Raw genomic sequence first — 57,102 nt, forward strand, 5'->3', positions numbered from 1 at the left:
CGCTGGAGGTCTTTATGGATCTCATCAAGCGAACACAGGATGCACCGCCAGGTGTTCATTAACCCGGCTGTTGCACTTGGAGTTGGAGACCGCCCAGTATGCACTACTGATAATTTGGTAGTGTCCTTCTATACTGCTCAAAAAAGATCCCCAGACGCCAAGACACTTGATGAAATAAAGAGGGTCGTTGAGGGAATGGTTAGAGATTGGTATAAGGAAGATGTTGAAGTGTTGAAAATAGCCGAAAAAAGAGCTCATCAATAATTTTAGTCACGTCACAAATTTTGACCGTGAATTTGGGTGATAACCGTAGCACCCTAAGAGGAGAGCGTTGTGGATGCGTATAAATTTTTAATGACACTAGTTGCGCTCTTCAGTATTTTATTCAATATCTACCAGTTTCTATTAAAGAGGCCAAAATTTAAGTTCCGAATGGCCTATGGACTTGAGCCTAACGATGATGGTGTCGGTACCTTTCTTTGTGCACGATTATTCGTATCTAATATTGGAGGTGAGGCTGCAGTTTATAATGGTCTTGAAGGTGTCGATGATAAAGGAGACGTCTTTTATCCATCATGCAGTATATCCGTTGGATCAAGAATTGAACCAAATTCGTCAGTAGTTGGCTATATTACCAATGGTCACCTGCTAACACATCGGATATCATCATTATTTGTAGTCGATGGTGTTTTCAGGAAACACAGGATTCCAGCGGACGTTCTCATAAAATTACTTAGAGAGCTTGAAGAAGAGAAGGTCCGTCTTCAAAAGTTAGGATGCAGAGTGCATCCCCCGAACGTATTTGAAAGGCACAACAATGCGACGTCGGAACCTGGAAATCTATCTCATAGGGCTACGTCAACTCTGTAATCGTTAAGCCTAGAGGAACAAGCAATGAGAAAACTAATAACCTCAGGTTCCCCCCTCGAAGCCCCCATCGGCTTCTCCCGCGCATGCCGAGTCGGAAACATGATCTCCGTCTCCGGTACCGCCCCCATCAAAGACGGTAAAACCACCTGCGTGGGAGACGTGTACGGTCAAACCCGCTATTGCCTGGAGCTGTCGCTCCAGGCCATTCGTGAAGCGGGCGGCAGCCCGGCGGATATCATCCGTACTCGCATCATGCTCACGGATATTTCCTGCTGGGAGGAGGCGGCCAGAGCCCATGGGGAGCTGTTTTCCGAGATAAGGCCGGCCTGCACGTTTGTTGAAGTCAGCCGCTTTATTGATCCGGAATGGCTGGTTGAGACAGAGGTGGACTGTGTGCTGGAGGCTGTGTAGCTAAGCTTCCATGCTGTTTCTTACTACCTGAGCGCTCAATCAGTAGTGATACCGAAGCTGGGCGATAAGCAAGGCGTCGTCCGTGACCTTGTAAACCATTCGGTGTTCTTCGTTGATTCGCCGAGACCAATAACCGGCCAGGCTGTGTTTGAGGGGCTCTGGTTTTCCGACACCTTCAAACGGCTCTCGCGTCGTTTCCTTAATCAGTTTGTTTAACCGGCTAAGGGTCTTTTTGTCGGTTTTCTGCCAGTACAGATAGTCTTCCCAGGCGTTCTCGGAGAAGATCAGTTTCATTCAAGAAGTTCCTTTTCTTGACCATGGCCTTGCTCGAGCTCCGCCACGGATTCCATTAAACGGCGGGCATTCTTGGGGGCGCGGAGGAGGTAGGCGGTTTCTTGCAACGCCTCGTAGTCCTCAAGCGAGATCATGACCACGGACTGGGACTTGCTTCGGGTGATGATCACGGGAGAATGGTCTTCACAGACCTGCTCCATGGTTTTTGCCAGGTTGGTTCTGGCGGCTGTATAACTAATGGCATCCATGATTTTGGACCTGTACAGGATGTTGTTCATGGTCAGAATACCGTACAAACAAAGAATTGACAATCAGCTGTCGAGCTGTCGTCTTTGCGCCTTTTCATCGCTCCGAATCGCGCTTGTTTTCGCTTCCATGCTGTTCCTTGCCGCCTGCACCCAGAACGATTCTTTGTCGGACAGTCCCACGGCCGAGAAAGGCAAAACAGACTCCCCAGCCACGCAAAACGATGCGGCGAACGGGAGAAACGAGTCGCCGCCGGGCGATGACGAGCCAAGCGCCGTTTATCTATCGGAATGGACAGCCGGCATTATCGACCGGCCGCGCACAGATCAGCCCGTTGCGAGGCTCGTTGATGTCCGTACCGGTCTGCACGAAGGCTTCGACCGGGTGGTTTTTGAGTTTGATGAGAGGGTGCCGGGCTATCACGTGGAGTACATCGACCAACCCGTCCGAAAGTGCGGTTCCGGGAAGGTAACCCCCTTGGCCGGGGATGGCTGGCTGGAGGTTCGGATGTACCCGGCAAACGCGCACACCGAGGAGGGGAAGCTCACGGTCGCCAATCGGGAGTGGATGCCAGGGTTGCCGGTGCTCTCCGAGCTGGAGCTGACGTGTGACTTTGAGGCGGTGGTGACATGGGTCATGGGCGTTGAGTCGCCGAATCGCTATCAGGTTCGCGAACTGAGTAACCCCCCGCGCCTCGTTATCGATTTACGCCATGATCGGAATCGCAGCAACTGAGCTAAGCTGTAAACTGGATTGATGGTGTAAGCCGTTGTGCGTAAAAGGAGCAATCACTATGGGTCTCGATAAAACGCCCCCTACCAAAGACCAGATCCGCTCCCTGTTGCGCTACGCCATCCTTGCGCCCTCAAGCCACAACACCCAGCCCTGGCGGTTTGAAATCACCGAGGGCGCCGTCTCCCTGTTTGCCGACCGAACCCGGGCCTTGCCCGCCAACGATCCCAATGACCGGGAGCTGACCATCAGTTGTGGCTGTGCGCTGATGAATTTGCGTGTGGCGGCGGCGCGTGAAGGCTTTGATGTTTCCGTGGATCTGAGCCCGGCCCAGGATGATGGCGACCGGCTGGCGGTGGTCTCTTTTCGGCCGGGTGAGACGTCTGTGCCGGGTGGAGAGGAATGGCTGTCCAAAACAGGGCTGTTTCTGTCGATGGAAACCCGCCGGACGTACCGGAAGCGTTTCGAGCCCCGGGAAGTGCCGACAGTCACCCTCGATGCTCTATTGGCGGCGGCTTCCGAGAGCGGGTGTGAGTTGAAACTGCTGGAGTCCGAAACGCAGCGTCACCAGGTGGCGGAACTGGTTGCCGAGGGCGATGCCATTCAGTGGGCCGACCCCAACTGGCGCCGGGAGCTGGCTAACTGGATGCATTCCCGCAGTCAGGGCGACGGGCTCACGGTGCCCGGGCTGTTGGCACCCGTGGTCCGGGCCGTTGTCCGCATGTTTAATATGGGCAAAAGTGTGGGAGCCAAGGATCATCAACTGGCGGATGAATCACCGGTGCTGGCGGTTGTGGGTACGGAGGGTGATAGCAGGTCAGACTGGTTGGCGGCGGGGCAGGCGTTGCAGAAGGTATTGCTGGTGGCGCATACCCACGGTTTGCAAGCGTCTTACCTGAACCAACCCATCCAGGTGGCATCGTTGCGCCCAAAACTCCAGAAACTGCTGGATCAGGAGACGTTTCCCCAGATTCTGCTCCGACTTGGGTTTCCGGAAGATGACAGTCACGCCGCGCCCCGTCGGCCACTGAGTGACGTGTACATTGTGAAAAAGTCCAATGCCTGAGAGGACAGAATAACGAAGCAGAGCACTGTATAAATATTCAGTATTTGTGATAGGCTGCGCTTTCATTAACGGTGTTACCAACCATCATGACCCCGGAGGCGATGGCATATCATGGGCGTAAAAGCACTCTACTATTCCGAGAGGGACGGACTGGACATGGCACTGAAAAACCCGGACAAAATGTTGTTTGCGTCCAAAGCAGAAGCCGATGCCCGGGACAAGGTTCTGGAACTTTCCGAAGAGATTACCACCTTCCTGCAGCGCAAGGTCGGGGGGCTGTCTGAAGAGTTGGCAGAGCAATGCGCACTAGCCATTGCGGAAGAAAAAGAGTTGTTCACAAAGGCACTGAAAAAGCCGGAACTGCTGAACGAAACTGCCGAGGCCGAGTAATTCCCGGCCCCGGGTGGGGCCCTAAGATGTTCAGTAGGCGCCCTCGCTGTAAATCAGCTCGTAGCTGTGGCTGTAGATTTCCAGAATGTTACCGAACGGGTCTTCCATGTAGATCATCCGGTACGGCTTTTCGCCCGGGTAGTAATAGCGCGGTTTGGCCATGCGTCGTTTACCTCCGGCGGCTTCAATCCGTTCCGCCAGTGCTTCCACATTCGGGTCCTGCACGCAGAAGTGGAACACGCCGGTTTTCCAGTACTCGAAGTTGTCTTCCGGATTGGTCTGGTTCTTGAACTGGAACAGTTCCACGCCAATCCGGTCGCCGGTGGACAAGTGGGCAATGCGGAAGCTGCCCCAGCCTGCGCCAAAGACGTCGGTGCACATCTCGCCGATGGCGCTGTCGTCTTCTCTGATCTCGGTGGGCGTCATGATCAGGTACCAGCCCAGCACATCGGTGTAAAACTGAACGGCTTTTTCGAGATCGGGCACGGAAATGCCAATGTGTGAAAAGTTTCTCGGGTAGACGTTACTCATTGCTGTTCTCCTCGTTAAAGACAGAAACAGCGTACAAAGCCGCTATAATTACGTGAAATTATCTTTTGTCATTCAAATGATTGCGGGGCGTGATGATTAACGTTGTCTGGTTACGCACGTTTTGCACGCTGGTGGAGGTGGGCCATTTCACGCACACGGCGGAGCGTTTGCATATGACCCAGCCGGGCGTGAGCCAGCATGTGCACAAGCTGGAGGCGCAGCTGGGTGTGGATTTGCTGGTTCGTGAGGGCAAGCGGTTTTCACTGTCGGAGGCGGGCGAGCGCCTGTACGACCATGGGCAGGCGATTCTGGGCTCGTTGTCGAACCTGGAACAGGTGGTGAGCGATGACCCGCCGTACACCGGCACTGTGCGGGTCATGTCGCCGGGCAGTGTCGGGCTGAAACTGTATCCACAGTTGCTGGCGTTGCAGAGCGAGCATCCCGGGCTGGTGATGGATTATCGCTTTGCGCCCAATGCGGATGTGGAGGCGGCTGTTGCCAGGCAGGCGGCGGACATTGGGTTGATGACGTCGAAGCCGGTCAGCGCCGAGGTTGTCAGCCAGCCCATTGCGTGGGAATCGCTGTTGCTGGTAACGCCTGCGTCTGTCACCGATCCCAACTGGGAAGCACTCATGGCTTTGGGCTTTATTGATCACCCGGACGGCAGTCATCACGCTGATCTGCTGCTGGGCGCCAATTACCCGGAGTTTCAGCACAGCCAGCTGTTTCCGAAAAAGGGGTTTTCAAACCAGATCGGGTTGATTCTGGAGCCGGTCAGCCTAGGGCTGGGGTTTACCGTGTTGCCCGCCCATGCCGTGGAAGCTTTCCCAAAGCCAGAAGCCATTTGCGCGTATCCGCTTGACCATCCGGTGAGTGAAACCCTGTACCTATGCACCCGGCGCGACAAGCCCTTGCCCAAAAGAGTGGAAATGGTGATCGCCCGGATGCCGCGATGGCTTTAAACTGTCGGCACGCGCCTGACACTGATCAACCATAGGATCTGTATGAAAAAATCCATCGCCCTGGCCACACTGATTCTTCTGCTGTTCACCGGCATCGTGTTCCAGTACTACATCACCGCTCTTCCGGATCTTGAACAGCCTATTACCCTCCGCGAGGCTAACATCACCACCGAGGCAGGCTCGGTGTCGGTCACGTTTGTGGATAACGCGGGCGATCCGTTCACGTTTGGCTTCCGCGCCAGTGATGACTTTGAACCGGAGGTGTATCCGGCGTTCTACATGCGCAATCCTGAGCTGGTGCCCTACATGTACTGGCTGAATATTGGCGGGCCGGATGAACGTGCGTTGTTACGTGTGGTTGAGGGCTGGCTGCAGCGTAATGTGCCACCGGAGCTGATGGAGCGCCTGGAGCAGGGTCTGGCGGAAGACTTGTCTGCTGATGAACAGAAAATGGCGGCGGTGTACGAGGTCTACTCGCTGCTGCGAGAGCGTCATCAGGGCTGAGACAACCATGGCCATCTCACTTGCCCTCAAAGCAATCGCTATCTGGATCGCGATCCTGATGCTGGCCATGGCCAACGGCTTTCTGCGTGAGTTTGTCCTCATGCCCAGGTTTGGTACCCCCGCCGCATTGGTATTGAGCGGTTTGCTCTTGTCGGCGCTGATTCTGGGGGTGGCCTACCTGTCCCTTCCCTGGGTGAAACCGGAGGCACCCATTCAATACTGGCTGGTGGGCTTTGGCTGGCTGGCGCTGACCCTGGTGTTCGAGTTCTCCTTCGGGCTGGGGCAGGGCAAGTCCTGGTCGGTGATGCTGGAAGCCTATTCCTTCAAGGGCGGTAACCTCTGGCCCGTGGTGCTTGCGGTTACGGCGTTGGCGCCTTACCTTGCCGCCAAATTGCGAGGCTGGCTGTAAAGAAGGAGCGAGCGATTCATGGAAATCCTGCCGTATGAAATCATAAAAGCCGAGTTCAAACCCTGGACAGAAACCTACCTGGCCGTCGCCCAGGCGCTGATCCGGTTTATTGAAACGGACGAGATCGAGGTGATGCACTTTGGTTCCACCTCGGCGAAGGTCGGTGGCAAGGGCATCATTGATCTGTCGGTACTCTACCCTGAAAGCCAGTTGCAGGCGGCGGTCAAGCACCTGAAAACGCTGGGTTTCCAGGAGCAGGCATCCGCCAAACCCTTCCCGCCGGAACGCCCCCGCAAGGACGGCGCGGTACTGTTCGAAGGCCGGAAGTACCTCATTCACGCCCATGTGATTCAAAAACACTCCGAGGAACACCAACGCCAGCGCGCCTACCGGGATTACCTGCTGGCCAATCCGCAGGTGCGGATGGACTACGAGCGCCAGAAGAAAGCCATTCTGTCTGAAGGTGTGACCGACCAGGAGGCGTATGTGAAGCGCAAGGCGCCATTTGTGAAGGCGGTGCTTAACGACCTTTCAGGATGACTCGGCCAGAAAAGCAGCTTGTTGCCATTGGCTGGGGCCATGATGAGACTGTCCACCTTGAAACCACAGAGGTAGCTGCCACACTCCATCATGCCAGAGTCAGTATTTTTACCGGCTCCAATTTTTAAGGCCAACTTGGCGGAGGTGGCATGAAGGCTCCATCCAGCACTACATTTGCGCTTCTGGGTGCCTTGCTGATTGCCATCAGCTACGGCCTGGCCCGTTTTGCCTTCGGTCTGTTTGTTCCTCCCATCCGTGATGACCTCCAATTGACCCCGTACATGGTGGGTGTCATTGGCGCGCTACCATTGATCAGTTTTGTCTTTGCCACGTTGGTGGCGCCGCTTTCCGCGATTCGCCTGGGTGCGCGTAATACTGCTATGGCCTCCGGTGTATTCGGTGCCGTGGGCCTGGGGTTGATCAGCCAGGCGTCCGGCGTGGTTTCCCTGAGTGTTGGGGTTATTGCCTGCGGTATCTGTACCGGGCTGATGATGCCTGCGTTGACGGCGGCTATGCAGGCATTGGTGGATCGTTCTGTGCACGGCCGCGTCAGCTCGGTAATGAACGCGGGCACCAGTGTTGGCGTGGCGGTTGCCGTGCCGGCAGTCCTGTTTATGGCCGGGCAATGGCGGTGGGCTTATATGGCCTTCGCGGTGCTGGCGGTAATCGGGCTGGTGGCCACCTGGTATTTCATTCCTTCGGTATCCCGGGTGCGGCCAGCGAACGCGGCGCAACCGCCGATCAGTGCCCTGCAGTGGTGGCGGCTTTTCCGGTTGTCGCTGTTTGCCTTCGCCATGGGTTTTGTCTCAGCGGCCTACTGGATCTTTGCGCCGGATCTTGCTTCCACTCTGGGTGCCTTGCCAGCAGGATCCACCGCCTGGTTATGGCTGGGGGTGGGCATTGCCGGTTTGGGTGGCGCCGTAGTGGCGGACCTGGCAGATCGAAACAACCCGCCCATCACCCAGGCACTGATGCTGATGATGCTGGCTTCCAGCCTGGCGTTGCTGGCGGCAAGCCCCGGGCAGATTGTGATAGCCGTGTTTTCTGCGCTGGTATTTGGCCTGGCGTACATGAGTCTGACCGGTCTGTACCTGATGACGGGCATTCGCCTGCTCCCTGGCCGGCTGTCCATGGGGCCGGTGCTGCCCTTCGTGGCGGTGTCTCTCGGCCAGGCAGCTGGGTCCCCGGTTGTCGGTTTGCTGGTGGATGAGCTTGGCTATGCCAATGGTTTCTCCATTTTTGCCGTGCTGGGCATCGTGGTGGCCATGCTATCGCCCCTGTATCCGCGCTATCTGGAGTGGGAGCCTGATGAGGAAGCCGAAGAGGATACCGGCCTCCAGGCAGCCTACGATTACCAGCTCCAGGATGAGGAAGGTGAACCCATTACCGAGTCATCCGAAGAGTGGTCGTATGAGGAAGATGGCTGGGATGTTGGAGAATCGGGCAAGCAATAGACAAAATCCGACAGACCCACAGGCCCTTGCCTTGCGTAGAATGAGTGCCACTGTTGGCGCAAAGGTGATTGCGCCTTCTGTTCACTTATCTCAGCCATTGTGCAAGGAGTATTCATGAAAACGGTTGGTTATGCGGCGTATTCGTCCGATGCGCACATGAAGCCTTTCCACTTCGAGCGTCGTGCCCTGCGCGCGAACGACGTGGCTATCGAAATTCTGTACAGCGGCGTTTGCCACTCCGATCTGCACACGGTCAACGGTGATTGGGGGCCACAGCCCTATCCATTGGTTCCCGGTCACGAAATTGTGGGCCGTGTGACCGATGTGGGCCCGGAAGTGACCCATTACCAAGTGGGCGACAAGGTTGGTGTTGGCTGCATGGTGGACAGCTGCCAGGAGTGCGATCAGTGTCACGACCACGAGGAACAGTACTGTCGTCACGGCATGACCCCCACCTACGGTGCGCCGGACCGAATCGACGGTGAAATTACCCAGGGTGGTTATTCCAAGCACATTGTGGTGCGCGAAGAATTTGTCCTGCGCATTCCCGAAGGTCTGGATATGTCCCGTGCCGCGCCCATCCTGTGTGCCGGTATCACCACCTTCTCACCGCTGCGTACCTGGGACATCGGCAAAGGCAGCCGGGTGGGCGTGATTGGCCTGGGCGGCCTGGGCCATATGGCGGTCAAACTGGCGGTGGCCATGGGTGCGGAAGTGACCGTACTGAGCCGTTCCAAGAAAAAAGAGGAAGAAGCCCGCTCTATCGGAGCTACCGGCGTTCTGGCCTCAACCGATGAAGAGGCGATGACAAACGCGGCCTCTTCCATGGACCTGATCATCGATACCGTGCCGGTTGAGCACGATGTGACGCCCTATACCTCGCTGCTGGACATCAACGGTACCCTGGTGATTGTGGGTCAGGTGGGTCCGATGAAGGAGTTCATGACTGTGCCGATGATCATGGGTCGCCGCCGTATTGCCGGTTCCCTGATCGGTGGCATCAAGCAGACCCAGGAGGTGCTGGATTTTTGTGCCGAGCACGATATCCATCCGATCTGCGAAATCATCCGCCCGGATGAGATCAACAGCGCCTATGACGTGATGAGCAAGGGCGACATTGCCCACCGTTATGTGATGGACATGACGCAGATGTCCGACGACGCGTAAGAGCTGTCATCAATGGATGCCCGCTTCTGAGGGCATCCATTCTCCCCCCTTTTTCTGCGCCCTCACTGAAACAGAAAGTTCGCAATCAACTCTTTGCCACCTTCCGTTGCAAACGATTCCGGATGGAACTGGATGCCGTGAATCGGGTGGTCCTTGTGCTTCACGCCCATGATTTCGAAATCGCCGCCCTGGTGGATGCGCGTGTGGTCGTCGAAGCTGTCCACCGGCGGGTCGCCCACCACGGCAGTCACTTTCAGGCATTCCGGCAGGCTCTCGGCCTCCGCCATCAGGGAGTGGTAGCGCATGATTTCCAGCTGGTCCGGGGTGTTGGCAAACACGCCTTCGCCGGTGTGGCTGATGGGACTGATCTTGCCGTGCATGGGCAGGGTAGCCTTCACCACCTTGCCGCCGAACACATGCACAATGCCCTGCATGCCCAGGCACACGCCCAGTAGGGGAGTGATCGGGCCCAGCTCCCGGATGACCTCGGCGCACACGCCAAAATAGGCCGGATCTTCGGGCGAACCCGGGCCCGGGGAAATGATGATGCGGTCCGGCGCGGCGGCACGGATATCCGATAGGGTTACTTCGTCGTTGCGCTTAACCACGATTTCGAACTGCTCCAGCCGGCCCCGGTGGCGCTCGGTGCTGAGGATTTCACCGATGTACTGGTAGAGGTTGTAGGTGAAGGAGTCGTAGTTGTCGATGATGTAAACCTTCATGCCTCGCCCTCCGCACTGAACTTGTCCAGGACCTTCTTGGTGCCGGCGAACTTGCGCCGGATTTCCTCGTATTCGTCTTCCGGGTTGGAGTCGTAAACGTTGCCGCCGCAGGTTTGCACGTAGGCATCCTCGCCTTTGGCGAATACCGTACGGATGGGAATGGCGAAGGTGCAGTCACCGTTGAACGAGAAGTGGCCGACCGCGCCGCCGTAGGGGCCGCGGCCGTCGCACTCGAGGTCGTCGATGATTTTCATGGCCTCGATCTTGGGCGCACCGGTCAGGGTGCCCGCCGGGAAGTTGCTGGCCAGGGCCGAGAACATGTCGTGATCTTCGGAAATAATGCCGACGATTTCACTGGAAATGTGCTGAACGTGGCTGAACCGCTTGATATCCATCAGGCTGCGCACTTTTACGGTGCCGAAGCGCGCCACCCGGCCGATGTCGTTGCGGTGCAGATCGACAATCATGTTGTGCTCGGCGATCTCTTTCGGGTCGTTCAGCAGGGTGCGGGCGTACTGGGTGTCTTCCACGTCGTTGGCACCCCGCTTGGTGGTGCCGGCCAGTGGGAAGGTTTCCATTTCACCCTGGCGCAGACGGAACAGCAGCTCCGGGCTGGCGCCGATCAGTTTCTGGTCGCCGAACTTCACGTAGTACATCTGCGGGGAGGGGTTCACCTCGCGCAGCTGCTCGTAAAGGTTGATGCTGTCGCCTTCGAGGCGGAAGCGCTTCTTGAAGCCCACCTCGCACTGGAACACCTTGCCGTCGATGATGTCCTGCTTTACTTTCATCACCGCGTCGGCGTGCTCCGCCTTGCTCATGGTCTCGCCATCGGCGGTCACCTTCAGCGGGCCGTTTTCGCTGGCTGGTTCGGCAAGAATATCCTCGATCAGCTGCATACGGCTGTGATCGTAGTGGAAATAGATGACTTCACCGGTCATCTTGTCGAGAATCAGGCCATCCTTGAACACCCCGAACCGGAACACGTCGAACATCTCGCTGTGCTGGAGTTTCAGGCTCGGCTCGAAGTAGTTCATGCAGTCATAGCCGATGTAACCGGTCAGCCCGCCGGCGTACTTCCGGGAGATGATGTCCTGGGGCACGATTTCGCGGAGCAGGTAGTAGGGGTTGTTGCTGGCGTAGCTGTTCACCTCGCCGCTGCGTTCCTGAATGTGCAGCTCGCCCTCGGTGGCCCAGAGGATCTGCTCTGGGTCGAAGCCGATGATGGAGTGGCGGGCCATGTGGCTTTCTTCGCCCAGGGACTCCAGCATGAAGCAGTTGTCGAAGCGTTTCTCGATTTTCTTGAACAGGCCGAAGAAATCGATGTCGGCCGCCAGGGTCACGTAATGTGGCTTGCGCGGCAGGGTGATGCGGGCCGGTTTTTCACTCATTGCGGGCTCTGCTTCTGTTGTTTGTTTCGCAGGGCGCGGGCGCCCCGGGTGACGGTGGCGATACCCACGCCCAGTTCCCGGGCGATTTCCCGTTGGGGCACGCCAGCCTCCAGCCTTCGCAGGATCTGGAGGCGATTGCAGATTTCGGTCAGCTCTGAGGTGGTCAGCAGGTCGCGCAGGGCCGTTTCCAGGGCGCCTTCGGCCTGCATTTCTTCCAGGTGCTCGAGCAATTCGTTCAGGTATTGTGTATTCATGTACTAGTACACTATCACAATTCTGGAAGTCTGCCATCACCTTTGTATGCGGAAAACCCCGATTGACGATTGGCCAAATGTACTACCTATCGCCTGTTGACCGCTCCAGAAAGGGACGTTTATGCTTCTAGTACTTATACCTGTTAGATCTACCATAAGGGATGCACCACTTTGGCACGATCACTAGCCCGGGTAACGGCCTTTTCGGGTTTGTTTGCTTAGGCGGGTCATTGGTCGTCAGTCCTGGCTCTTCGGCCCGGGTGCTCACAAGTCTCCCTATGCCTTGGTCAAAATTTAAAAGTTCACAAATACAAAGTTGAAAAGGGTGAATGACATGGGTTTGATTAAAAGCATCAAAGAAAAAGCGAAGTCGCAGTTGCGGACCATTGTTCTGCCGGAAACTGATGACGAGCGGGTGCTGAAGGCGGCCGAGAAGGTGCTGGCAGAAAAGACCGCCAATGTGGTCCTGATTGGTAGCGCAGACACCATCAAGGCCGACGCCTCTTCCTGCAACGCCAACATTGACGGTGCAACCATTGTCGACCCCAACAACTTTGAGCACCTGGACCGCTACGTTGAAGAGCTGGTTGAGCTGCGCAAGAAAAAGGGCATGACTGTCGAAGAGGCCCGGGAAATCATGACCACCGAGCCGCGTTTCTTCGGCTGCATGATGGTTCGTCTGGGCGATGCCGATGGCCTGGTGGCCGGTTCCAGCGCTCCGACTGCCGACGTGCTGAAAGCCGCGATCCAGGTGGTGAAAACCGCGCCGGGCATCAACACCGTTTCCTCCAGCTTCGTGATGGAAACCGTGGACGGCAAGTTCGGTGATAACGGCCTGATCCTGTTTGCCGACTGCGCGGTTCTGCCGGATCCCAACTCCGAACAGCTGGCGGATATCGCCTGTGCCACCGCCGCCACCGCCAAGAACGTGGTGGGTATCGATCCGAAAGTGGCCATGCTCTCTTTCTCCACCAAGGGCAGCGCCAAGCATCCGCTGGTCGACAAGGTTCAGGAGGCCGTTAGCCTGCTGGAACAGCGTAACGTCGATTTCCCGTTTGATGGCGAGATGCAGGCAGATGCCGCGATTGTGGAAGCCATCGGTGCCAAGAAAGCGCCGGGTTCTGACGTGGCTGGTCACGCCAACGTACTCGTTTTCCCGGATCTGCAAGCCGGCAACATTGGTTACAAGCTGGTTCAGCGCTTCTCTGGCGCCGCTGCCCATGGCCCGATCATCCAGGGTCTGGCCAAGCCGGTGAACGATCTGTCCCGGGGCTGCTCGGTTGATGACATCGCCAACCTGGTTGCCATCACTGCAACCCAGGTCAAGTAATTACGTTAACGACATACTATAAAAATTCAGAGGAAGCAGAATATGTTGGTCTTTATCCTGAATGCGGGCAGTTCCTCGCTGAAGTATCAGCTGATGAACCCGGTGACCGCGGAAACCCTGGCCGCCGGTATCTGTGAGCGGATCGGTATTGACGGTGTTCTGAAGCATGAGTTTGGCGACGACCGTGAATTGAAGATGGACGTCGATATGCCGACTCACAAAGAGGCGATCGAATCTGTACTCAGAACGCTGACCAGCGGCGAAGGCAAGGTCATCAACTCCACAGATGAAATCGATGCTATTGGCCATCGCGCGGTTCATGGTGGGGAGAAGTTCTCCGCTTCGGTCTTGGTAACTGATGAAGTTATCAATGAAATGAAAGACCTGATCCCGCTGGCCCCGCTGCACAACCCGGCCAACATCATGGGTATGGAAATCTGCCGTGAGCTGATGCCGGGCAAGCCGAACGTGGCTGTGTTCGACACCGCGTTCCACCAGACCATGCCGGATTACGCGTACATGTACGCGCTGCCGTATGACCAGTACTCCAAGCACAAGATCCGTAAGTATGGCTTCCACGGCACCTCGCACTTCTTCGTGTCCAACGAAGCTCGGAAGATGCTGGACAAGAAGCACAATACCCGGATCGTGGTTTGTCACCTGGGCAACGGTTCCTCGGTGTCCGCCGTTCAGAATGGTGAGTGTATCGACACCTCCATGGGTCTGACTCCGGTTCAGGGTCTGATGATGGGTACTCGTGCAGGCGATATCGGTGCCGGCGCACTGCAGTACATGATGCGCCAGGAAAACCTGACCATCGACGAAGCGCTGAACATTCTGAACAAGAAATCCGGTATCCAGGGTATTTCCGGCAAACCTTCGGACTTGCGTGAAGTGCTGGATGGCATGCAGAACGGTGACGACCGCTGCCGCCTGGCGGTGGACATGGTGGCTTACAACATCAAGAAATACGTGGGCTCCTACGTAGCGGCACTGGATGGCATCGACGCACTGTGCTTCACCGGCGGTATCGGTGAGAACGCCGCATTGATCCGTGAAAAAGTCTGTGCCGGTTTGGACGCCATGGGCCTGGTGATCGACCCGGTCAAGAACAACAAGCGTTCCAAGGAAGCTCGTGACATTGCCACCAACGGCTCTTCTTCACGCATCTTCGTTATCCCGACCAACGAAGAATTCGTGATCGCAAACGATACCTTCAAGATCGTTTCCGAAATGAAGTAAGCGGTTAAGCGGCTTCGGGGTGGGCTTTGGCCTGCCCTGGGGCTGTCTTCTTCCTCCTCGAAGTACTCTTTTCCCTCCCGTTATGCGCTTTGCCCGGTTCTCTGTTACGTTTGAAGTAACGAATCCGGAAAAGGAGCGTGATTATGTTTGTCGCTGACAAGAGCAACGGACACCTAATTGAGGTGCTGGATACCGCGTCTCTCTTTGACCCCCACGTGGACCGGATTGAAGGCCGCCTGCATTACGGCGAAGAGACCCAGGATGCGGAATTCTACGCCAAGAGCGATCTGGCTTTTCCATCAGGCGAGCCGCTTCCCGCGTGCTGGACAGACCCGCATTACCGGCGTCGGTAGACATGCCGTTAACAGAATTTATTGTTCAAGGAGCTCCCGGGCTGTGAAGTACCTGCCCCTCCTCAAGGAGGCAACCCAGCGCCAGCATCGGCAGCTGGAGGCCTTGCCCGTCATGCGCCAGTTATTGGCGCCGGACTTTTCGATTGATGAATACCGCTCACTCCTGCAATGCCAGTACGGCCTTTATGCACACCTTGAGGGCATGATGGCCCCATTCCTCGGCACCCTTCCCCGGGAAACATTTCATTGGCATTGGTTTACCGCCTCGTCCCGGCTCGCCAGTGACTTACGGGCGATGGGTGATCAGCCTGTTGTGCCGGCATCTTTGTCATTTCCTTTTCAGATGAGTGCTCGGTCACAGGCGCTCGGCTGCTGTTATGTGCTGCTTGGCGCCGGCTTCGGCGCCCGCATGATCGCCCCGAAGCTGGCGCAGAGTCTGGGCCCGGATACCCCTATGAGTTTTTACCAGGATGGCCAGCCGCACCTGAAGCCTCTCTGGCGTCAGTTGGAAAATCTGCTGGATGCTGCTTCTGAAGATGGGGCAATTCAAGAATCCATAAACGCTGCCCGTGACACGTTTGCCCTGTTTTTCCGGGCGTTCCAGGGCTTGTCTCACTCTGAGCACCGAGAGGTTTTACCCCAGTGAGCTCCTCCTCCGCCACTTATGGCCTTAATAACTGTGACAAGGAGCCGATTCATGTGCCCGGTGCCATCCAACCCGATGGTTTGTTGCTGGTGTTGGACCCCGACGAGTTTACGATCATCCAGCTGAGCCGAAACACCGATGTCTGGCTGGGATTGGCGCCGGAGTCGTTGCTGGGCATGGCATTGCCCGAGCTGCTGGGAGAAGGGGTTCTGGTTTTCCTGTTGAAGATATTGACCAACCCATTCAATGATTATCCAACATTGCAGCCTGTCCGGTATCGTGACAAGGCGTTTGTCATGCGCGGGCACCATAACGAAAGCGGTATTCTGGTGGAAATGGAGCCGCTTCCCCACGATGATCAACTTCTAACCTACCGACTGTTCAGCCAACTGAGCAACTTTTTCCACGATCTGGAGCGGGTCGGCGATCCAGACCGGCTGCTGGAACTGACTGCTCGACAGGTTCGTGAGGTAACTGGGCACGAGAGTGTCATGGTGTATCGGTTTGATGCCGAGTGGAACGGCCAGATCATCATCGAAGACAGGGCCGACGGTGAACAGCGGTTTCTGGGGCAGCACTTCCCGGCCAGTGACATTCCCGCGCAAGCGCGGCGGCTGTATCAGATCAACCGCATTCGCCGAATCAGCAATGTGCATTACACGCCGGTTCCACTGCTGCCCGTTGAGAATCCCCGGACCGGCGAGCTGGATATGACCTACACCCAGTTACGCAGTGTTTCCCCTATTCACCGGGAATACATGCGCAACATGGGCACGGTATCGTCACTGACCATGTCATTGATGCCGGAGGGGCGCCTGTGGGGCATGATTGTCTGCCATGGCGACAAGCCAAACTACCTGAGTCAGCCAATACGCACGTTTTGCAAGATGGTGTCCCAGGTGGTCAGTGAAAACCTGCAGTTGGCACTGAACCGAGAATTTGATCACCGGATGTCACGGCTCGGGCGGGCGATCGACCGGTTCAACGCACCGTTTCAGGCGACACTGGATCTGGAGACGGGGCTGGCGGGCTTGCAGGAGTTACTGCCAGCTTTTGAGAGTGACGCCGTCTTTCTGCGACTGGACGGCCTGTGCTATCACTTTGGTCGTGATCTGGATTTGGACCGGCTTCTGGCTCTGCGTGAGGCTATTCGCAAAAAGGGCCGTTCCGGAATGGCCAGTTCCGAATGCGTCCCGGATGCGCTACGCCACAGTATGGAGTGGGTGTGTGGTTACCTGTTTGTTCCCTTGTCCCATGCGAGTGACGAGTACCTGATATTCCTGCGCAGCGAGCGGCCCAGGGAAATCAGTTGGGCTGGTGAACCCGACAAGACGATAATGCAAACCGGACAGGTCGGCGAAGCCCGGATTTCCCCCAGGCAATCGTTCCAGGCCTGGACCCAAAAGATCCGTGGCCAGAGCTTGCCGTGGGAGCGTCACCATCGCGCCGGCGCCAGCCGGTTGCGCCGGGCAATTAATCTGCGCATGGCCAGCGAGATGTCCCGACTGCGTCAGCACGACGCCAAAATGGCCCACCTGGCCACCCACGATGCCCTCACCGGACTGCCTAACCGTCTACTGGTGGACGACCGGCTGGAGCGAGCTCTGTCCCGTGCCCGCCGTGAACGTAGTGGCGGCGCGGTGCTGTTTCTTGATTTGAATGGTTTCAAACCGATCAATGACCAGTACGGTCACGATACGGGTGATGCTGTACTGCAACAGGTGGCTGAGCGCTTGGAGAGTATTGTTCGTGACTCGGACACCTTTGCCCGCTTTGGCGGCGATGAATTCGTGTTTGTGATTACCGGCTATCTGTCCATGTCTACCGCCCGCGTCGGCGCGGAGGCCATGGCCAGTAAGTTGCTGGCGGCATTGGAGCAGCCCTTTAAGGTGGAGCAGGAGCAACTTTACGTGGGTGCAAGCATTGGCATTGCGCTCTATCCGTTCGACAGTGAAGATCCGGAGCAACTGATCAAACTTGCTGACCAGGCCATGTATACCGTGAAGGAGACGGGTCGCAGTCATTACCACTTTGTGGCTGATGTGTGTTCCTGAAACCCTGCAACGAGTGATTCTATGGCCCGGCGTCAAACGCGCCTTGGTGAAAGGCGATGGCGGCATCCACTTCTTCAACACCGCAGGCCTTTGGCTCGCCGGGCGTTTCGCCGGCGAGGACTTTTAATACCGAATGCACGCCCCGGGACAGGGATTCCGTGTTGTAGCCCCCTTCCAGAATCATGGCCAGTCGGCCATCGCAGTGCTTGTCGGCAATGTCCTGGATGATGCCAGTCATGCTGGCGAACCCGTCGTAAGAAACGTTCAGGGCCAGGTCGAACCAGTGTGCGTCAAAACCGGCTGATACCAGCACCAGGTCCGGTTCAAAGTAATCGGCCGCGGGCACCAGAATTTCCCGGAGAGCCTTCAGGTAAGCGGTATCGCCGGCACCGCCAGGCATGGGCACATTCACGGTAGTACCTTCGCCGCGCCCGGCGCCAACGTCGGCTAGCGCACCGGTGCCGGGGTAAAAGGGCGCTGCCCGGTGAAGGTCGAAGAACAGCACACTGGGGTCGGCCCAGAAGATATCCTGGGTACCATTGCCGTGGTGGGCATCCCAGTCGACGATCAGAACCCTTTTGCAGCCTAATGCATCCTGAGCATGGGCCGCCGCTACCGCCACGTTATTGAACAGGCAGAAACCTCGGGCGCGCACCGGCTCCGCATGGTGGCCCGGTGGGCGGATCACTGCGAACGTGCTTTTGGCCCGCCCTGACACCACCGCTTCCACGGCGGCGATTGCCGTGCCGGCTGCCACTTCGGCCGCCTGGACACTACCGGGAGAGACGGCGGTGGTGTCTACATCCAGCCAGGCGCTTTGGTTGCGCAATGAGAAAATGTCGTCAAGGAAGGATCGGGTGTGGACCCGGGATAGTTGATCAAGCGTTGCGGCCATACCGGGCTCAATGCTCACGCCTGGTATGGGCTCCCGGGCCAGCAGCTCCATGATGGCGGTAATCCGGCCGGGGTGTTCCGGGTATTTCCAGGGAATGTAGAGTCCTGACAGGATTGAGCGTACGCGCTTGTCCAGCCGGCCCGGCAGGAACTCCGCATTGGTGTCCGGGAAATGAGCCAGCATGCGTTCATCGTAGAAAACGATGACGTCCTGTTGTGCTGTCACGGTTCAGCCCTCCGGGAGGCCTCGGTTTCGAAAACAAAGGTCAGGCCATCCACTTCCCATAATAGCCCATTGCTGCGAACCGCAAGGCCCCAGGGACCTGAAAATTCTTCGGGCCTGGCAAAACCGTTTACGGCTTTACGCACCGCATGGCTCAGTGATGCTTGAGTTTGTCGATGCCCAGGGTCTTCATCACATACCGTTCATAGATCGGGTCGCTGCTGCCGGCACGCACCTTGTGCATGAAATATTTCTCGAAGGCGATTTTGCCGTAGTGCACCCACTTTCCCTTTTTCATCCAGTTCACGTTGCGTGGCGGAATCTGGGGAATGGCCACGAAGGCAATGCCGGTATCGCCCATGTCGGCGAGGCAGACCGCGTTCCAGGTGGCTTCGCTTTCCGGTTCCTTATCATCCAGTACTGCCCGGATGTTATGCGCCGTTGCCGTCACCATACTTTCGATCATGAAGCCTGTCTTGGGTACGCCCACGGCCAATGGTGTCTTGCCGGGAGGGGCGATGGCCACCGCCACGCCGATGCCCCAGATGTCAGGGTAGGTGGGATTGCGCTGATGCTCGTCGATGATGATGAATCCACGCGGATTCACCAGGCCCTCGATGCCCCGGACGGCTTCAATGCCGGTAAAGGCCGGCAGCATCATGGAATAGTCAAAGGGCAGTTCGTGTCTCTTTTTCTCGTTGCCTTCGTCATCCACTTCCACCACATGCATCAGACCGTCCTCGATCTTCTCGACACGGGCATTGCAGATCCAGTTGATGTGGTGCTGGCGCAGTTCCGATTCGAGCATGCTCTTGCTGTCGCCCACACCGCCCAGGCCAAGGTGGCCGATGTAAGGCTCCGGTGTTACAAACGTCATCGGGACTTTGTCGCGAACTTTGCGCTGGCGGAGGTCCCGGTCCATCACGAAGGCATACTCATAGGCCGGCCCAAAACAGGACGCCCCCTGCACCGCGCCAACCACCACCGGGCCGGGATTCTCAACAAATGACTGCCAGCGATTGCGGGCCTTGTCGGCGTGGTCTACGTGGCAGATGGACTGGGTAAATCCCCCGTCCGGCCCGAGGCCCTCCACTTCATCGAACGCCAGCCGTGGCCCGGTGGCGAGGATCAGGTGGTCGTATTCGACGCTGGAGTCGTCCGCCAGAATCACCTTGTGGCCGTCTGGGTCCACCCGTGTGACTGTGTCGACGATCAGCTCCACGTTGCGTTTGGCGAGCACGCCGGCCAGGGGAATCTTGATGTCTTCAGGCTGGCGCCAGTCCACCGCCACCCAGGGGTTGGAGGGCACAAAGTGGAAGTAGTCCTTGTCGGAGATCATCACGATGCGATCGGTTTTTCGGGCCAGTTCGCGCATCTCGAACGCCATGGGCATGCCGCCCAGGCCAGCACCCACAATCACGATAGTGGCCATCAGTCGCTCCTATTTTTGTTATGACATGTATGAATAACTTTAGATCATAATGTAAGGGTGCGCTACTTGATGGAATCGTCACCGATAACTCGCATGAAGGCCAGTTCGTGACAGATTATGAGGTCGCTGCCGATCGCTTTCTTCACCCTTTTTCATTTTAGTTGGTTTGAAACCAATCATTCTTTTCTGTAACCTTTTTATTAATTGAACGTTCAATTAATAAAAGATGGCTCGGCCTATAGCTTACTGAAGGGTCGGGAAATAACGGATTTTTCAGAGAGTTGCCATGCCAAAAGTCGGAATGAAAGACACCCGTCGCCAGCAACTGATCGACGCCACCATGGAGTCGATTGCCGAGCTGGGCATGCAGAACACCACCATTGTCAGCATCAGCAAGCGGGCGGGGATGTCATCGGGAATCATCAGCCACTACTTCGGCGGCAAGCAGGGGCTGATTGAAGCAGCCCTGCGCCACCTGCTGGATCAGCTTGGTGGGGAGCTGCTGGAGCGCATGGCAAAAACCGACGGCTCTCCCAAGCAGCGGCTGGATTGCATCATTGAATCCAACTTCTCGGAATTCCAGCGCTCGGCGCTGGCAGCCAAGACCTGGCTGAGTTTCTGGTCGCGGGCCATGCACGAGCCGGGGCTGCACCGGTTGCAGCAGATCAACAACGCCCGGCTGTACAGCAACCTGCGGTATTCCTTTGCCCAGGTACTGCCGGCGGACAGCGCCACCGAGGCGGCCCGACAGACCGCCGCACTGATTGACGGTTTCTGGCTGCGCAGTGCCCTGAGTGCGGACCCGTCCGAGCACTTCGAAGCGGGCGAGCGCCTGTGCAAGAAGTTTGTCCACGAGACGCTGGCCCAGGCTCGCGCCTGAGCCCATTGAATGAAACGGCCCACAAGGCCTGAAGTCACCCAATTGAGGGATTTTCCGGATCATGTCTGAAGCAGCAACGGTTCCTGTTGTCCGTAACTTTATCCACGGCCGGTTTCTGGCCAACACCACCGGTGAGACCTTCCCGGTGGTAAACCCGGCCACCGGCCAGGTCATCTACGAAGTGGAAGTGGCCGATGAGGCCATCCAGGAAGCGGCCATTGAAAGCGCACGGGCTGGTTTTCTCCAGTGGTCCGCCATGCCGATGGTCGAGCGCAGCCGGGTTCTGCTTAAGGCGGTGGCATTGCTGCGCGAGCGGAACGATGAGTTGGCCGCCGTGGAAGTGAAAGACACCGGCAAGCCCTGGCAGGAAGCCGAAGCCGTGGATGTGACCACCGGCGCCGATGCCATCGAATTCTTTGCCGGCCTGGCGCCGTCCATCGAAGGCAACCAGCAGGATCTGGGCGGCGATTTTTATTACACCCGCCGCGAGCCCCTGGGCATCTGTGCCGGTATTGGTGCCTGGAACTACCCGCTGCAGATTGCCTGCTGGAAGTCGGCCCCGGCGCTGGCCACCGGCAATGCCATGATCTTCAAGCCGTCGGAAGAAACCCCGATGGGCGCGGTGAAGCTGGCGGAGATCTTCATCGAGGCCGGTGTGCCGGCGGGCGTGTTCAACGTGGTTCAGGGCGCCGCCGAAGTGGGGCAGTGGCTGACCCATAGCCCAGCCATCGCCAAGGTGTCGTTCACCGGCGAGGTGGGCACCGGCAAAAAGGTCATGGAAGCCTCCGCCTCCACCCTGAAAGACGTGACCATGGAGCTGGGCGGCAAGTCCCCCCTGATCATCTTCGATGACGCGGATCTGGAGAACGCTATCTCCGCCGCCATGGTAGGCAACTTCTACACCCAGGGCGAAATCTGCACCAACGGCACCCGGGTGTTCGTGCACGAAGACCTCTACCCGGCCTTCATGGATCGCCTGCTGGAACGCACCCGCAAGAACATTGTCCCGGGCGATCCGATGAACCCGGACACCAACTTCGGCGCGCTGATCTCCAAAAAGCATCAGGAACTGGTGCTGGATTACATCGCCAAGGGGCTGTCCGAGGGCGCCACCCTGAGCAACGGCGGCCGGGCGTTTGAACCGGCCGACTCGAAAGGCGGCTACTTCGTGGAGCCGACCATCTTCACCGATTGCACCGACGATATGACCATCGTGCGCGAGGAAATCTTCGGCCCGGTGATGTCGGTGCTCACTTTCCGCGATGAGGATGAGGTGATTGCCCGGGCCAACGACACTGAAACGGGTCTGGCCGCCGGCGTGTTCACCAACGACATCCGTCGCGCCCACCGGGTGATTCACCAGATCCAGGCGGGTATCTGCTGGATCAACAGCTACGGCGAATCCCCGGCGGAAATGCCCGTGGGCGGCTACAAGCTCTCCGGCATTGGCCGGGAGAACGGGCGCGTGACGCTGGACCACTACACCCAGATCAAATCGGTGTATGTGGGCATGAAAGACCTTGACGCACCGTTCTGATCCCGCAGGCCACAGAGGAGTAAGTGTATGAAAGAAGCACAATACGACTACATCATTGTGGGTGCGGGCTCGGCCGGTTGTGTGCTGGCCAACCGGCTCACCGAGGATGCGGGCAACCGGGTGCTGCTGCTGGAAACCGGTGGCAGCGACAAGAGCATCTTCATCCAGATGCCCACGGCCCTGTCCATTCCCATGAATACCAGAAAATACGCGTGGCAGTTCCACACCGACCCGGAGCCGCACCTGGACAACCGGGAAATGCATTGCCCCCGGGGCAAGGTGCTGGGCGGTTCATCCTCCATCAACGGCATGGTGTATGTGCGCGGCCACGCCCGGGATTTCGACGAGTGGGAAGCGGAAGGCGCGACCGGCTGGGATTACGCCCATGTGCTGCCGTATTTCCAGAAGGCGGAAACCTGGGCCTTCGGTGGTGACGACTACCGGGGCAACGAAGGCCCGCTGGGCGTGAACAACGGCAACAACATGCAGAACCCGCTGTATTCGGCCTTTGTTCAGGCCGGCGTCGACGCCGGCTACATGGAAACCAAAGATTACAACGGCGCGCGCCAGGAAGGCTTTGGTCCCATGCACATGACGGTGAAAAACGGCCGTCGCTGGTCCACCGCCAATGCCTACCTGCGCCCGGCCATGGCCCGGGATAACCTGACCGTGGTCACCCACGCCCAGGTGCACCGGGTATTGCTGGACGGCAAGACCGCCACCGGCGTTCGTTACGAGCAGGGCGGCAAGGTGCATGAGGTCCAGGCTGCCAAAGAAGTGGTGCTCTCGGCGGGCTCCATCGGCTCGCCCCACCTGCTGCAACTCTCCGGCATCGGTAACCCGGAGGTGCTCAAACAAGCCGGTATCGAGGTTGAGCACGCACTGCCCGGCGTGGGCGAGAACCTGCAGGACCATCTGGAATTCTATTTCCAGTTCCGCTGCAACCAGCCGGTGTCCCTGAACCGCAAGCTGGACTGGTGGAACAAATTCAAGATCGGCGTGCGCTGGATTCTGCGCAAGGACGGCCTGGGCGCCACCAATCACTTTGAATCCTGTGGTTTTATCCGCTCCAAGCCGGGCGTCGAGTGGCCGGACTTGCAATACCATTTCCTGCCGGCGGCCATGCGCTACGACGGCAAGGAAGCATTCTCCGGCGATGGCTTCCAGCTGCACATCGGCCACAACAAGCCGAAAAGCCGGGGTTTTGTGCACGTGCAGTCGGCCGACCCGAAGCAGTCACCGCGCATTCGCTTCAACTACCTGCAACACGAGGACGACCGTGAAGGTTTCCGGGACTGTGTGCGCCTGACCCGGGAGATCATCAACCAGCCGGCCATGGACGCCTACCGGGGCGCGGAGATCCAGCCCGGAGAACACATCACCAGCGATGAAGACATCGATGCCTTCGTCCGCCAGGCGGTGGAAAGCGCCTATCACCCGTCCTGCACCTGCAAGATGGGCACCGACGAGTTGGCGGTGGTGGACCCGGAGACCCGGGTGCGCGGCATCGACAACCTGCGGGTGGTGGATTCTTCCATTTTCCCGACCATTCCCAACGGCAACCTGAACGCGCCCACCATCATGGTGGCCGAGCGGGCCGCCGACCTCATTCGGGGCAAGGAGCCCCTGCCGGCCTCGGCCGCACCCGTCGACATGGATGACCAGTGGCAGGTGCACCAACGCCCAGGCCAGGCCAAACGGGCGCACCCCTAGCTTTTTAGCAACCGTTTAATAGCAATCCCGCGACCGTGATCTACCCCGGGTGCGCAAGGTGCCCGGGTAGCAAGCCCTCAGGATTTCCCTATCAGCGCAGCGGCCTTGTGCCGTTCTTGGGCGCCGGATAGGCAAGTCCTGGGTTTGTGTCCGATTCGAAATCAATTGAGTAGAGGAGGAACACCCATGCTGTGCAATATAGTGAGTAACACCAACCGGAGGCTGAGCGTATGACACTCTGGTTATCATCTGGTCTGATTTTTACCTTCGCCGCCATTGCCCTGATTCTGTACAAATGGTGGGACATGCAGTGCATCGGCGTGACGCCGGTTCGCACGCTGGTCTTCATTGCCATTCTGTTCACCTCCGGGCTGGACGTGGGGCTGATCATGTTCCCGCTGACCGAGTTTGGCGGCTATGGCAATGTGGCTGACAACCCGGAATACGGTTTCGCCAACCCGCTGGCCATCGAATTCGGCTTCTGGGCGTTCCTGATCTGGGGGTTTTACTTCCTGACCTGTTTCTACTTCGCGATCATCGAGCCTAGGGTGCAGTTCTTTGAAATTCCGGTGGTGAAGTTCATCAACAACGTGGTGATCATCGGCACCTGTGCGTTCACCGCTTATCTGCTGCTGGCGAACCTGCCGTGGTACCTGCCCGAGCTGAGCAGTGACGACGGGGTGGTGCCGGCGTTCTATGCGATCGTGTTTCTGTCGATTGCGCTGGCGGTGTATTCCAGTTCCAAGATCAAGTACGTGCGAATCCTGAGTGTGGGTTCCAGTCTCCTGTTTATCGCTCTCATCGTGGGCATGTGGTTCCGGGCCTTTGTGCTGGGGCAAGGCTCACCGGCCGATTTCTTCGGCACCGCGAGCATGCTGGGCGAGTATTTTGGCAACCTGAACAAGTTTGTGTTGCCGATCAATGACTATCACGAGTTCTACCTGTTCTGGTGGTTCGCCTGGAGCATCATGATCGGCCAGTTCACCGCCCGCTTCGTGTCCGGTATCAAGACCTGGCAGTTGCTACTGGCCATGCTGGTGGTGCCGTCCATTGCCATTGGTGTGTGGTTCAGCGTGCTTTACTACTACCATGCCGAGGGCCTGAAGATTGCCGCGTTCACCAACATCGCCATGATCTTTGTGGGTGTGTTGATGGTGATTAACTCACTGGATTCGCTGATCCGGTTATACACCGACAACCTGAACCTGACCGCCCAGCGCCTGGGCCGGGTCAACTACGTGATCTTCAACCTGGTGGCCATGATCGGGCTGACCATGCTGTTCCAGCTGGATTTCCTGCGTATCCAGTGGGTTGGGGCACTGGTGATTGCCCTGTACTTCAGCTGCTTTGCCTACATCCTGTTGAAGAAGCGCAAGGAAGTGGCGGCGATCAAGGCGTCTCCGGAAGAAAATGTGTTGGATTTCCATAAAGTAGAACTCGCCGGTTGATACGCTCCGGGGCCTGGGTGGGCCGCTGTACCGGCGGCCTGGCCTGGTTCTGCCCTGGCCCTAAGGGTTTTCCGTGATCTTGAAGTTGACCGGATTGCCCTCACATAGGCCTCTGTTCCCGTTATTTATGCGGTCACGGGTTGATTCCGGTCGTCTCAGAGATGGCCGATAGGCAGGATCTATCTTTATTTTGGAAATTATCAATTTTCCTTTTTTATGGTTGGCCCGTATCGTAAGCACTGTTTTCAATCGTTACTCAAATGAACCAACAGGAGTTCTTCTTAAATGGGTATTATCAACAGCGAAATCAAACCGTTTAACGCCACTGCTTTCAAACAGGGCGAGTTCGTGGAAATCTCCGAAGCGGACGTGAAAGGCAAGTGGGCCATCTTCTTCTTCTATCCGGCCGACTTCACCTTCGTTTGCCCGACCGAGCTGGGCGACGTGGCCGACAAATACGAAGAGCTGCAGAAGCTGGGCGTTGAAGTGTTCTCTGTGTCCACCGACACTCACTTCACCCACAAGGCATGGCACGATGCTTCTGAGACCATCGGCAAGATCAACTACTACATGGTAGGCGACCAGACTGGCACCATCACCAACAACTTCGGTGTGATGCGTGAAGGCCAGGGCCTGGCAGACCGCGCTACCTTCCTGATCGACCCGGATGGTGTTATCCAGGCGATGGAAATCACTGCCGAAGGCATTGGCCGTGACGCAGACGACCTGCTGCGCAAGGTTAAAGCCGCTCAGTACGTTCGCAACCATCCTGGCGAAGTTTGCCCGGCCAAGTGGAAAGAAGGCGAAGAAACTCTGGCGCCGTCTCTGGACCTGGTTGGCAAAATCTAAGCGAGCCTGTAACGGCAATGCTTTAGGAAAAGGCCCGCATCGCGGGCCTTTTTCGTATCTGTTAATTGAAAGCCCGGAGTGAGATAGCGGGTGCCTATCAATTGATTTGTTGTTATCAATTTGCTGTTTTGATAGTCAGTCTTTATCTTATTCCCATCTTCTGATCACGAACTGATTACTTTCAAAGACTTGGATTTACGACATTAAAGGGGAACACCGAACATGTTGGACGCGAACATCAAGCAACAACTGAAGGCATACATGGAAAAGCTGCAGCAGCCGATTGAGCTGGTGGCAGCGTATGACGACAGCGAAAAGTCCCAGGAGCTCAAGCAGCTGCTGGAGGAAATCGAGCCGATGTCCAGCAAGATCGGCTTGCGCACCGAGAGCGACCAGCGTGTTGGTCGCCCGTCGTTCGCCATTCAGCGTGTGGGCACAGACGTCAGCGTTCGCTTCGCAGGCATTCCCATGGGCCACGAGTTCACCTCTCTGGTGTTGGCCCTGTTGCAGGTGGGCGGTCACCCGTCCAAGGCGTCCCAGGAATTGATCGAACAGATCCAGGACCTGGACGAAGAGCTGGAATTCGAAACCTACTTCTCCCTGTCCTGTCAGAACTGCCCGGACGTGGTGCAGGCGCTGAACCTGATCAGCATCCTGAACCCGAAGATCAAACACACCGCGATCGACGGCGCCGTGTTCCAGGACGAAGTGGAGCGACGCGAGGTGATGGCGGTACCCAGTGTGTTCATGAACGGTGAACCCTGGGGCCAGGGCCGCATGACCCTGGAAGAAATCGTGGCCAAGCTGGATACCAATTCAGCGGCCAAGGAAGCCAAGAAGATCAACGAGCGCGATCCGTTCGAAGTGCTGGTCATTGGTGGTGGCCCGGCGGGTGCCTCTGCGGCCATCTATGCCGCCCGTAAAGGTATCTCCACCGGTATTGCTGCCGAGCGCTTCGGTGGCCAGGTGGCCGACACCATGGGCATCGAGAACCTGATTTCCGTGCCTTACACCGAGGGCCCGAAGCTGGTGTCTGCCATGGAGCAGCACGTTAATGAATACGACGTGGACATCATGAACATGCAGCGCGCCGAGAAGCTGATCCCGGCGAAAGAGAAGGGTGGTCTGCACGAGGTTCGCCTGGAGAATGGCGCTACCCTGCAGTCAAAAACCCTGATCCTGTCCACCGGTGCCCGCTGGCGCCAGATGGGCGTGCCGGGCGAGGAAGAGTACCGCAACAAGGGCGTGGCCTACTGCCCCCACTGCGACGGCCCACTGTTCAAGGGCAAGCGTGTGGCAGTCATCGGCGGTGGTAACTCCGGCGTGGAAGCAGCCATCGACCTGGCCGGCATCGTGGGCCACGTGACCCTGATCGAGTTCGGCGATGAAATGAAGGCCGATGAGGTTCTGCAGCGCAAACTGCGTAGCCTGGACAACGTGAAGATCATCACCTCCGGCCAGACCACTGAAATCGTCGGCGAGAACGGCAAGGTGAGCGGTCTGAACTACACCGACCGCAAGACGGGTGATAGCCACCACGTGGAGCTGGAAGGTGTGTTCGTGCAGATCGGCCTGGTGCCAAACACCGAATGGCTGAAAGGTGGTGAAATTGAACTGAGCCAGCACGGTGAAATCATCGTAAATGACCGTAACGAGACCTCGGTTCCGGGTATTTTCGCGGCGGGCGATGTCACCACCGTGCCCTACAAGCAGATCGTGATCTCCATGGGGGAAGGCTCCAAGGCTGCTCTGAGCGCCTTCGACTTCATCATCCGCAACTCTGCGGAGTAAACGCTTCACACGGGCCTGGCTCCCATCAGGCCTCCCCTTCACCGGTGTCTGCGCAAGCGGCCACCGGTTTTTTTATGCCTTGCCCTCAAACCCCTGCATCACATTCACGGCGTTCACGCCAATGGCATCCACATCGTAGCCGCCTTCCATGGTAAACAGTGTGGGCAGGCCCAGTTGCGCCAGGCGCTGGCCCAGGGTCAGGTAATCCGGGGAGGTGAGCTTGAAGAACGAGATGGGGTCGTCCTCGAAGGTGTCCACTCCCAGCGGCACCACCAGGGCATCCGCGCCAAAATCGGCAATGCGCCGACAGGCGGTTTCCAGGCCCTGACGCCAGACACTGAAGGGGGTGCCCGGTGGGTAGACAATGTTGAGGTTATAGCCTTCACCTTCACCCTCGCCGGTTTCATCCTCAAAACCCAGGAAGTGCGGAAAAACCAGATCCGGGTCGCCGTGCAGGCTGATGGTGAGCACATCGTTACGGTGGTAGAAAATGGATTGGGTGCCATTGCCGTGGTGAAAATCCACATCGAGCACGGCCACCCGTTCATAGCCTTGATCCCGGAACGCCTGCGCGGCAATGGCGGCGTTGTTGAAGAAGCAGTAGCCGCCGAACAGGTCGGCGTGGGCGTGGTGCCCCGGTGGGCGGCAGAGCGCAAAGACGGCCCGTTCGCCGCCGGCCACCAGCTTCTGGCCGGTGAGGGCAACGTTTACCGAGGCGCATGCCGCCTCCCAGGTCCCGTCAGAGATGGAAGTGTCCGCGCCCATGCTGTAATAGCCCAGGCGACCATCAATGTCTTTTGGTTCCCGGTGGCGCATGCCTCGCCCGGCCCAGAACACGGGAATGGCCTCACCCTGTTTGCCATCGGACTGCCATTCCTGCCAGCAGTTTTCCAAGAACTCTACGTAATTGTCGGTGTGGACCCGCTTGATCGGTTCCAGCCCGAACTCCTCGGGCTCCACTATCTCGCCCAGAGCCTGGCTTTTTACTCGCGCCAGGATGGTCTCGGCCCGGGAGGGCTTCTCGTGGGGAGCGATCAACAGGCCGCCATCGAGCTCGGTTTTCACATCGCGGCGGTTGTGTAGGGGAGAGAAGACGGTTTTCATGGCAGGGCTTCCGGACTATGGCGTGTATTGGGGCTTCTCAGGCAATGTCGCACGAGCAGCGACATAGCTCAAGATTGTCTGTTGTGGCAGTCTGGGGGCGAATACGCGAAAGGACCACTCCCTATGACCGTAGCAGAGATGCTGGGCCAGTTTTTTGGCCTCGTGGCCCTGGCTTTCTGCATTGCCGGGTTCGCCAACAAAAACGATGATCGGCTGATGGTGCTGCTGATCTCCGCCAATGTGGCGTTTGTGCTGATGTTCGCCTCGTTCCAGAGCTGGACGGCGGCGGCCCTGACCGTTCTGGTGATCGTCCGCATTGCCCTGGCCCGACGTTTTCAGGGCAACTGGTGGCTGATGCTGAGTATGCTGGCAGTCAGCGGGCTGGCGGCCTGGGCCACCTGGCAGTCGATAACCGATATTTTCCCGGTTATGGCCATGGCCTTCGGCACCGTGGGGATGTTCATGCTGCGGGGAATTCCACTGCGGGTCGTGCTGGGTCTGGCGGCGTTCTCCTGGATGCTGAACAACATTGTGATCGGCTCGATCGGGGGCATTCTGGCCGAGGGTATGGTGTTGGTGACCAATGGCATTACGATTGTCCGCCTGTATCGCCTGCGCCGGAAATTCCCGGATATTATTGAGTAAATGAAGAAGATGGGCATTGCCATAATTGCGGATGGCCCTGGTTATTAGCTTCCTTATGATAGGCCGCGTGTATTCCCGATAAGGAAACTTCTTTGCTGATTCGTTTGCGCTCCGCTTTCGCCTATCTGGCGCTAATCGCTGCTGTGTTGTCACTGCTGCCGGGTATGACCCAGCTAGGTGCGGTTGCCGTGGCGCTGGCTGTGAGTCTTGGGTGGCGGGAGATGCGTGGGGTGCCCAAAGTGGTGTTTTCGGTGGCCTTGATTGCCCTGGCATATGCACTGGTGGCTGATCGTTCGCTGATTGGTGAGGGTTCGGCCAATGTCACTCGCCTGGCTGGCCTGATCCTGTCGGTCATGCTGTTGTCGCAAGTACTCTCGCGCACCCGCGATCTGCAGAGAATTTCCATCAGCTTGTTCAGTGGCCGGCCGGTTTCCAGGTATCTCAGTCTGGCCTACGGTACCGCGTTGGTATCCATTCCACTGAATTTTGGGTCGGTGGCGGTCATTGGCAGCCTGGTGGCTGATCGCATCCACAAGGAGGGCGATTCTGCTGCTACCCGAAACGCGACTCGGGCTGTCTTGCGGGGGTTCGGTGTGGCTCCGATGTTCTCGCCGTTGTCTATTTCTGTGGTGCTGACCCTGACGTTGCTGCCGGGGCTGGCAAGCATGGAGTTACTGGCGTTGGCGGTGCCTTTTTCAGTTTTGCTGCTTCTGTTTGGTTGGTTCTGGCGAGAGCCCGAAGCCCCTTCAACCGAGACGGTAGCGGAAGATGCTGCCAGCCCTGCCAGTTGGTTGCGGTTTTCCAGCGTTATTGCCGGCATTTGCGTGGGGGCGTTTCTGCTTACCAGCCAATGGGGCTTCAGCTACGCCCATGGTGTCACCCTGAGTGCGCTGGCCGTGGTTTTGGGAGGACGCCTGCTGGAGCTGTTTCGGGCAGAACGTTCTCCGGTCGCGAGTATGTCCCACGTCAGCAACGAACTGGCCATTGTCGGTGGCTCGGCTTTCATTGGTGCTGTTATCAGTGGCGTGGTCCTGGGTAGTGTTAGCGCCAGCCCGGAATGGCCGGCCTGGCTATGGCCGGTGCTGGCGGCTTGTGTGCCCTGGGTATTTTTTGCCGCAGGCCTGGGTGGCGTGAACCCCATCGTGATAGGCACGCTGGCCGGAGGCATCCTTGGCTCGATCTGGCCGGAGAGTGCGGTGCTGGGCCTTGGTATTGGAATGGTCACTGGTTGGGGCGTAACGGCATTTGGTACCCCGTTTGCCGCCAATGCCCTGTTGATGGAACGTTTGACCGGTTACAGGCCGGTGGATGCCTCCCTGCGCTGGAATCTGAGACTGTCCCTGTCCGCGCTGGTACTGGCCAGCCTGATGGCTGCAGCTGCGACTTTCTGGTTAATGCCCTGAGTGCGCTTTACTGTGCGGATGCTGGACTTGTCTGGTTCAGGAAGGCCGGGTCGAAGCGCTCCAGTTTCTCCACCAGGGTGGCACGAGACAGCTCCCCCATGTGGCTGTCCAGCAACTGTCCGTCGGCGCTGTAGAACAACGTGGTCGGTAATCCGTGACTCCCTACGACCTGTCCGAAGCTGCCGGTTTGATCTCTCACCACATGGTCCAGATTGAGTGACTGCTTTTCCAGGAAGCGGCGGATGGTTTCGCCATGTTCCCCCTGATTGGCAAACACGAAGCGGATGTCCGTGTAGTTCTGTTGAGCGGTCTCCAGAACCGGCATCTCCCGAATGCAGGGCGGGCACCAGGTGGCCCAGAGATTGACCACCAGGGGCTTGCCATCAGCGATGGCGGTCAGGCTGGCGGGTTGTCCGTTCAGCTCCGCCAATTCGACGTCTGGCAAACCGCTGGCCTGCTGATGGATCAGGGCAATGGCGCCAAACGTGGTGCCCCATGTCACGGCCCCGGCAACGAGGGCGGCGCTCAGAGGCTTGCGTAGTGTACTTTGGCGCCACATCCGGTACCCGGTGAAGACCAGTGCGACCAGCACACCGGTAATCACGTCGAAGCCGCCGTCACGGATATCCACCATGCCCAGCCAATCATTCTGGTAATGCTCGAAATAACGCACCACAAAGCCGATACGGGCCGATACCAGAGCCACCAGAAAAACATCGGCCAGAGTGCCGGCCACGGGCGTTTTCTGCTTTCGGCCGGCGATGGCGCCCACCAACAGGGCAACGCCGAAGGCGAGTATCAGAAGAACGTGTTCGATGGATAGACTGACCGGCCCTATGCCAACGCTGAGCATGGATTCTCCGTTTTGTTATGGGTGACAGGTGGATACCGACGTTAATGACCAACAGGAGAGGCCGGAGTTCCTGTGTCACTGGAAAACAAAAGCATGCTTATTAAAAACATGCGTAGCTATTCTCCGGGCGCTCTGTTATCGTGCCCGCATCCTGCCTCTAAGGATTCCGCAGTTTCCGGCAAAAAGCCACCTTGCGAACTATCCAAACGACCCGTCAGAGGACGTCACCCCACATTTGGCGCGTGACCGTAGTCGTCTTTTAATTCCATGAACTTTCATGGCATCTGCCCGCATTCGTCAACGATGGCGTTCGTGGAGGCAGAACAATCAAGAGTGTTTCTTATATGAGTTTTTCTTCCCTCGGTTTGTCCGAGCAACTGGTGCGTGCCACTTCCGATCAGGGTTATGAAACCCCGTCCCCCATTCAGCAGCAGGCGATTCCTGCCGTGCTGTCGGGCAAGGACGTAATGGCGGCCGCCCAGACTGGCACCGGTAAAACCGCTGGCTTTACCCTGCCACTGTTGCAGCGTCTGGCTGCAAAGCCACGCACCGGCAAAGGCCCCCGGGCCCTGATTCTGGCCCCCACCCGTGAACTGGCGGCCCAGGTGCACGACAGCGTGAACCTCTACAGTCGCTATGTACCCACTAAATCCGCCGTGGTGTTTGGTGGCGTCAAGATCAATCCGCAGATGATGAAGCTGCGCAAGGGTCTGGATGTACTGGTAGCCACCCCCGGTCGCTTGCTGGATCTTTACCAGCAAAATGCCGTGCGTTTCGATGAAATTGAAATCCTGGTGCTGGACGAAGCCGACCGCATGCTGGACATGGGCTTTATCCGCGACATTCGCAAGATTCTCGCGATGCTGCCGGCCAAGCGACAGAACCTGCTGTTTTCCGCCACCTTCTCCAATGAAATCCGCACCCTGGCCCAGGGCCTGCTGGATAACCCGGTTCAGGTGGAAGTGGCCGCCCGCAACACCACGGCCGAAAAGGTGAAGCAGTCTGTTTACCCGGTGGACCAGAGCCAGAAAACCGCGCTGCTGAGCAGGCTGGTGCGTGACAATGCGTGGGAGCAGGTGCTGGTGTTCACTCGCACCAAGCATGGAGCCAACCGCCTGACCCAGAAACTGGAAAAAGACGGTATTACCGCTGCCGCGATTCACGGCAACAAATCCCAGGGTGCTCGCACCCGCGCACTGGCCAATTTCAAGGCCGGTGAAGTGCGCGTACTGGTGGCCACCGATATCGCGGCCCGTGGTCTGGACATCAAACAGCTGCCGCAGGTGGTGAACTTTGAACTGCCAAATGTGCCGGAAGACTACGTGCATCGTATCGGCCGTACCGGCCGCGCAGGCGAAAGTGGCCATGCACTGTCACTGGTGAGTGCGGATGAAGGCAAGCAACTGGCGGGTATCGAGAAGCTGATCAAGAAGCAGTTGCCGCGCACGGAAATCGAAGGCTTTGAGCCGAAGAACAATCTGCCGCTGAAGCCAAAGGCCAAGGCGGATCCGAGCAAGGCTCGTGGTCGTAAGCCGCAGGGCGCGAATAAAGCTAAGAGCTTTGGTCCGAAACCGGCGGGTAGTAATCCTGGCCGGGGCCGCGGTGGTGCTGGCCAGGGACAGGGCAGAGGCCGCCCATCCCAGCAGCGCCGTAGCGCCTGATAGCTGGCTGTTATGACTGAGAAAGGGGCCGGGTTTCAAAACCCGGCCCCTTTTTTGTGACGTAATCCGGGTTCTCCAGACACAAAAAGGCGGGGCCAGAGGCCCCGCACAGGAGAACGCACCTTGGCAGCCCACAGACCGGAGGCTGCCGGGGTACGGGGATTCTTAGAACTTGTAGGTCATACCGATCATGTAAACCATCGGGTCGATTTGGACGTCGAATTTTTCTGTGACGCCTTCAACTTCAGCCTCAGTTTCGATATCGGCATACCACACAGCAGCGTTCAAGCCGAAGCTCTTGTTCAGCATGTAGTCAACGCCAACTTCTACTGCGGCACCTACACTGTCTTCCAGGGTGAGCTCACCAGGCAGATCTGTTTGCTCATCAAAGAAAGTGGTGTAGTTAACCCCAACGCCAGCGTATGGTTGGATAGCTGACCCGCTGGGCATTGGGTAGTACTGCAGGGTCAGTGTTGGCGGGAGGTGCTTGGTTTCGCCGAGATCTGCGCCGTCCAACACACCACCACTACCGGTAATGTTGTGTTTAAAAGGCGTGGCCGCAAGCAGGCCAAGGCCCAAGCTGTCAGTGAACATGTAAGTAGCACGCAAACCCAGCTGGGTGTTGGAATCTACCGCGGCTTCGGTGCCAGTATTGCCAACGCCTTTCACGACGATCGAATCACTAGAATCATCCGGCGCTACATGCACGGCACCGCCACGAACTACAAAATTACCGGCCTCAAACGCCTGAGCAGCCGGAGCCACTGCCATTACTGCTGCTGCCAGAACGCCTACTTTGAAACTACGGGACATAGCCTTTACTCCTCGTGTATGAATAATCTATGACCGTAATGTAATCCCCATGGCCTCAGGGATCTTGATTTAGCGCAAGAAATGATTGCGCTGACGGGAACTCGCTGAGAACCGTTGATGCAACTCAAAAAAACGGCGGCTGCTCACCGGTGTATTGCTTGCTATGTTTTTTCGGGTTTCACGGGCTCCAATGAGTAAAAGCCTGCGTATACTGGTACCAAGGCTGGTAATTAAAAGCTCGCTAAATTTTTGTACCCCCTTTTATCTGTGAGGCTTTATGACGTTGAATCTGGACCCGCTGTTTCAGCCCTTTGATCTGGGAAGGTTGCACCTGCGCAATCGCGTAGCTATGGCGCCGATGACCCGGAATTTCTCGCCCCGGGGCATTCCGGGCGAGGATGTAGTGGCCTATTATCGCCGGCGTGCCGAGGCTGGTATCGGCCTGATCATCACCGAAGGCACGGTGGTCAATCACCCGGCCGCGAACGGTTACCCGGATGTGCCGGCGTTTCATGGCGAGCAGGCCCTGGCCGGCTGGAAGCAGGTGGCGGATGCGGTGCATCAGGCCGGCGGCGCGATTTTCCCCCAGTTGTGGCATGTGGGCGCGGTGCGCAAGGAAGGCATGGAGCCGGACCCGCAGGTGCCGGGTTACAGCCCGTCTGGCCTTTATGCACCGGGCAAACCCAACGGCAAGGCCATGACCCGGGAAGACATCCGCGATGTGGTCAAGGCTTTTGGTCAGGCCGCTGCCGATGCCAGGGCCCTGGGTTTTGACGGGGTGGAAATCCACGGTGCGCACGGTTACCTGCTGGACCAGTTTTTGTGGGAAGGCACCAACCAGCGCGAGGATGAATACGGCGGCAGTATGGAAAACCGTCTGCGCATCGTCGTGGAGGTGATTGAAGAAGTCCGCCACTGCGTGGGTCCGGATTTCCCCATCATGCTGCGCTTCTCTCAGTGGAAAATGCAGGATTACGAAGCCAGGCTGGCGCATACACCGGATGAGCTGGAGGCGTTTCTCAAGCCGCTGTCCGAGGCCGGTGTGGATATCTTCCACGCTTCCACCCGCCGTTTCTGGGAACCGGAATTCGAGGGTTCGAACCTGAACCTGGCCGGCTGGACCCAGAAGCTCACCGGCAAGCCGGCGATGTCGGTGGGCAGTGTCGGTCTGACGGAGGATTTCATCAGTGGCACGTTCGCCAGTGAGAAGGAATCGGTGGAACGTTCAGGCCTGGACGAGCTGGCCGAGCGCATGGCCAATCACGAGTTTGAGCTGATTGCGGTGGGCCGGGCGCTGCTGCAGGACCCGTACTGGTTGCAAAAGGTGAAGGACGGGCGTCTGGATGAGATCGAGGATTTCTCCAAAAGCGCGCTTGGCAAGCTTTACTGATTCGCTGTTACTGAACCTGTAAAAACAAAAAAGCCGCAACCCCGAGGGGCTGCGGCTTTTTTCATCGGTTTCGATGCGTGAACCCGAAGGCTCTTACATCTTGCCGGTTTCTTCGAAGTTCTCGTGCCAGCTCAGGGCTTCCGCCAGGTTGTGCGGAGTGTGCTGGCCACGGCCGTTCTTGGTGGCGCGCTCGAAGTAGTCGAGCAGGCGGTCACGGTAGTCCGGGTGTGCACACTTGTTGATCACTTCCAGGGCACGCTTGCGCGGGCACAGGCCACGCAGGTCGGCCAGACCCTGCTCGGTCACGATAACCTGTACGTCGTGCTCGGTGTGGTCCACGTGGGAAACCATCGGCACGATGGTGGAGATGTTGCCACCCTTGGCCAGGGACGGGGTCATGAAGATGGACAGGTAGCCGTTCCGGGCGAAGTCGCCGGAGCCGCCGATACCGTTCATCACACGGGTACCCATCACGTGAGTGGAATTCACGTTGCCGTAGATGTCGGCTTCGATCATGCCGTTCATGGCGATGATGCCAAGGCGACGGATCACTTCCGGATGGTTACTCACTTCCTGCTGACGCAGCATGATGCGGTCTTTGTACTCTTCGATGTTCTCGGCCAGCTCCTGGTTGGCTTCCGGGCTCAGGGAGAACGAAGTACAGGAGGCCATCTTCAGGGTGCCGGACTTCAGCATTTCCAGCATGCCGTCCTGCAGCACTTCGGTGTAGGACGTCAGGTTCTTGTACGGACCGTCGTTCAGGCCGGCCAGTACGGCGTTGGCGATGTTGCCCACACCGGACTGGATCGGCAGCAGTTCTTTCGGCATGCGACCAGCGTTGATCTCGTCATCGAAGAACTGGAGGATGTTCTGGGCGATCTGCTTGGAGGCTTCGTCCGGCTCGCTGAAGCTGGAGTTGCGGTCGGTTGAGTTGGTCTCAACGATGGCCGCAATCTTTTCTTTCGGGCACTTGATGTACGGGGTGCCAACGCGGTCTTCCGGCTTCAGTACCGGGATCGGCTGGCGATGCGGCGGCTGGAAGTCTTCCTGGTAGATGTCGTGCATGCCTTCCAGGCCGGCCGGCTGGCCGTGGTTGACCTCGAGAATGACCTTGTCGGCCACGTCGATCCAGGTCTTGTTGTTACCCACGGAGGAAGAGGGGATCAGGTGACCTTCTTCGGTAATGCCAACTACTTCGATCACGGCGACTTCCAGCTTGCCGTAGAAGCCGGCGGCTACGTCCGGGCCCAGGTGGGACAGGTGAACATCCATGTAGTCCATGCGGCCTTCGTTGATGTTCTTACGGCCGATGGGATCACTCTGGTACGGGATACGGAAGGACATGCCGTTCACTTCGGAAAGGACACCGTCCAGTTCCGGGGCGGTGGATGCGCCGGTAAATACGCCGATTTTGTATTCGGTGCCTTGCTCGCGCTGCTCGCGGATGTGGTCGGCCAGGGCCTGCGGGATGGCTTTCGGGTAGCCAGCGCCGGTGAAACCACTCATGCCAACGTTTACGCCGTTGGGAATCAGGGCGGCGGCCTCTTTGGCGCTCATGATGCGATCGTTCAGATCAGCACAACGAATTCTGGAAGCAGTAGACATAGCAGCTCCGAGTTACTGTTGGTTTTTTGGGATTGTGTCTATAACAAAAGGCGACTGTACCATAGCCATAGGTATTTATAGCTAAAATTGAAAAAAATTTATACTAATTTCTGACGCTGCTTTTGTCGCAGTCCGATCAGTACCAATGGCACGACAATCATCAGACTTCCCACCATAAACCAAATGTCCGGTACTTCGCCAAACCAGATCCAACCAATGGCCACGGCCCAGATCAGGCCGGTGTATTCGGCGCTGGTGACCAGGTTGGCTTCAACCTGGTGGTAGGCCAAAAGTACGGTAATGTTGTAGCCGAGAATCATCAAAGCCGAGCCGGCGGCGTTCATGAGCATGCCTGTGTTCCAGGTGGCACCTTCCCACAAAGCCAACGCGGCGGCTGCCGGAACGATAAGCAGATAGTTGAGAAACAGCTTATGCACAGTACTCTGGGTTTTGGGCAACTGGCGGACCATGACGGCGTTCACGGACAGCGCGAGCGCGGAACCCAGGGCGGCCAGCACAGCCCAGTTCACTTCCGTTGGACGCAGGATGACGATAATGCCGGCGAATCCGCTGAAGACGGCGGTGACGCTCAACGGGGTGAGGGTTTCCCGGAAGATAAAGGCTGACAGCACCATGACCAGGATTGGAGCGCCATAGAACAGGGCGTTGGCCGTTGCGAGGTGCAGGTTGGTCAGGGCGATGACCATGCAGACAATGCCGGCCAGGTGCACGTGGGAGCGGATGGTGTGGATTTTCAGGCCGTCAAAGAGGTGCCGACGGTTCAGCTTGCCGATGAGGGGAAGCAGGAACAGTAGGGTCAACAGGCAGCGCATGAAGGCAAACTGGAAAATCGGGGCGCCCGGTTCCAGGGTTTTGATGAATACATCCGAGCCAATGGCCATGGCGTTGCCAATGACCAGCAGCAGGATGGCGCTGTTGACGGTTTTTCCTGACACTTCTTTTTAACCTCCCTTGACCTTCATGCTTGGGTGCATGAGCGGGTTGGGGAAACGGCTTCCGAAAACCGCTGTAAATACATCCTTGTACGCTTGTCTCCGCCATCCATGGCTACGAACATTTTCGGAAGCCGTTTCCCCAACCCGCTCCCTGAACTGGGGTGGTGAGTCTACGAGTCTGCTAGTATTTGGTGAAATGATCATTGTTGCCTATCTATTAGAAAATTCGATACATGAAGCTTCCCCCTTTGAAAGCCTTACCCGTCTTTGAAACCGTTGCCCGCCTGAAGAGCTTTTCAGCCGCCGCCGCAGAGCTGGCGATTACCCAAAGCGCCGTCAGTCACCAGATCAAACAGCTCGAAACCTACCTGGGCGAGCAGCTGTTCTGGCGGTCCGGGCGTTCGGTGACGCTGACCGATGAAGGGCGGCAGTATTTTGATGCCATCAGTTCCGCGCTGTTGCAGGTGGAGCGGGCCAGTGAGCAGTTGCTGGGGCATGAACAGTCGCGGATTCGGTTGTCCGTGTTCAGTTCGTTTGCGGTGCGCTGGCTGGTGCCCCGGTTGCCTGAGTTGCAGCGGTTGCATCCGCAGATTGATCTGGCGCTGGAGATGAGCAGTGAGAACCCGGTGCTGTCGGAGCGGGTGGCGGATTGTTTTATCACCATCCACCCGACGGTGCCGGCCTACAGTTACGAGCATTTGTACACAGAGCGACTGTTTCCGGTGTGCAGTCAGGATTATTGGCAGCGCATCCGGCGGGAACTGGGCCGGGAAGGGCCGGAGGGGCGGGATGAACAGCCGCTGTCATCGGAGGATGTGGCGCGGTTTCCATTGTTGTCGACCCACAGCATTTTCGATAAAGCCGCCGGCGACTGGGAGGCCTGGTATCGGGAAGTGGGGGAGCCAATTCCGGATAGTGCCCGGGTTCAGCATTTCAGCCACATGCTGCTGGCTCTGGAAGCGGCCCGGTTTCATCAGGGGATCGCGTTGACCAACGATTACATGCTCAGTACCCGGAAGGATTCGGCGGATTTCGTGCGCTTGCCGACCCATTCGGTGATTACCGGGGACAAGTTCTACTTTGCCTGGAAGACGAGTCGGCGACGGGAGAAGGGGATTCAGATGCTGCGGCGATGGCTGGTGGACGAGGCCATCCGGGGCGGGTTGCGCAGTGAATGAGCTCGAGGATTGGGTGTCAGAACTGTAATCCCGGTTTCAGGTTTTACGGCGGTTTTGTTTGTACTCTGCCAGCAAATAGTGAATGGAGTTTGTTATGAAATGGTTGCGTCGATCATTGTGTGTGGTGGCGGTGGCATTGCCGCTTTCGGCCCTGGCGGAGCCGCCGACTCAACAGGGCCTGCCGCCCGGCCTGGAAAAGAAGGTGGAGCGGGGTGAACCCTTGCCGCCGGGGTGGCAAAAGAAGATCCACGTTGGGGATCATCTGGATCACCGCTATCTGGATTACGGGCGGGTCTACGACATCAGTCCGCACCGTCAGCGGGTCCATATTGAAGATAGGGTTTACACGATTATTAAGGAAACCCGGGAGATTGTGGACATCCTGGAGAACGGCCACTGAAATGCCGGTGCCCGGGGTTCTCCGGGCACCGGTTGATCCGGTCCGCTACTGTCGGGCCTGACGTTCCACCACCCGCCGCTTGCCTCGAGCGCAGTCAGAGAGCTCTTTCAGGCCATCGGCATCAAACGCATCCACGCGAATCACGTCATACAGGGCCGTCAGCGCCTCTTCCAGCTTCGGACACTCGTCGGCTTTCACAACGCCCTGGGCGCAGGCCCAGTCCACCAGTTCCTTGCGCTGGTGGCCCATCAGCAGATCAATCCCGCCCAGTTCGTCTTCGTCCCGGTTACGCAGGGCCTCGTGCAGACGGTTTCTTGAACCGGCGGTTTCGTTGGCCAGTTTGTAGGCGTTCAGCACCCGCCCCAGTGGGTCCTGTGGATCGGGGTTGATGAACGTGCCACGGCTGATGCGCTGGCGTACCGGGGTGTCTTCCACAATGGTGGCGGCAACCCTGGCGCCCAGTTTGTCGCTCGGGCCGTTCAGGCCGGTGGCACCCAGCGGGAACACCAGCAGCCGCAACGGCCAGCGCAGGACTGGGACCGGGAAGTTGATGATGGCGTCACGCATGGCGCCTTGCAGATCCCGCAGGCAGGTTTCCAGGCTCCATTCCACCAGATCCCGCTGGTCGTCGGGATAGCCTTCCTCGTGCCATTGTTTGATCACGGCGGTGGCGTAGTATAGGTGTACCAGGCAGTCCGCCATCCGGCCGGATAGGCGCTGCCGGGCCTTCAGGCCACCGCCGACGGACAGCAGGGTGACGTCGGTCATGAGGGCAAAGGCGGCGGAGAAGCGCGCCAGCTGGCGGTAGTATTTCTGAATGTCGCCCTGGCGCGGTACGCCTTCCAACCAACCCCGGGAGAGGCCAAGCACAAGTGCCCGCAGGGCGTTGCGGGTGGTGTGGGCCAGGTGTCGGTAGAAGATGCCATCGAACTTTTTAGCCGCCCGGTCCGGGTCTTCCATCCCTGCTGCTTCGATTTCCTCGACAATGAAGGGATGGCAGCGAATGGCACCCTGGCCGAACACCATCAGGCTGCGGGTGAGGATGTTCGCGCCTTCCACGGTAATGCCGATGGGCACCGCCTGGTAGGCCCGGGCCAGGAAGTTGCGGGGGCCGGTGATCACGCCTCGGCCAGCCACGATGTCCATGGCGTTGTTGATGACTTCCCGCATCAGATCGGTGTTGCGGTATTTCAGTACCGCCGATGGCACCGAGGGGCGAACGCCCCGGTCGAGCATGCCGGAGGTCAGCAGCCGGGCGGCATCCATCATGTAGGTGTAGCCGGCGACTGGCTCCAACGCTTCCTGAACGCCTTCAAACTGGCTGATGGAGCGGCCGAATTGCTCGCGGGTGTAGGCGTAGGAGCCGGTGGCCAGGCTGGCCAGTTTGCCGGCGCCGGTGCCCAGGGCCGGCAGGGAAATGGAGCGGCCGATGGACAGGCATTCGAGCAGCATTTTCCAGCCTTTGCCCAGCATGTCCTGGCCACCGATCACCTGCTCCATGGGAATAAACACTTCCTCTCCCCAGGTGGGCCCATTCATGAACACCGTGTTCATGGGCAGGTGGCGGGCGCCGGCGTGCACACCGTCGGTATCCCTGGGAACCAGTACGCAGGTCACGCCAATCTCGTCCCGATCGCCCAGCATGTGTTCCGGGTCATACACCTTGATGGCCAGGCCAATGAGGGTGGCCACCGGCGCCAGGGTGATGTAACGCTTGTTCCAGGTGACTTTCAGACCCAGCACTTCCTTGCCGTTCCACTGCCCCTTGCAGACGATGCCCTTGTCCGGGATGGCACCGGCATCGGAGCCGGCCACCGGCGAGGTCAGGGCAAAGCAGGGAATTTCCTGGCCACCGGCGAGGCGGGGCAGGTAGTGCTGTTTCTGGTCATCCGTGCCGTAATGCATCAGCAGTTCGCCCGGGCCCAGGGAATTGGGCACCATCACGGTGACGGCGGCCGAGACACTGCGGGTGGAGATCTTCATCACGATTTCGGAGTGGGCGGTGGCCGAGAAGCCCATGCCGCCGTCTTCCTTAGGGATCACCAGGCCAAAAAAGCCCTTTTCCCGGATGAACTGCCAGACCTTTTCCGGCAGGTCGTAGTCCTCGTGGGTGATCTGCCAGTCGTCTAGCATCCCGCACAGCTCTTCCACCGGGCCGTCCAGGAAGGCCTGCTCCTCGCTGGTCAGGTGGGCCGGCTGGTAGTCCATGAGCTTGTTCCAGTCCGGTTGACCGGAGAACAGTTCGCCATCCCAGTCCACCGAGCCGGAATTGAGGGCTTCGCGCTCGGTGTCCGAAAGCTTAGGCAGGCGGCTGCGAACCCAGCCCAGCAGCGGGCGGCTGAGTTTGTCGAGGCGCAAATCACCGGGCAATACCACCAACAACGCCAATGCCAGAAGAACGCCGCCGATCAGGAAACTGACGACGTGCCAATCGTCCTGGGCAACCCCGATGAGTGTGGCAATCGACAGAACCAGGGCCGCGGTTTTGCCGCCAATGCTGAAATAGATCAGTACCAGGGCGGTGAGCACCAGGAACAGAACGCTCATGGAAAAGCCTCCATATCATGAATGAAAACAGACAGATCTCTTAACCATCGGCGAAAGTGATGGTTGTTGCAAGGACCGTTGATTCCACCGTGGTAGAGATACCTCCAATTACCTTCATATATAAAAACTTTCGTTGAAAATGAGATCCATTTCCTGTCGCTATCGTAGACTCTTCCAACCAATTCCTGGATCTGGAGCATACTTATGTTTGGGCAGCTTACGGTTGCCAAGCGCCTGGCGTTTGGTTTCGGCCTGATTGTGTCTTTGATGGTTGTCATTACCGTGATCGGCAATCAGCGTGTGGGGTTTATCGACAGCACATTGACGTCAGTGAACGAAGGTGCGGCGCTGAAGCAACGTTATGCGATCAACTTCCGTGGCAGTGTGCATGATCGTGCCATCGCCATCCGGGATGCCGTCCTGGTGAACAACGATGCGGATTTACAGAAACATCTGCGCGATATTGACCGTTTGGCCCGCATGTATGCCGACAATGCCGAAAAAATGGCAAACATGTTCCGGCAGCGAGGTGCTACGGAGCAGGAGCGAAAACTGCTGACGGCCATCCAGGCGATTGAAAAGCGCACCCTGGCGCTGACCGACGAGGTGATCGAGCGCCGGCGCAATGATAATCCTGAAGCGGCCCGCCAGTTTTTGTTGAACGAGGTTTCGCCGGCTTACAGTGAATGGCTGGACCGGGTGAACGCGTTTATCGACCACCAGGAAAGCGATGCCGCCGCCGACCTGAATGAGGTTCGCGTTGCGGCCAGTGGTTTTAATACCGTGATTGTCAGCGTCACGGCCGTGGCGGTGGTGCTCAGCGTCCTGGTGGCGTTTGTCATTATTCGCAAACTCAAGCGCGTGTTGGGCGCAGAGCCTGAAGAAGTCGCAGAGGTTATCCGCCGCCTGGCCGACGGCCAGCTCGACCAGGTGGTTGATACCCGCTACCCGGACAGTGTAATGGGCGCCCTCGCCAACACCATGGACCGACTGACCGGCATTATCCGGGAGGTTCGTGCGGCCTCTGAGGAGCTCTCCAAGGCCTCTGGCGAGCTGGAGAAAACCTCCGACAACAACAGCCGACAGATTCGCACCCAGGCCAAGGAAGCCGAGCAGATGGCCACGGCGGTGAACGAGATGGCCACCACCGTGAATGAGGTGGCCGGGTTTGCCGCCAATGCCGCCACTGCCACCACAAAAGCGGATGGCGAAGTGGAAACCGGCAACCGGGTGGTTGCCGACACGGCAGCGTCTATCACCCGCCTGGCGGACAAGCTGGAGGAGGCGGCAGTCTCGGTGCATCGGGTGTCCGAGGATAGCGGCAACATTGAGAAGATCATTGAAGTGATTAACGGCATTGCCGAGCAGACCAACCTGCTGGCGCTGAATGCGGCTATTGAGGCAGCCCGCGCCGGCAGCCATGGTCGAGGCTTTGCGGTGGTGGCCGATGAGGTCCGTTCATTGGCTTCCCGCACCCAGGAGTCCACCCGCGAGATCCAGGACATGATCGGGCAACTGCAAAGTGGTGCAAGTGAGGCCACCGATGAGATGGAGAGCAGCCGTGAGCTGGCCCGCGACACCGTGGCGAAAACCACGGAGGCGGAGACTGCCTTGGCCCGGATCCGTGAGGAGATGTCGTCCATCAATGATATGAATGCTCAGATCGCCAGCGCCGCCGAGCAACAGAGTTCGGTGGCCGAAGAAGTGAACCGCAACATTGCCCGGATTCACGATGCCACCATTGAAACGTCCGCCGGCTCGGATCAGGTGGCCGGTTCCAGCCACGATTTGGCGGTCTTGGCCGATCAGCTGCGCTCGCGGGTCAGTGTGTTTCGTCTCAGAGACTGAGGCCGACCATCAGGAGCGCCAGCGTGGCCAGCAACACGGCCACGTTTGAGCCCAGTACCGGGTTGAGCGCTTCCGGGCGTTCCAGGGCCTTCGGGAGGCGCCAGCTGATCCAGACGGCGACTGGCAATGGTAACAGGGCCAGCAGGCTCCAGGCGGGCAGCAGGCCGGCGCTGGCGGCGATACCAATCGATCCGTAGCTGGCCAGCAGCAAGGCCGCCACGATCCGGCTCGCCACGCGGGGGCCAAGGGTGATCACCAGGTGCCGACGGCCGATCTGCCGGTCTGCTTCGGCATCGGGAATCTGGTTGATCAGCAGCAGTTCACTGGTCAGTAGCAAGGCCACGGTGGCGCAGACCAGTGCCGTGGCGTCGAGCTGGGCACCCAGGGCAATCAGGCTGCCCAACACCATCACCGGACCGAAACCGATGCCCGGCGCCAGCAGGCACAGCAGGGGCGAACGGGTAATCCAGCGGGTGTAGGTGAGCACCAGCACCACGCCGGCCGCACCCAGTACGAACATGGGCAGGCCGCGCAGCCACAGGAAGTACAGGCCGATGCCGATGACCAGCGCCAGGGTGCCCAATCCTGCCAATAACACCCGACGGGCGGCGGAGGGGATTTCGGGCAGTGCGCCGCTGCCGCCGGAGAAGGGTGTGCGCCGGGTAATCTTGTCCAGCCCGGAGATAAAATCCTCGTATTCGTTCAGCAGGTTGACCGCCGCATGGGCCAGCAACGCGCCCACGAACACCAGCAGGGTATCCAGCAACGCGGGTGGCTGGCCTTGCTGCCAGGCCACGGCCAGGCCAAGGCCGGCGCACAGGGGCGCCAGAATCAGGAAATTGGGGCGGGTGGCGCGCACCACGGCAACCGTTTCAGACATATTTTTTTACTTTCCTTTGTAATCCGGGGTCGAGTAAGCGGGAAGGCCCACCCGTTTACTCTCATGCGTACCCTGCAGAAAAAACCAGCGCTAGCACCAACGGCATCACTACCAGGCTGCCCAGGTTGCTCAATAATACCAGCGATGCCACCTTGTGGGGTTCCTGCTGGTACTGTTCGGCCACCATATAATTGAGTACCGCCGGGGGCAGGGCGGCGAACACCCAGAGGCTGGCCACCTGCAGCGGGGGCAGGTCGAGCAGGGCGATCATGGGCCAGGCCAGGAGCAGGCCGCTGGCGGGGCAGGCGATGGCGCCCAGCATGCCCAGTTTCCAGTCGCTGAAGTCCACCTCCAGCATGCGTACCCCCAGGGCGAACAGCATCAGCGGGATACACACCTCACCCAACATGTTCAGCGCTTCCATCAGCCATTCCGGCAGGGCGACGCCACTGAGGTTGACCGCCAGCCCGGCGATACTGGCGAAGACAATGGGCAGGCGCAGGCGTCGGATAATGGAGGTATGAGGGTCAAGTATGTGCAGGCCGACGGAGAAGTGCAGCAGCATTTCCACGATGAACAGCACAATGGCCGCCGGCAGGGCTTGTTCGCCAAAGGCCAACACCAGCAGGGGAATGCCCATGTTGCCGGTGTTGTTGAACATCATGGGCGGCAGGAAGGTTTTCAGGTTCAGTTTCAGCACCCGGGCCAGCGGGTAGAGAATCACCCCGGAGCCCAGTACGATCACCGTGCCGGCCAGGGCCAGCCAGCCGTAATCCTGGAGAGGCGCCTGCTGGTCGGCCAGTACCGCGAATACCAGCATGGGCACGAACAGTTCCATGTTCAGGACGTTCAGGCCCTGGATGTCGGGCGTGCGGTACCGACCATACAGGGCACCACAACCGGCGATCAGGAACACCGGTAGCATTGTTGACAGTATCTGGGCGATCATAAAAAGTTCCGAGCCGGCCACTGTAAAAGCGCTTAGGTTCGCAATTAACCAACCGGCGGGCAAGTCCAAATAGGCACCCGAGCCAAAGCAACAGGAGAGCACCGTGACATCAGCGTTTGACCGGCCGATTTCCCGTGAACACACGCAGAGCGTCAAATTCGACGCCCGCCAGGCCGTGTTTGGCCGTGAGGACATTCTGCCTGTGTGGGTGGCGGATATGGATTTCGCGGCGCCGGAGGCGGTCACCCGGGCACTCAAGGTGCGGGCCGAGCACCCGGTGTACGGCTATACCCTGTTTCCGGAGAGCCTGTACCAGGCCATGATCGACTGGTTCGCCGAGCGCCATGACTGGCGAATAGAGCGCGACTGGGTATTGATGGCCCCCGGCGTGGTGCCGTCGCTGCATGCGGCCTGCATGGCCTACGCCGAGCCGGGCGAAGGGGTGATTATCCAGCCGCCGGTGTACCCGCCGTTTTTCAGCTCGGTACGGGACAGCGGCCGTGAAGTGATCGAGAACCCGCTGGTCCGGGACGATAAAACTGGCCAATACCGCATGGACCTGGCCCACCTTGAGCAATGCGCCGCCCGGCCGGAAGCGCGTATTTTGATGCTCTGCACCCCCCATAACCCGGTCGGTCGGGTGTGGTCGGCCGAGGAATTGTCCGAAGTGCTGGCCATTGCCCGCAAGCACGGGTTGGTGGTGATCTCCGATGAAATTCACTGCGACCTGGTGTTTCCGGACAAGCCGCGCCATACCATGCTGGCTTCCCTGGCCGGCCCGGGGGATGCCATTGTGACCGCCGTCGCGCCCAGCAAGAGTTTCAACATGCCCGGCCTGGGCCTGTCCGCGCTGGTGATCCCGGATGCCGAACGCCGCCAGGCCATGAAGCGGGTATTTGCCTCCATGCACCTGCCCCAGTGCAACCCGTTCAGCATCGCCGGTTTCGAAGCCGGGTATCGGGAGGGTGGCCCCTGGCTGGATGAACTCATGGCCTACCTGCAGGCCAACCGGGATTTTGTCGAGGCATTTGTGAACCGGCAACTGCCGGGTCTACGCACAGCGGCACCCGAGGGCACCTATCTGATGTGGCTGGATTGCCGGGATCTAACCCTGGACGATGCCGGGCTCAAACGTTTCTTTGTGCAGGAAGCCGGTGTGGGCATGAATCCGGGGATTTCTTTCGGACAACCCGGCAGCGGCTTTATGCGATTGAACATCGGGTGCCCACGGGACACCCTGAAACAGGTATTGGGCCAGATCGAAGATGCCCTGGCCCGCCGTCAGCGTTGAGCGGGAAGCGGTGATCGCCCGGGCCGGGTCGCCAGGATCAGGCCGGCCAGGATCAGCAGCCCGCCGACCACGTGGGGCATGCCCAGGGTTTCACCCAGAAAGACGCCCGCCAGGACGGCCGCGAACACCGGCGTCAGGTACATGAAAATGGCGGCACGTCCCGGACCGATGGTGTGCACGCCGTGGTTCCAGAACCCGTACGCCAGGATGCCCGGGAAAATCGCGAAGTACGCCAGGGGCAGCGCTGTTTGCCGGGACACCTCAAAGCCGCCGCTGAAGAAAAACACATCCAGCAGGTAGAACGGCAGGATGATCAGCGTGCCCAGCAGGATCTGCATGGTCAGGAAGGTGAGGGCCGGCAGCGGCACCGCCTGGCGCCGGAGCAGCACTGAAAACAGCCCCCAACTGAACACAGCGGCCACCATGATCAGATCCCCCGGCTGCGCCTGCAGGCCGGTAAGCACGGCCAGATCGCCCCGCGCCACCACCGTGGCAATGCCCAGCAGCGCCAGAACGATACCCAGGATCTGCAATGGGCGGGTTTTATCCCCGAGGAGCAGCCAGGCCAGCAGGGCCACGAAAATGGGAATAGTGGCATTGATCAGCGCAATGTTGGTGGCGGTGGTGGTCACCGCCGCGTAGTACAGTAGCGAGTTGAATGCCGCCACGCTGAACGTGGCCAGGGCCAGCAGTGAGCCCAGGCGCTGGCGGATCACCTTACGATGGCGCCAGACGCCGGGTAGCCCCACGGGAAGCAGGATGGCCAGGGCAATGACCCAGCGCCAGAAGGACATGGACAGTGGCGGAATACTTTCCACCGTTCCCCGTGCCACCACGGCATTACCAGCCCAGAACAGGGGCGTGAGCACCAGCCCAACATACGCCAGGACAAAGGAACGTGGCGGCGCTGACATGCTACTCCCCGGGCACCTGGGCTTCGGTGCCAATGTGGTAAGCGGCAAAGCCGGCCATCACCACCTGATCCACCGCCATACCAATCACCCGGCCGTCGGCGGTGGCCTTTATCGGGTGCTGTTTGTTGGTGATCGGGTCGGCCACGTACCCCATGATCTGCCCCCGGGATACCTTGTCACCGAGTTCGATGTCGCTGAACAGGATGCCGCCGTGGTCCGCCCGAACCCAGGTTGAGTCGTAGTAGACCGGCTCCGGATCGCCCCACACGAACATGCGGGAAATCATGCCGTGTTTTTCCATCAGGCTGTTGAGGCTGTTCACGCCGGCCTTGATCTGATGCTCCTGGATGCGCAGGGACTCACCCGCCTCCATGGTGACCGTCCGAATGCCCGCTTCCGTGGCCGCCGTGCGCAGCATGCCGTCGGAGCCACTGCTGTGGACCACCGCCATGCCATCAAACCCGCGAGTGAATTTGGCCACTTCCGGATGATTCATGTCGGCCCGCAGTTGGGGCAGGTTGGTCCGCTTCAGGGACCCGGTGTGGATGTCCACCAGCATGTCGCAATGGCGAATCACGTTCTGGAACAGGGAATGGGCCATGCGGTCGGCCAGGGTTCCTTCCGGGTGGCCGGGGAAGTAACGGTTCAGGTCCCGACGGTCCGGCAGATAGCGGTTGCCCCGCTGGAAGCCAGTCAGGTTGACGATGGGCACGCCAATCACCCGCCCGGTCAGCTTGTCCGGGTCCAGGTCATACATGGTGCGGCGGATAATCTCGATACCATTGAGTTCATCGCCATGAATCGCGCCAGTCAGGCACAGGGTGGGGCCGGCATGGGCGCCATTGACCACCAGAACCGGCGTCATCTGCGACAGGCCGGCGATCTGGATGCCGGGAGACCAGGCCAGTCGGGTAGATGTGCCAGGCAGTACCTTTTTCCCGAGCAGAGTGAATGTCTTGGCGGGCGCCGAGGGGGTTTCGACACTGGTTGAGGCCTCGGTCTCCGGCAGCGTTTCCGGTTCGGGTTTGGTTTCCGGGAGTGGCTGCACCTCTTTCAGGTCCATGTTCGGGGCCACATCGTCCGCCCGTGGTTCGGAGTCCACGACATCCTGCACGTTCTCGTCTTCGGGCAAGGGCTCTGACGGTGCCGTTGGTCCGTCATCACGGACTTCGGGCTGCTCTGTCGTCGTTTCGGCCAGAGCGACAGGAGTTGCGAGCACAAAGTGGAACAGTGCGATAGTCGACAAGGTGTGAAGCACACGATTCTGGAAAAGCATAACCCCTCTGATGGTGGCTCTTACAATGGGCTGAAGGTTAACCCTCAACCAGGCGTGAACTCCATGGCTGCCCTGTAAATTTGGATTACCAAACGTTAGTAAGCGCGTCAGTGCTGATGATGAAGATGCCACAGCTCCCCTTTGCGATGGACCCGGTGCTCGGCCTCCAGCTTTAACAGGTGCGCCAGCGCCGAGCGGGTGGCCAGGGCCAGCATCGACGGCGGCAAATGATCATAAGCCTTCGCCGTCAGGTCCTTGAGCGAGGCCGGTGCGATTTCCTCAAGGGCTCGCACCATCTTGTGCTCCCGGGACAGGCGATGCGTGATCAGGTGATCAATCACCACTGCGGGGCGGGCCATGAGAAAACCATGAGCGGGCGCGATGTGGCGCATGGATTCCGCCAGCAGGTCGTGTAGCGATTCAATATAGGCTTTCATGTCGCCATCCGGCGGGTTAATGATCACTGTGGTGCCCTGCATGATGTGATCACCGGAGAACAGCAGGCCCTGGTCCACCAACAGGTAACACAGGTGATTGGCGGCGTGGCCGGGTGTGTGCAGGACTTTCAGGTCACCCGCTTCGGTGCCGATCAATGAGCCCGGCACCGGTTCCTCATCCGGCTCGAAGGTGCGGTCATGTTCTATGCCTTCGGGCGCTGGCCAGCCCAGCACCGGGCAGTCGACATGGTCTTTCAGTGCCCGCACCGCCGGGGAATGGTCGATGTGAGTGTGGGTGACCAGGATCTGCTCAATGTTACCGCCGGTCAGTTCCAGGATTTTCTGGATATGAGCGTCATCCGCCGGGCCGGGGTCGATCACGGTAAAGCGCTCATGGCCCAGTATATAGGTGTTGGTGCCCGGGCCGGTCATGACCCCGGGGTTGGGGGCGGTCAGGCGGGTGACACCGGCGGCGATATTGACCGGCTCACCCGGCACAATGTCCGCGTGTGTGGTGCCTTCACCCTCGGGATCCAGTTTGGCCGCTTCGTCATAAGCCGGGGCATTGGGTTCGAGGATAATTGGTTCGCCTTTTTTGACCGCCGGCCAGGCCTGGGTAGGGTAAGGTTCCGGCGGATTGGCCAGGGCGTAGCGCATGAGTTCGCTGGTGGTGTCGAACTCGCTGAGCACCCGCAGGGTCCGCAGGGTTGGGATGCCGATCTTCCGTTGCCCGGCCCGGTGGTCCGCCAGGGCCTGTTCCGGGGTGATCCAGACATGATCAATGGTTTCCTGGCCATCGTGGCTGGCGGTTTGGTGTTCGGGAGCAACGCCCACAAAAAAACGGGTGTCGAAGCGTCTGGGTGGCCCGGGTGGCGTGATCCAGTGGCCCAGGTACGCCAACTGGTCCAGGGAAACCGTCAAGTCGTGCTGGCGGCACAGCTCCGCCAGGGACATCTCGTTGTCGAACAGCGCCTGGCGTTGCCGGCGAGCCGGGTGGTCGGCGTGGATTGGATCGCCCGTTGCGGTGTCGGCCAGGAGAACCCCCGCTTCCTCGAAGCATTCCCGCACAGCCGCCAGCATGTAATCGGCACCGCCTTCATCCAGGCTCATGATCTGGCTGACATCCGCATCCTGGAGCCCGGCCAGATGCTCGCGACCGTGGGCTTCGTCTTGATCAACAGCACCGCCGGGGAACACGAAATAGCCGGGTAGGAAGGTCGCGCTCCAGGTACGCTGAAGCAACAACACTTCCATGCCATGGGAGGTGTCGCGACATAGGGCCAGCGTGGCGGCGGGTCGAATTTCCATAAAAGCCTCAGCGGTATTTTGTGATCAAGCCTCCTGGCGCAATCGGGACATCCCCTGTCGATAGAGCAGATAGGCGCTGGCGCCTGCCAGCAGGTTGCCTATCAGGGCGCCGGTCATCAAACCGGTCAGCCCACCCAAACGGCTGCCCACCCACAATAATGGCAGATAACAGGCAAACAGGCGCAGGGTGGAAATCAGCAGCGCGCGCATGGGCATACCCAGGGCGTTGTTGACAGATACCATCAGGATACAGACGCCCAAGCCACTGTAGCTTAGCGGGACGCGGATCAGGTAGTCGAACAGGACTTCCTGGACCTGGGCATCGCGGCTGAACAGTTCGGCCACAAATCCCGAGGCGGCCAGCCAGATCAGGCCAATGGCCAACTGCCAGACCACGATAAAGCGCACGGCCAGACGAACCAGTTTGCGGATGGTCTCAAGCTCGCCGGCACCCCGCAGACGGCCAACCATGGGGGGCATGGACATGGTCAGTGCCAGGACCACGACAATGGAGAAAAACTCCAGGCGGGTGCCCAGGCCCCAGGCGCCCACGGCGGCGGAGCCGAAGCCGGCCACCAGGGCGGTGGCCAGCATGGCGGATACCGGTGGCATCAACTGGCTGACCATGGCCGGGGCCATGATGCCGCCCAGTTGGCGAATCGCGGCCAGCAGCTTCAATTGCAGCAGGTCAAGACGCAGCCACTGACGACGGACCAGCGTGGGGTAGGTGATCAGGGCGCCGAGGCCAAAGGCCGTGATGGTGGCCCAGGCGGCACCGGGCAGGCCCCAGCCGAAGACGAAGATGTAGAGCGGGTCCAGGGCGATATTAAGCAGGCTGGTGAAGATCATGATGTAGCCGGGCAGGCGGGTGTCGCCATTGGCGCGGCAGACGGCGTAGCTGAAATACAGCATGGCGCCGGTCCAGGCGGATACCAGCCAGGGCGCCCAATAACCACGGATCACCGGACGCAGGGCGAGTTCGGCACCGAGCAGGTCCAGGATGACGTTTTGCAGCAGCCAGACCGACAGGCACAGGGTCAAGGCCAGGCAGGCGCCGATGGTGATCACCAGGCCCCCGAGCCGTTGGGCGCGCAGGTCTTCGCCCTGGCCGAGGGTGCGGGAGATTATGGCTGTGGTGGCAATGCCGAGGCCCACGTACATGCCGCTGACCAGTTGTTGCATGGGCACGGTAAAGCCCAGCGCGGCCAGCGGATCGCCACCCAGCTGGCCCACGAAGGCGCTGTCGGTGAGCTGGAAGGTCATCAGTGATAGTACGCCGAACAGCATGGGCCAGGTCATGCTGTAGAGCTGACGGGCCAGGGATGTGTTGGTCTGGGGTTGTTGCACGTTTATGGGGTGCTCTGGTCAGAATTCAGGTGGGGGATTCTAACAGGTGTCTGATTTTGTGCTGAGCGTCGTATGGGAATGCCTTTCCAAAAACCGCTCCTTCGGCACATCCTTGTGGCGCTTATGCTCCGCCATCCCTGGCTCCGCAAATTTTTGGAAAGGCATCCCCACACGACTTGATCAAATTTGGGTGCAGGCCTCTCTGTGGATTTGGCCCACAAATTTTGGGACAGCCTACCCTACCGGACTACTTTGGTTTTTTCGGTCTTCCGCAATCGGATTTCCGAAGTTGGACGCTAGAATTCTTTAGAGTGCCTTCAGCGCCGCGTCATAATCCGGCTCTTCCTTGATTTCGTTAACCAGCTCGCTGTGCAGGACCTTGTTGTTTTCATCCAGGACAACCACGGCCCGGGCGCAGAGGCCGGCGAGGGGGCCGGTCTGGATGGCGACGCCGTAGTCCTGCTGGAAGCTGTAGTTGCGGAAGGTGGAGAGGGTTTCCACATTTTTCAGGCCTTCGGCACCGCAGAAACGGGAGGCGGCGAAGGGCAGGTCGGCGGAGATAACCAGCACCACGGTGTTGTCCAGGCTGCCGGCTTTTTCGTTGAATTTTCGGGTGGAGGCGGCGCAGACGCCGGTGTCGATGCTGGGGATGATGTTGAGGATTTTGCGTTTGCCGGCCCAGTGGTCGAGCTTCACGTCTTCCAGGCCACTGTTGGTCAGGGTGAATGGCGGGGTGTTTTCACCCGGTTGGGGAAGCTTGCCGCTGATTTCGATGGGGTTGCCGTCGAGGGTCACGTTGGCTGGCATGGGACACTCCTTCTGTTCATTGTAAGGTTCTGATATTTACTCTGTTTAGCTTACTTTGGATGACTTTGCACTGGATTGGCCAGCATAGTTTCAATTCCCGGCTAAGCTCAACAGGATAATCCAGCAGTCCGATGGAGGTAATTTTCGGTATGAGCATGACCCTGGCGTTCGATGTGTACGGTACGTTGGTGGACCCCATGGGGATGTCGGACCTTTTGCGTCTCGAGGCTGGTGAGGAGGCGTCGTCGGTGGCTGCCCTGTGGCGGGAGAAGCAGCTGGAGTTCTCGTTTCGCAAGGGCCTGATGCGGGTCTATGAGGATTTTGGGGTCTGTACGCGGCAGGCATTGAGATACGCCATGGCGGTTCACCGTCTGGCACTTTCGAAGGGGCGCGAGGACGAACTGATGGCCGCCTATCTGGCCCTGCCGGCGTTTGACGACGCCCTGCCGGCGCTCAAGGCGCTCAAGGGGCAGTATCCTCTGTTTGCCTTCTCCAACGGTAGCTACCCGGCTTTGGAGAAAGTGCTGGGTCATAACGATTTGCTGGCGCAGTTCGATGGCCTGGTGTCGGTGGATGACGTGAAAAGCTTCAAGCCGGATCCGGCGGTGTACACCTGGGCGCGCCGGGCCACCGGGGCCTGGGACGGGGCGCTGTGTCTGGTTTCCAGCAATGCCTGGGATGTGATTGGTGCCCGGGCGGCGGGGCTCACCGCAATCTGGGTGAAGCGCGATGCCGCCCGGGTGTTCGAGGATTGGGGGATTGAGCCCTCGGCCGTGATTACGAGTCTTTCGGAGTTGCCTCAGGCGTTGGCGGCACTTCCTCGACACTGATCAGTTTGAAGTTGATCTGCCGGCGTTCCTCGTCCACGCCGGCAAAGCTGACGGTCGCCCGCTGGTCCAGCTGGAAGATACGGCCGTTCTTGTTGTGCATCAGGCGCAGGGTTACGGGGTCGAAGCTGTACTTGCCGTCCAGGTCCTTGCAACTGACGAAGCCTTCCAGGCCGTTGTTGTCCAGGCGCACAAAGAAGCCGGAAGGCGTGGTGCGGCTGATGGTGCCTTCCATGGGTTCCTCCGGCAGGCTCTTGGCGTAATCGGCCTTGAGCCACGCTTCCAGGGTGTTGGCCGCCTGGCGGGCGCGGAACTGGGCGGCCTGAAGGGCTTCCAGTTGTTGGCTGTTAAGGGCCTTCATGGGCTTGTTCCACAGCGCCGCCTGGATCAGCCGGTGTACGTAGAAGTCCGAGAACTTGCGCAGCGGGGAGGTGAAGGTGGTGTAGGCCGCCAGGCCCATGCCCTGGTGAGGGGCCGGTTCAAATCCCAGCTCGGCACGGGCCAGCTGTCGGGACAGGATGGATTTGACCGGTACTTCGGCCTCCACCTGTTCGCTGTGCTTCATCAGCTTCTTGAAGCCTTCGGCGGAGCCAGCGTCCACCTCGGTCAGGTGCGGGGCGTAGCTTTCCAGCAGTTTGCGGATGTTGTCGGCGCGGTCGTCCCGCAGGCCGGGGTGCTGGATGAACAGGCCTTCGCCCTGGGTCTGCAGGAAGTCGGCTGCGCAGCGGTTGGCGGCCACCATGCATTCTTCCACCAGCCGGTGGGCTTCGTTCTGGACCGCCGGTTCGATCAGGCGGATACGCTTGTTTTCATCCAGACGCAGGCGAAATTCCGGGCGGTCGGTGTTCAGCAGAGCGTGTTCGGCGCGCCATTTGCGTAAGGCAGTGGCGGCCTGGTGCAGCTGGTCCAGACTGTTGGTGACGTCATCGGGCAGTGCCTTGATCTCGTCGTCTTCCCGGCCCTCAATCAAATGGGCGACCAGATCGTAGCTGAGTTTGCCCTTGGAACGGATGGTGGCCTGGTGGAAGCTGTAGTCGCCCAGGCTACCGTCGTTGTTGACTTGCAAGTCACACACCAGCGTCAGGCGCGGGGTGTCCGGCATCAGGGAGCAAAGGCGCGTGCTGATGCCTTCGGGCAGCATCGGCAAGGGCTCGCCCGGGAAATAGATGGCCGTGGCTCGGTTAAAGGCTTCTTCCTCGGCCGGGCTGCCCGGTTCAATCAAGGCGCCGGGGTCGGCAATGGCAATCGACAGGGTCCAGCCGGTGGCGTTAGGCGTGGCCATCAGGGCGTCGTCCATGTCCTGGGTGCCGGGGCTGTCGATGGTGACGTAAGGCTTGTTGGTGCGGTCTTCCCGGCCCTCGCTGGCAGCCACCACCTGGCCTTCGTCCAGGCTGTCGGCCTGTTTCTGCACGGGCTCTGGCCAGGTATCGGCCAGATCAAAATTGGCCAGGGTGAAGGCGCGCTCAATGCCGGGCTCTCCGGCCTTGCCGATGACCCGCAGTACTTTCGCCTGGCCCTTGCCGTCCTTGAACGGGTGGCGATGGATCTGGCAGTAGATGAAGTCGCCGGGTTCGGCGTTCATGCGTTCCTTGGGCGGAATAAAAATCCAGCGGTTGATGCCCGGGGTTTCCGGTGCCACGAAGTGGCCTTTGCCCTTGATCAGGTAGCGGCCAACAAAGGTGGTCAGGTGGGACTCCAGCAATTCGTCCACCTCGCCCTGGGTTTTGCCTTTGTCTGCCGTATGCTCGGTGATGTTGACCCGATCGCCGGGAAGCACCTTCTGCATTTCTTCGGGTGGCAGAAACACGTCCCGGCCCTCGTCGAGGGCAACAAAGCCGAAGCGCCCGTTGGTGGCCTTCACGGTACCGGGGAAAACCACCTTGTTTTCCTTGATGTCGGTTTTGAGCTGGCGCAATTGGCTGAGAGCGTCGGCGTTGAGCATGAAAAGGAACCTGACTGAAAAAATGTATGTTGGGCGGAGTATAACGGTTCTGGAACCCGTCGTCAGATACCTTATTGCTACACGCCGGCTCTATACTTCTGCCCAGAACCGCTGCAGGTTCGCCAGGGATTTGGTCAGCAGATCGAATTCGTCGGTTTTGCCGTCACGATCAAAGATCTGGCGGCGGGCGGTATCCAGATCAAAAAGCACTTCCCGTTGGCCAGGATCGCGGATGGTGCTCTGGATCCAGCCAATCGCGACGCGTCGCTGCCCTCTTGTGACCGGCTCAACCCGATGCAGTGTAGAGGACGGGTAAATCACGGCGGAACCGGCAGGCAGTTTGTAGGATTGCTCACCAGCGGTGGTATCGGTGACCAGTTCGCCGCCGT

General features: G+C 58.9%; 55 protein-coding genes (1 of these 55 only partly in view). 32 read left to right on the plus strand and 23 right to left on the minus strand.

Annotated features, from left to right (window positions below):
- The 3 genes from BY454_RS16765 to BY454_RS08935 all read left to right on the plus strand — a co-directional run.
- On the plus strand, positions 1-264 hold a 264-nt coding region (locus BY454_RS16765), incomplete at its 5' end, for a hypothetical protein (protein ID WP_219820599.1).
- A 69-nt stretch (positions 265-333) separates the two neighbouring features.
- On the plus strand, positions 334-870 hold the full coding sequence (locus tag BY454_RS08930; protein ID WP_258075610.1) for a hypothetical protein: 537 nt from the start codon (positions 334-336) through the stop codon (positions 868-870).
- 24 nt (positions 871-894) lie between these two features.
- Complete coding sequence (locus BY454_RS08935; protein WP_104415373.1) at positions 895-1,281, plus strand: RidA family protein; 387 nt, start codon at positions 895-897, stop codon at positions 1,279-1,281.
- Positions 1,282-1,320: 39 nt separating this feature from the next.
- Here BY454_RS08935 and BY454_RS08940 read toward each other — a convergent pair whose 3' ends face one another.
- Positions 1,321-1,575 (minus strand): Txe/YoeB family addiction module toxin, encoded by a 255-nt coding sequence (locus BY454_RS08940; protein ID WP_104415374.1) that lies wholly within the window; start codon positions 1,573-1,575, stop codon positions 1,321-1,323.
- Positions 1,572-1,823, minus strand: a complete 252-nt coding sequence (locus tag BY454_RS08945) for a type II toxin-antitoxin system Phd/YefM family antitoxin (protein ID WP_104415520.1) — start codon at positions 1,821-1,823, stop codon at positions 1,572-1,574. The genes BY454_RS08940 and BY454_RS08945 overlap by 4 nt, the downstream gene beginning before the upstream one ends.
- A 28-nt stretch (positions 1,824-1,851) precedes the next feature.
- Here BY454_RS08945 and BY454_RS08950 point away from each other — a divergent pair, with 28 nt between their 5' ends.
- The 3 genes from BY454_RS08950 (at position 1,852) to BY454_RS08960 (ending at position 4,009) form a co-directional block, all read left to right on the plus strand.
- Entirely contained in the window at positions 1,852-2,556 is a 705-nt protein-coding gene (locus BY454_RS08950) for an AMIN-like domain-containing (lipo)protein (RefSeq protein ID WP_104415375.1), read from the plus strand.
- A 58-nt stretch (positions 2,557-2,614) separates the two neighbouring features.
- A complete protein-coding gene (locus BY454_RS08955) occupies positions 2,615-3,619 on the plus strand; it encodes an Acg family FMN-binding oxidoreductase (RefSeq protein WP_104415376.1) in 1,005 nt (334 codons plus the stop codon).
- Positions 3,620-3,730: 111 nt separating this feature from the next.
- A complete protein-coding gene (locus tag BY454_RS08960) occupies positions 3,731-4,009 on the plus strand; it encodes a YebG family protein (RefSeq protein ID WP_104415377.1) in 279 nt (92 codons plus the stop codon).
- Between the two features lie 30 nt (positions 4,010-4,039).
- Here BY454_RS08960 and BY454_RS08965 read toward each other — a convergent pair whose 3' ends face one another.
- Positions 4,040-4,540: a lactoylglutathione lyase family protein gene (locus BY454_RS08965; RefSeq protein ID WP_104415378.1), complete on the minus strand. Its 501-nt coding sequence runs from the start codon at positions 4,538-4,540 to the stop codon at positions 4,040-4,042.
- A gap of 92 nt (positions 4,541-4,632) precedes the next feature.
- Here BY454_RS08965 and BY454_RS08970 point away from each other — a divergent pair, with 92 nt between their 5' ends.
- From BY454_RS08970 to BY454_RS08995, 6 genes are all read left to right on the plus strand, one after another.
- The gene (locus BY454_RS08970) at positions 4,633-5,502 is read left to right on the plus strand and encodes a LysR family transcriptional regulator (RefSeq protein WP_104415379.1); all 870 of its coding nucleotides are present in this window, start codon (positions 4,633-4,635) and stop codon (positions 5,500-5,502) included.
- Between the two features lie 42 nt (positions 5,503-5,544).
- On the plus strand, positions 5,545-6,006 hold the full coding sequence (locus BY454_RS08975; protein WP_104415380.1) for a hypothetical protein: 462 nt from the start codon (positions 5,545-5,547) through the stop codon (positions 6,004-6,006).
- Between the two features lie 7 nt (positions 6,007-6,013).
- Positions 6,014-6,415: a hypothetical protein gene (locus tag BY454_RS08980; RefSeq protein ID WP_104415381.1), complete on the plus strand. Its 402-nt coding sequence runs from the start codon at positions 6,014-6,016 to the stop codon at positions 6,413-6,415.
- A gap of 18 nt (positions 6,416-6,433) precedes the next feature.
- Positions 6,434-6,955: a GrpB family protein gene (locus BY454_RS08985; protein ID WP_104415382.1), complete on the plus strand. Its 522-nt coding sequence runs from the start codon at positions 6,434-6,436 to the stop codon at positions 6,953-6,955.
- Between the two features lie 149 nt (positions 6,956-7,104).
- A complete protein-coding gene (locus BY454_RS08990) occupies positions 7,105-8,409 on the plus strand; it encodes an MFS transporter (RefSeq protein WP_104415383.1) in 1,305 nt (434 codons plus the stop codon).
- 114 nt (positions 8,410-8,523) lie between these two features.
- Positions 8,524-9,576, plus strand: a complete 1,053-nt coding sequence (locus tag BY454_RS08995; protein ID WP_104425553.1) for an NAD(P)-dependent alcohol dehydrogenase — start codon at positions 8,524-8,526, stop codon at positions 9,574-9,576.
- Positions 9,577-9,638: 62 nt separating this feature from the next.
- Here BY454_RS08995 and BY454_RS09000 read toward each other — a convergent pair whose 3' ends face one another.
- The 3 genes from BY454_RS09000 to BY454_RS09010 are packed head-to-tail and all read right to left on the minus strand — an operon-like array spanning position 9,639 to position 11,940.
- A complete protein-coding gene (locus tag BY454_RS09000; protein WP_104415385.1) occupies positions 9,639-10,298 on the minus strand; it encodes an anthranilate synthase component II in 660 nt (219 codons plus the stop codon).
- On the minus strand, positions 10,295-11,686 hold the full coding sequence (locus BY454_RS09005) for an anthranilate synthase component I family protein (protein ID WP_104415386.1): 1,392 nt from the start codon (positions 11,684-11,686) through the stop codon (positions 10,295-10,297). Before BY454_RS09005 ends, BY454_RS09000 begins: the two co-directional genes overlap by 4 nt.
- Complete coding sequence (locus BY454_RS09010) at positions 11,683-11,940, minus strand: Trp family transcriptional regulator (RefSeq protein ID WP_104415387.1); 258 nt, start codon at positions 11,938-11,940, stop codon at positions 11,683-11,685. The genes BY454_RS09005 and BY454_RS09010 overlap by 4 nt, the downstream gene beginning before the upstream one ends.
- Positions 11,941-12,274: 334 nt before the next feature.
- On the opposite strand from BY454_RS09010, the gene pta reads away from it, so the two are divergent.
- The 5 genes from pta (at position 12,275) to BY454_RS09035 (ending at position 17,565) form a co-directional block, all read left to right on the plus strand.
- Complete coding sequence (gene pta / locus BY454_RS09015; protein WP_104415388.1) at positions 12,275-13,270, plus strand: phosphate acetyltransferase; 996 nt, start codon at positions 12,275-12,277, stop codon at positions 13,268-13,270.
- 42 nt (positions 13,271-13,312) lie between these two features.
- Positions 13,313-14,512, plus strand: a complete 1,200-nt coding sequence (locus tag BY454_RS09020) for an acetate/propionate family kinase (protein WP_104425554.1) — start codon at positions 13,313-13,315, stop codon at positions 14,510-14,512.
- A 143-nt stretch (positions 14,513-14,655) separates the two neighbouring features.
- The gene (locus tag BY454_RS09025; protein ID WP_104415390.1) at positions 14,656-14,865 is read left to right on the plus strand and encodes an acetyltransferase; all 210 of its coding nucleotides are present in this window, start codon (positions 14,656-14,658) and stop codon (positions 14,863-14,865) included.
- A gap of 43 nt (positions 14,866-14,908) precedes the next feature.
- Positions 14,909-15,511 (plus strand): biliverdin-producing heme oxygenase, encoded by a 603-nt coding sequence (locus BY454_RS09030; RefSeq protein WP_181049640.1) that lies wholly within the window; start codon positions 14,909-14,911, stop codon positions 15,509-15,511.
- Positions 15,508-17,565, plus strand: coding sequence for a bifunctional diguanylate cyclase/phosphodiesterase (locus tag BY454_RS09035; RefSeq protein ID WP_104415392.1), 2,058 nt, complete (start codon positions 15,508-15,510; stop codon positions 17,563-17,565). Before BY454_RS09030 ends, BY454_RS09035 begins: the two co-directional genes overlap by 4 nt.
- A gap of 19 nt (positions 17,566-17,584) precedes the next feature.
- On the opposite strand, the gene BY454_RS09040 is transcribed toward BY454_RS09035, so the two are convergent.
- Positions 17,585-18,685, minus strand: coding sequence for a histone deacetylase family protein (locus tag BY454_RS09040; protein ID WP_219820600.1), 1,101 nt, complete (start codon positions 18,683-18,685; stop codon positions 17,585-17,587).
- Positions 18,686-18,836: 151 nt separating this feature from the next.
- The gene (locus BY454_RS09045; RefSeq protein ID WP_104415393.1) at positions 18,837-20,114 is read right to left on the minus strand and encodes an NAD(P)/FAD-dependent oxidoreductase; all 1,278 of its coding nucleotides are present in this window, start codon (positions 20,112-20,114) and stop codon (positions 18,837-18,839) included.
- Between the two features lie 286 nt (positions 20,115-20,400).
- Between BY454_RS09045 and betI the strand changes: the two genes are divergently transcribed.
- The 6 genes from betI (at position 20,401) to ahpF (ending at position 28,332) form a co-directional block, all read left to right on the plus strand.
- Positions 20,401-20,994, plus strand: a complete 594-nt coding sequence (betI, locus tag BY454_RS09050; RefSeq protein ID WP_104415394.1) for a transcriptional regulator BetI — start codon at positions 20,401-20,403, stop codon at positions 20,992-20,994.
- Between the two features lie 61 nt (positions 20,995-21,055).
- On the plus strand, positions 21,056-22,531 hold the full coding sequence (betB, locus tag BY454_RS09055; protein WP_104415395.1) for a betaine-aldehyde dehydrogenase: 1,476 nt from the start codon (positions 21,056-21,058) through the stop codon (positions 22,529-22,531).
- Between the two features lie 27 nt (positions 22,532-22,558).
- Entirely contained in the window at positions 22,559-24,244 is a 1,686-nt protein-coding gene (betA, locus tag BY454_RS09060; protein ID WP_104415396.1) for a choline dehydrogenase, read from the plus strand.
- 230 nt (positions 24,245-24,474) lie between these two features.
- Complete coding sequence (locus BY454_RS09065) at positions 24,475-25,692, plus strand: choline transporter (RefSeq protein WP_104415397.1); 1,218 nt, start codon at positions 24,475-24,477, stop codon at positions 25,690-25,692.
- Positions 25,693-25,977: 285 nt separating this feature from the next.
- Positions 25,978-26,541, plus strand: a complete 564-nt coding sequence (gene ahpC, locus BY454_RS09070; protein ID WP_104415398.1) for an alkyl hydroperoxide reductase subunit C — start codon at positions 25,978-25,980, stop codon at positions 26,539-26,541.
- 222 nt (positions 26,542-26,763) lie between these two features.
- On the plus strand, positions 26,764-28,332 hold the full coding sequence (gene ahpF, locus BY454_RS09075; protein ID WP_104415399.1) for an alkyl hydroperoxide reductase subunit F: 1,569 nt from the start codon (positions 26,764-26,766) through the stop codon (positions 28,330-28,332).
- 72 nt (positions 28,333-28,404) lie between these two features.
- Here the strand turns inward: ahpF and BY454_RS09080 are convergent, their stop codons facing one another.
- Entirely contained in the window at positions 28,405-29,436 is a 1,032-nt protein-coding gene (locus tag BY454_RS09080) for a histone deacetylase family protein (protein ID WP_104415400.1), read from the minus strand.
- A 123-nt stretch (positions 29,437-29,559) separates the two neighbouring features.
- Between BY454_RS09080 and BY454_RS09085 the strand changes: the two genes are divergently transcribed.
- Entirely contained in the window at positions 29,560-30,081 is a 522-nt protein-coding gene (locus tag BY454_RS09085; RefSeq protein WP_104415401.1) for a YgjV family protein, read from the plus strand.
- A 92-nt stretch (positions 30,082-30,173) separates the two neighbouring features.
- Entirely contained in the window at positions 30,174-31,484 is a 1,311-nt protein-coding gene (locus BY454_RS09090) for a hypothetical protein (protein WP_308471491.1), read from the plus strand.
- A 7-nt stretch (positions 31,485-31,491) separates the two neighbouring features.
- On the opposite strand, the gene BY454_RS09095 is transcribed toward BY454_RS09090, so the two are convergent.
- Positions 31,492-32,337 (minus strand): prolipoprotein diacylglyceryl transferase family protein, encoded by an 846-nt coding sequence (locus BY454_RS09095; RefSeq protein ID WP_104415402.1) that lies wholly within the window; start codon positions 32,335-32,337, stop codon positions 31,492-31,494.
- A 344-nt stretch (positions 32,338-32,681) separates the two neighbouring features.
- Here BY454_RS09095 and BY454_RS09100 point away from each other — a divergent pair, with 344 nt between their 5' ends.
- Entirely contained in the window at positions 32,682-33,998 is a 1,317-nt protein-coding gene (locus BY454_RS09100) for a DEAD/DEAH box helicase (RefSeq protein WP_104415403.1), read from the plus strand.
- Between the two features lie 165 nt (positions 33,999-34,163).
- On the opposite strand, the gene BY454_RS09105 is transcribed toward BY454_RS09100, so the two are convergent.
- Entirely contained in the window at positions 34,164-34,811 is a 648-nt protein-coding gene (locus tag BY454_RS09105) for an OmpW/AlkL family protein (RefSeq protein WP_104415404.1), read from the minus strand.
- 277 nt (positions 34,812-35,088) lie between these two features.
- On the opposite strand from BY454_RS09105, the gene BY454_RS09110 reads away from it, so the two are divergent.
- Positions 35,089-36,201 carry an NADH:flavin oxidoreductase gene (locus BY454_RS09110; RefSeq protein ID WP_104415405.1) on the plus strand — a complete coding sequence of 371 codons (1,113 nt, stop codon included), beginning with the start codon at positions 35,089-35,091 and terminating at the stop codon, positions 36,199-36,201.
- A gap of 93 nt (positions 36,202-36,294) precedes the next feature.
- Here the strand turns inward: BY454_RS09110 and BY454_RS09115 are convergent, their stop codons facing one another.
- Both BY454_RS09115 and BY454_RS09120 read right to left on the minus strand, forming a co-directional pair.
- Positions 36,295-37,806: an acetyl-CoA hydrolase/transferase family protein gene (locus BY454_RS09115; protein WP_104415406.1), complete on the minus strand. Its 1,512-nt coding sequence runs from the start codon at positions 37,804-37,806 to the stop codon at positions 36,295-36,297.
- Positions 37,807-37,904: 98 nt separating this feature from the next.
- Positions 37,905-38,762: a DMT family transporter gene (locus tag BY454_RS09120; RefSeq protein ID WP_104415407.1), complete on the minus strand. Its 858-nt coding sequence runs from the start codon at positions 38,760-38,762 to the stop codon at positions 37,905-37,907.
- 233 nt (positions 38,763-38,995) lie between these two features.
- On the opposite strand from BY454_RS09120, the gene BY454_RS09125 reads away from it, so the two are divergent.
- Entirely contained in the window at positions 38,996-39,940 is a 945-nt protein-coding gene (locus BY454_RS09125; RefSeq protein WP_104415408.1) for a LysR family transcriptional regulator, read from the plus strand.
- Between the two features lie 94 nt (positions 39,941-40,034).
- Positions 40,035-40,340, plus strand: a complete 306-nt coding sequence (locus BY454_RS09130) for a hypothetical protein (protein WP_104415409.1) — start codon at positions 40,035-40,037, stop codon at positions 40,338-40,340.
- Between the two features lie 45 nt (positions 40,341-40,385).
- Here BY454_RS09130 and BY454_RS09135 read toward each other — a convergent pair whose 3' ends face one another.
- Complete coding sequence (locus BY454_RS09135; RefSeq protein ID WP_104415410.1) at positions 40,386-42,887, minus strand: acyl-CoA dehydrogenase; 2,502 nt, start codon at positions 42,885-42,887, stop codon at positions 40,386-40,388.
- A gap of 204 nt (positions 42,888-43,091) precedes the next feature.
- On the opposite strand from BY454_RS09135, the gene BY454_RS09140 reads away from it, so the two are divergent.
- Positions 43,092-44,735, plus strand: a complete 1,644-nt coding sequence (locus BY454_RS09140) for a methyl-accepting chemotaxis protein (RefSeq protein WP_104415411.1) — start codon at positions 43,092-43,094, stop codon at positions 44,733-44,735.
- On the opposite strand, the gene BY454_RS09145 is transcribed toward BY454_RS09140, so the two are convergent.
- Positions 44,725-45,615: a prenyltransferase gene (locus tag BY454_RS09145; RefSeq protein ID WP_104415412.1), complete on the minus strand. Its 891-nt coding sequence runs from the start codon at positions 45,613-45,615 to the stop codon at positions 44,725-44,727. The two genes, BY454_RS09140 and BY454_RS09145, sit on opposite strands and share 11 nt — an antisense overlap.
- Before the next feature lie 61 nt (positions 45,616-45,676).
- Positions 45,677-46,564: an AEC family transporter gene (locus tag BY454_RS09150; protein WP_104415413.1), complete on the minus strand. Its 888-nt coding sequence runs from the start codon at positions 46,562-46,564 to the stop codon at positions 45,677-45,679.
- Positions 46,565-46,667: 103 nt separating this feature from the next.
- Here BY454_RS09150 and BY454_RS09155 point away from each other — a divergent pair, with 103 nt between their 5' ends.
- Positions 46,668-47,855 (plus strand): MalY/PatB family protein, encoded by a 1,188-nt coding sequence (locus BY454_RS09155; RefSeq protein WP_104415414.1) that lies wholly within the window; start codon positions 46,668-46,670, stop codon positions 47,853-47,855.
- Here the strand turns inward: BY454_RS09155 and BY454_RS09160 are convergent.
- The 5 genes from BY454_RS09160 to tpx all read right to left on the minus strand — a co-directional run bounded on the left by BY454_RS09160 (position 47,846) and on the right by tpx (position 53,944).
- Positions 47,846-48,769 (minus strand): DMT family transporter, encoded by a 924-nt coding sequence (locus tag BY454_RS09160; protein ID WP_104415415.1) that lies wholly within the window; start codon positions 48,767-48,769, stop codon positions 47,846-47,848. The genes BY454_RS09155 and BY454_RS09160 overlap by 10 nt on opposite strands.
- A gap of 1 nt (position 48,770) precedes the next feature.
- Complete coding sequence (locus BY454_RS09165) at positions 48,771-50,045, minus strand: succinylglutamate desuccinylase/aspartoacylase family protein (protein WP_104415416.1); 1,275 nt, start codon at positions 50,043-50,045, stop codon at positions 48,771-48,773.
- Between the two features lie 107 nt (positions 50,046-50,152).
- Complete coding sequence (locus BY454_RS09170; protein ID WP_104415417.1) at positions 50,153-51,790, minus strand: MBL fold metallo-hydrolase; 1,638 nt, start codon at positions 51,788-51,790, stop codon at positions 50,153-50,155.
- A 24-nt stretch (positions 51,791-51,814) separates the two neighbouring features.
- Entirely contained in the window at positions 51,815-53,089 is a 1,275-nt protein-coding gene (locus BY454_RS09175; protein WP_104415523.1) for an MATE family efflux transporter, read from the minus strand.
- A 354-nt stretch (positions 53,090-53,443) separates the two neighbouring features.
- On the minus strand, positions 53,444-53,944 hold the full coding sequence (tpx, locus tag BY454_RS09180) for a thiol peroxidase (RefSeq protein ID WP_104415418.1): 501 nt from the start codon (positions 53,942-53,944) through the stop codon (positions 53,444-53,446).
- A 149-nt stretch (positions 53,945-54,093) separates the two neighbouring features.
- Between tpx and BY454_RS09185 the strand changes: the two genes are divergently transcribed.
- The gene (locus BY454_RS09185) at positions 54,094-54,774 is read left to right on the plus strand and encodes a haloacid dehalogenase type II (RefSeq protein ID WP_104415524.1); all 681 of its coding nucleotides are present in this window, start codon (positions 54,094-54,096) and stop codon (positions 54,772-54,774) included.
- On the opposite strand, the gene BY454_RS09190 is transcribed toward BY454_RS09185, so the two are convergent.
- Positions 54,722-56,713, minus strand: coding sequence for a ribonuclease R family protein (locus tag BY454_RS09190; RefSeq protein WP_104415419.1), 1,992 nt, complete (start codon positions 56,711-56,713; stop codon positions 54,722-54,724). The two genes, BY454_RS09185 and BY454_RS09190, sit on opposite strands and share 53 nt — an antisense overlap.
- 90 nt (positions 56,714-56,803) lie before the next feature.
- Positions 56,804-57,102 carry the final stretch of a Fe2+-dependent dioxygenase gene (locus BY454_RS09195; RefSeq protein ID WP_104415420.1) on the minus strand. It continues 376 nt past the right edge of the window, so only the last 299 of its 675 coding nucleotides appear in the window; its start codon lies beyond the right edge, outside the window — the gene reads right to left on this strand; it ends in the stop codon at positions 56,804-56,806.

The sequence above is a fragment of the Marinobacter persicus genome, assembly GCF_002934325.1.
In the GTDB taxonomy this organism is placed as follows: domain Bacteria; phylum Pseudomonadota; class Gammaproteobacteria; order Pseudomonadales; family Oleiphilaceae; genus Marinobacter; species Marinobacter persicus_A.

Coding starts and splice junctions, on each gene's coding strand:
- BY454_RS08945 (WP_104415520.1), bottom strand. CDS start 1,823: ATGGATGCCATTAGTTATACAGCCGCCAGAACCAACCTGGCAAAAACC.
- ahpC (WP_104415398.1), top strand. CDS start 25,978: ATGGGTATTATCAACAGCGAAATCAAACCGTTTAACGCCACTGCTTTC.
- BY454_RS08955 (WP_104415376.1), top strand. CDS start 2,615: ATGGGTCTCGATAAAACGCCCCCTACCAAAGACCAGATCCGCTCCCTG.
- BY454_RS09085 (WP_104415401.1), top strand. CDS start 29,560: ATGACCGTAGCAGAGATGCTGGGCCAGTTTTTTGGCCTCGTGGCCCTG.
- betB (WP_104415395.1), top strand. CDS start 21,056: ATGTCTGAAGCAGCAACGGTTCCTGTTGTCCGTAACTTTATCCACGGC.
- BY454_RS09140 (WP_104415411.1), top strand. CDS start 43,092: ATGTTTGGGCAGCTTACGGTTGCCAAGCGCCTGGCGTTTGGTTTCGGC.
- betA (WP_104415396.1), top strand. CDS start 22,559: ATGAAAGAAGCACAATACGACTACATCATTGTGGGTGCGGGCTCGGCC.
- BY454_RS08970 (WP_104415379.1), top strand. CDS start 4,633: ATGATTAACGTTGTCTGGTTACGCACGTTTTGCACGCTGGTGGAGGTG.
- BY454_RS08950 (WP_104415375.1), top strand. CDS start 1,852: ATGGTCAGAATACCGTACAAACAAAGAATTGACAATCAGCTGTCGAGC.
- BY454_RS09125 (WP_104415408.1), top strand. CDS start 38,996: ATGAAGCTTCCCCCTTTGAAAGCCTTACCCGTCTTTGAAACCGTTGCC.
- BY454_RS09045 (WP_104415393.1), bottom strand. CDS start 20,114: ATGGCCACTATCGTGATTGTGGGTGCTGGCCTGGGCGGCATGCCCATG.
- BY454_RS08980 (WP_104415381.1), top strand. CDS start 6,014: ATGGCCATCTCACTTGCCCTCAAAGCAATCGCTATCTGGATCGCGATC.
- BY454_RS09100 (WP_104415403.1), top strand. CDS start 32,682: ATGAGTTTTTCTTCCCTCGGTTTGTCCGAGCAACTGGTGCGTGCCACT.
- BY454_RS08990 (WP_104415383.1), top strand. CDS start 7,105: ATGAAGGCTCCATCCAGCACTACATTTGCGCTTCTGGGTGCCTTGCTG.
- BY454_RS09165 (WP_104415416.1), bottom strand. CDS start 50,045: ATGCTTTTCCAGAATCGTGTGCTTCACACCTTGTCGACTATCGCACTG.
- BY454_RS09170 (WP_104415417.1), bottom strand. CDS start 51,790: ATGGAAATTCGACCCGCCGCCACGCTGGCCCTATGTCGCGACACCTCC.
- BY454_RS09150 (WP_104415413.1), bottom strand. CDS start 46,564: ATGATCGCCCAGATACTGTCAACAATGCTACCGGTGTTCCTGATCGCC.
- ahpF (WP_104415399.1), top strand. CDS start 26,764: ATGTTGGACGCGAACATCAAGCAACAACTGAAGGCATACATGGAAAAG.
- BY454_RS09010 (WP_104415387.1), bottom strand. CDS start 11,940: ATGAATACACAATACCTGAACGAATTGCTCGAGCACCTGGAAGAAATG.
- BY454_RS09020 (WP_104425554.1), top strand. CDS start 13,313: ATGTTGGTCTTTATCCTGAATGCGGGCAGTTCCTCGCTGAAGTATCAG.
- BY454_RS09080 (WP_104415400.1), bottom strand. CDS start 29,436: ATGAAAACCGTCTTCTCTCCCCTACACAACCGCCGCGATGTGAAAACC.
- BY454_RS09190 (WP_104415419.1), bottom strand. CDS start 56,713: ATGCTCAACGCCGACGCTCTCAGCCAATTGCGCCAGCTCAAAACCGAC.
- tpx (WP_104415418.1), bottom strand. CDS start 53,944: ATGCCAGCCAACGTGACCCTCGACGGCAACCCCATCGAAATCAGCGGC.
- BY454_RS09160 (WP_104415415.1), bottom strand. CDS start 48,769: ATGTCAGCGCCGCCACGTTCCTTTGTCCTGGCGTATGTTGGGCTGGTG.
- BY454_RS08960 (WP_104415377.1), top strand. CDS start 3,731: ATGGGCGTAAAAGCACTCTACTATTCCGAGAGGGACGGACTGGACATG.
- BY454_RS09110 (WP_104415405.1), top strand. CDS start 35,089: ATGACGTTGAATCTGGACCCGCTGTTTCAGCCCTTTGATCTGGGAAGG.
- BY454_RS09000 (WP_104415385.1), bottom strand. CDS start 10,298: ATGAAGGTTTACATCATCGACAACTACGACTCCTTCACCTACAACCTC.
- betI (WP_104415394.1), top strand. CDS start 20,401: ATGCCAAAAGTCGGAATGAAAGACACCCGTCGCCAGCAACTGATCGAC.
- BY454_RS09135 (WP_104415410.1), bottom strand. CDS start 42,887: ATGAGCGTTCTGTTCCTGGTGCTCACCGCCCTGGTACTGATCTATTTC.
- BY454_RS09095 (WP_104415402.1), bottom strand. CDS start 32,337: ATGCTCAGCGTTGGCATAGGGCCGGTCAGTCTATCCATCGAACACGTT.
- BY454_RS09130 (WP_104415409.1), top strand. CDS start 40,035: ATGAAATGGTTGCGTCGATCATTGTGTGTGGTGGCGGTGGCATTGCCG.
- BY454_RS09005 (WP_104415386.1), bottom strand. CDS start 11,686: ATGAGTGAAAAACCGGCCCGCATCACCCTGCCGCGCAAGCCACATTAC.
- BY454_RS08935 (WP_104415373.1), top strand. CDS start 895: ATGAGAAAACTAATAACCTCAGGTTCCCCCCTCGAAGCCCCCATCGGC.
- BY454_RS09185 (WP_104415524.1), top strand. CDS start 54,094: ATGAGCATGACCCTGGCGTTCGATGTGTACGGTACGTTGGTGGACCCC.
- BY454_RS08965 (WP_104415378.1), bottom strand. CDS start 4,540: ATGAGTAACGTCTACCCGAGAAACTTTTCACACATTGGCATTTCCGTG.
- BY454_RS09175 (WP_104415523.1), bottom strand. CDS start 53,089: ATGACCTGGCCCATGCTGTTCGGCGTACTATCACTGATGACCTTCCAG.
- BY454_RS09115 (WP_104415406.1), bottom strand. CDS start 37,806: ATGTCTACTGCTTCCAGAATTCGTTGTGCTGATCTGAACGATCGCATC.
- BY454_RS08975 (WP_104415380.1), top strand. CDS start 5,545: ATGAAAAAATCCATCGCCCTGGCCACACTGATTCTTCTGCTGTTCACC.
- BY454_RS09105 (WP_104415404.1), bottom strand. CDS start 34,811: ATGTCCCGTAGTTTCAAAGTAGGCGTTCTGGCAGCAGCAGTAATGGCA.
- BY454_RS09145 (WP_104415412.1), bottom strand. CDS start 45,615: ATGTCTGAAACGGTTGCCGTGGTGCGCGCCACCCGCCCCAATTTCCTG.
- BY454_RS08995 (WP_104425553.1), top strand. CDS start 8,524: ATGAAAACGGTTGGTTATGCGGCGTATTCGTCCGATGCGCACATGAAG.
- pta (WP_104415388.1), top strand. CDS start 12,275: ATGGGTTTGATTAAAAGCATCAAAGAAAAAGCGAAGTCGCAGTTGCGG.
- BY454_RS09025 (WP_104415390.1), top strand. CDS start 14,656: ATGTTTGTCGCTGACAAGAGCAACGGACACCTAATTGAGGTGCTGGAT.
- BY454_RS08985 (WP_104415382.1), top strand. CDS start 6,434: ATGGAAATCCTGCCGTATGAAATCATAAAAGCCGAGTTCAAACCCTGG.
- BY454_RS08940 (WP_104415374.1), bottom strand. CDS start 1,575: ATGAAACTGATCTTCTCCGAGAACGCCTGGGAAGACTATCTGTACTGG.
- BY454_RS09065 (WP_104415397.1), top strand. CDS start 24,475: ATGACACTCTGGTTATCATCTGGTCTGATTTTTACCTTCGCCGCCATT.